The sequence below is a fragment of the Gordonia sp. DT219 genome, from assembly GCF_049847065.1.
GTDB lineage: Bacteria > Actinomycetota > Actinomycetes > Mycobacteriales > Mycobacteriaceae > Gordonia.
This window is the reverse complement of the sequence record NZ_JBNCNR010000004.1, coordinates 174,879-232,284: the sequence shown is the minus strand read 5'-3', so window position 1 is coordinate 232,284 and position 57,406 is coordinate 174,879. Positions and strand designations below refer to the sequence as shown.

The 57,406-nt window shown below is 67.8% G+C and carries 51 protein-coding genes and 1 pseudogene (2 of these 52 only partly in view); 32 read left to right on the top strand and 20 right to left on the bottom strand.

Features of this window, described 5'->3' with window-relative positions; genetic code table 11:
- The 6 genes from ACPXB3_RS08595 to ACPXB3_RS08570 form a co-directional block, all read left to right on the top strand.
- Positions 1-567: the 3' portion of a long-chain-acyl-CoA synthetase gene (locus ACPXB3_RS08595; RefSeq protein WP_425727365.1), read on the top strand. 1,203 nt of this gene lie to the left of the window's left edge; the window shows 567 of its 1,770 coding nt (coding positions 1,204-1,770); its start codon lies off the left edge, out of view; its stop codon occupies positions 565-567.
- Between the two features lie 27 nt (positions 568-594).
- Complete coding sequence (gene folP, locus ACPXB3_RS08590; protein ID WP_425727364.1) at positions 595-1,485, top strand: dihydropteroate synthase; 891 nt, start codon at positions 595-597, stop codon at positions 1,483-1,485.
- On the top strand, positions 1,482-2,516 hold the full coding sequence (locus ACPXB3_RS08585) for a glucosyl-3-phosphoglycerate synthase (RefSeq protein WP_425727363.1): 1,035 nt from the start codon (positions 1,482-1,484) through the stop codon (positions 2,514-2,516). The genes folP and ACPXB3_RS08585 overlap by 4 nt, the downstream gene beginning before the upstream one ends.
- Positions 2,517-2,595: 79 nt before the next feature.
- A complete protein-coding gene (locus ACPXB3_RS08580) occupies positions 2,596-3,021 on the top strand; it encodes a DivIVA domain-containing protein (RefSeq protein ID WP_425727362.1) in 426 nt (141 codons plus the stop codon).
- Positions 3,022-3,192: 171 nt separating this feature from the next.
- Complete coding sequence (locus tag ACPXB3_RS08575) at positions 3,193-3,360, top strand: DUF3117 domain-containing protein (protein ID WP_425703876.1); 168 nt, start codon at positions 3,193-3,195, stop codon at positions 3,358-3,360.
- Between the two features lie 35 nt (positions 3,361-3,395).
- Positions 3,396-4,250, top strand: coding sequence for a putative RNA methyltransferase (locus ACPXB3_RS08570; protein WP_425727361.1), 855 nt, complete (start codon positions 3,396-3,398; stop codon positions 4,248-4,250).
- Between the two features lie 36 nt (positions 4,251-4,286).
- On the opposite strand, the gene glgA is transcribed toward ACPXB3_RS08570, so the two are convergent.
- Positions 4,287-5,447, bottom strand: coding sequence for a glycogen synthase (gene glgA, locus ACPXB3_RS08565; protein WP_425727360.1), 1,161 nt, complete (start codon positions 5,445-5,447; stop codon positions 4,287-4,289).
- Positions 5,448-5,592: 145 nt separating this feature from the next.
- Between glgA and glgC the strand changes: the two genes are divergently transcribed.
- On the top strand, positions 5,593-6,807 hold the full coding sequence (glgC, locus tag ACPXB3_RS08560; protein ID WP_425703873.1) for a glucose-1-phosphate adenylyltransferase: 1,215 nt from the start codon (positions 5,593-5,595) through the stop codon (positions 6,805-6,807).
- Between the two features lie 56 nt (positions 6,808-6,863).
- On the opposite strand, the gene ACPXB3_RS08555 is transcribed toward glgC, so the two are convergent.
- Genes ACPXB3_RS08555 through cofD form a run of 3 tightly spaced genes read right to left on the bottom strand, consistent with a single transcriptional unit; the run spans position 6,864 to position 9,843 of the window.
- Entirely contained in the window at positions 6,864-7,427 is a 564-nt protein-coding gene (locus tag ACPXB3_RS08555) for an NUDIX hydrolase (RefSeq protein ID WP_425703872.1), read from the bottom strand.
- Positions 7,424-8,788, bottom strand: coding sequence for a coenzyme F420-0:L-glutamate ligase (locus ACPXB3_RS08550; protein ID WP_425727359.1), 1,365 nt, complete (start codon positions 8,786-8,788; stop codon positions 7,424-7,426). The genes ACPXB3_RS08555 and ACPXB3_RS08550 overlap by 4 nt, the downstream gene beginning before the upstream one ends.
- A complete protein-coding gene (gene cofD / locus ACPXB3_RS08545) occupies positions 8,785-9,843 on the bottom strand; it encodes a 2-phospho-L-lactate transferase (protein WP_425703870.1) in 1,059 nt (352 codons plus the stop codon). The genes ACPXB3_RS08550 and cofD overlap by 4 nt, the downstream gene beginning before the upstream one ends.
- Before the next feature lie 711 nt (positions 9,844-10,554).
- Between cofD and ACPXB3_RS08540 the strand changes: the two genes are divergently transcribed.
- Positions 10,555-10,788: a WhiB family transcriptional regulator gene (locus tag ACPXB3_RS08540; RefSeq protein ID WP_425703980.1), complete on the top strand. Its 234-nt coding sequence runs from the start codon at positions 10,555-10,557 to the stop codon at positions 10,786-10,788.
- A gap of 62 nt (positions 10,789-10,850) precedes the next feature.
- On the opposite strand, the gene ACPXB3_RS08535 is transcribed toward ACPXB3_RS08540, so the two are convergent.
- The gene (locus tag ACPXB3_RS08535) at positions 10,851-11,354 is read right to left on the bottom strand and encodes a metallopeptidase family protein (RefSeq protein ID WP_425703869.1); all 504 of its coding nucleotides are present in this window, start codon (positions 11,352-11,354) and stop codon (positions 10,851-10,853) included.
- Positions 11,355-11,502: 148 nt separating this feature from the next.
- Between ACPXB3_RS08535 and ACPXB3_RS08530 the strand changes: the two genes are divergently transcribed.
- The 3 genes from ACPXB3_RS08530 (at position 11,503) to manA (ending at position 14,482) form a co-directional block, all read left to right on the top strand.
- Positions 11,503-11,976 (top strand): DUF3499 domain-containing protein, encoded by a 474-nt coding sequence (locus ACPXB3_RS08530; RefSeq protein WP_425703868.1) that lies wholly within the window; start codon positions 11,503-11,505, stop codon positions 11,974-11,976.
- A 149-nt stretch (positions 11,977-12,125) separates the two neighbouring features.
- Complete coding sequence (locus ACPXB3_RS08525) at positions 12,126-13,238, top strand: hypothetical protein (RefSeq protein ID WP_425703867.1); 1,113 nt, start codon at positions 12,126-12,128, stop codon at positions 13,236-13,238.
- Entirely contained in the window at positions 13,235-14,482 is a 1,248-nt protein-coding gene (manA, locus tag ACPXB3_RS08520; protein ID WP_425727358.1) for a mannose-6-phosphate isomerase, class I, read from the top strand. The genes ACPXB3_RS08525 and manA overlap by 4 nt, the downstream gene beginning before the upstream one ends.
- Here the strand turns inward: manA and eccE are convergent.
- Positions 14,473-16,236 carry a type VII secretion protein EccE gene (gene eccE, locus ACPXB3_RS08515; protein ID WP_425727357.1) on the bottom strand — a complete coding sequence of 588 codons (1,764 nt, stop codon included), beginning with the start codon at positions 16,234-16,236 and terminating at the stop codon, positions 14,473-14,475. The two genes, manA and eccE, sit on opposite strands and share 10 nt — an antisense overlap.
- Positions 16,237-16,599: 363 nt before the next feature.
- Here eccE and eccB point away from each other — a divergent pair, with 363 nt between their 5' ends.
- The gene (gene eccB, locus ACPXB3_RS08510; RefSeq protein WP_425727356.1) at positions 16,600-18,108 is read left to right on the top strand and encodes a type VII secretion protein EccB; all 1,509 of its coding nucleotides are present in this window, start codon (positions 16,600-16,602) and stop codon (positions 18,106-18,108) included.
- Positions 18,109-18,118: 10 nt separating this feature from the next.
- Here eccB and hpxO read toward each other — a convergent pair whose 3' ends face one another.
- Positions 18,119-19,282, bottom strand: a complete 1,164-nt coding sequence (gene hpxO / locus ACPXB3_RS08505; RefSeq protein ID WP_425727355.1) for an FAD-dependent urate hydroxylase HpxO — start codon at positions 19,280-19,282, stop codon at positions 18,119-18,121.
- A 106-nt stretch (positions 19,283-19,388) separates the two neighbouring features.
- The gene (locus ACPXB3_RS08500) at positions 19,389-20,012 is read right to left on the bottom strand and encodes a TetR/AcrR family transcriptional regulator (RefSeq protein ID WP_425703862.1); all 624 of its coding nucleotides are present in this window, start codon (positions 20,010-20,012) and stop codon (positions 19,389-19,391) included.
- A 93-nt stretch (positions 20,013-20,105) separates the two neighbouring features.
- Between ACPXB3_RS08500 and ACPXB3_RS08495 the strand changes: the two genes are divergently transcribed.
- The 8 genes from ACPXB3_RS08495 (at position 20,106) to ACPXB3_RS08460 (ending at position 28,803) form a co-directional block, all read left to right on the top strand.
- Positions 20,106-20,690: an NAD(P)H-dependent oxidoreductase gene (locus ACPXB3_RS08495; protein ID WP_425727354.1), complete on the top strand. Its 585-nt coding sequence runs from the start codon at positions 20,106-20,108 to the stop codon at positions 20,688-20,690.
- 446 nt (positions 20,691-21,136) lie between these two features.
- A complete protein-coding gene (nrdH, locus tag ACPXB3_RS08490) occupies positions 21,137-21,370 on the top strand; it encodes a glutaredoxin-like protein NrdH (RefSeq protein WP_425703860.1) in 234 nt (77 codons plus the stop codon).
- 247 nt (positions 21,371-21,617) lie between these two features.
- On the top strand, positions 21,618-22,094 hold the full coding sequence (nrdI, locus tag ACPXB3_RS08485; protein WP_425703859.1) for a class Ib ribonucleoside-diphosphate reductase assembly flavoprotein NrdI: 477 nt from the start codon (positions 21,618-21,620) through the stop codon (positions 22,092-22,094).
- A 99-nt stretch (positions 22,095-22,193) separates the two neighbouring features.
- The gene (gene nrdE, locus ACPXB3_RS08480; protein ID WP_425727353.1) at positions 22,194-24,401 is read left to right on the top strand and encodes a class 1b ribonucleoside-diphosphate reductase subunit alpha; all 2,208 of its coding nucleotides are present in this window, start codon (positions 22,194-22,196) and stop codon (positions 24,399-24,401) included.
- Between the two features lie 37 nt (positions 24,402-24,438).
- A complete protein-coding gene (locus tag ACPXB3_RS08475) occupies positions 24,439-25,539 on the top strand; it encodes a hypothetical protein (RefSeq protein ID WP_425727352.1) in 1,101 nt (366 codons plus the stop codon).
- A gap of 108 nt (positions 25,540-25,647) precedes the next feature.
- Positions 25,648-26,649 carry a class 1b ribonucleoside-diphosphate reductase subunit beta gene (gene nrdF / locus ACPXB3_RS08470; protein ID WP_425727351.1) on the top strand — a complete coding sequence of 334 codons (1,002 nt, stop codon included), beginning with the start codon at positions 25,648-25,650 and terminating at the stop codon, positions 26,647-26,649.
- Positions 26,650-26,755: 106 nt separating this feature from the next.
- Complete coding sequence (locus ACPXB3_RS08465) at positions 26,756-27,205, top strand: MarR family transcriptional regulator (protein ID WP_425703855.1); 450 nt, start codon at positions 26,756-26,758, stop codon at positions 27,203-27,205.
- Entirely contained in the window at positions 27,205-28,803 is a 1,599-nt protein-coding gene (locus tag ACPXB3_RS08460) for a chloride channel protein (RefSeq protein ID WP_425727350.1), read from the top strand. Before ACPXB3_RS08465 ends, ACPXB3_RS08460 begins: the two co-directional genes overlap by 1 nt.
- A gap of 28 nt (positions 28,804-28,831) precedes the next feature.
- Here the strand turns inward: ACPXB3_RS08460 and ACPXB3_RS08455 are convergent, their stop codons facing one another.
- The 3 genes from ACPXB3_RS08455 to ACPXB3_RS08445 all read right to left on the bottom strand — a co-directional run bounded on the left by ACPXB3_RS08455 (position 28,832) and on the right by ACPXB3_RS08445 (position 33,866).
- On the bottom strand, positions 28,832-29,647 hold the full coding sequence (locus tag ACPXB3_RS08455; protein ID WP_425727349.1) for a hypothetical protein: 816 nt from the start codon (positions 29,645-29,647) through the stop codon (positions 28,832-28,834).
- Positions 29,644-32,646: a DEAD/DEAH box helicase gene (locus ACPXB3_RS08450; protein ID WP_425727348.1), complete on the bottom strand. Its 3,003-nt coding sequence runs from the start codon at positions 32,644-32,646 to the stop codon at positions 29,644-29,646. The genes ACPXB3_RS08455 and ACPXB3_RS08450 overlap by 4 nt, the downstream gene beginning before the upstream one ends.
- Before the next feature lie 155 nt (positions 32,647-32,801).
- On the bottom strand, positions 32,802-33,866 hold the full coding sequence (locus ACPXB3_RS08445; RefSeq protein ID WP_425727347.1) for an ABC transporter substrate-binding protein: 1,065 nt from the start codon (positions 33,864-33,866) through the stop codon (positions 32,802-32,804).
- A gap of 276 nt (positions 33,867-34,142) precedes the next feature.
- Here ACPXB3_RS08445 and ctaD point away from each other — a divergent pair, with 276 nt between their 5' ends.
- The 4 genes from ctaD (at position 34,143) to ACPXB3_RS08425 (ending at position 38,431) form a co-directional block, all read left to right on the top strand.
- Entirely contained in the window at positions 34,143-35,912 is a 1,770-nt protein-coding gene (gene ctaD, locus ACPXB3_RS08440; protein WP_425703850.1) for a cytochrome c oxidase subunit I, read from the top strand.
- An 83-nt stretch (positions 35,913-35,995) separates the two neighbouring features.
- Entirely contained in the window at positions 35,996-37,213 is a 1,218-nt protein-coding gene (gene serB, locus ACPXB3_RS08435) for a phosphoserine phosphatase SerB (protein WP_425727346.1), read from the top strand.
- Complete coding sequence (locus ACPXB3_RS08430; RefSeq protein WP_425727345.1) at positions 37,210-37,974, top strand: aminoacyl-tRNA hydrolase; 765 nt, start codon at positions 37,210-37,212, stop codon at positions 37,972-37,974. Before serB ends, ACPXB3_RS08430 begins: the two co-directional genes overlap by 4 nt.
- A gap of 4 nt (positions 37,975-37,978) precedes the next feature.
- Entirely contained in the window at positions 37,979-38,431 is a 453-nt protein-coding gene (locus ACPXB3_RS08425) for a cupin domain-containing protein (protein ID WP_425727344.1), read from the top strand.
- Between the two features lie 11 nt (positions 38,432-38,442).
- Here ACPXB3_RS08425 and ACPXB3_RS08420 read toward each other — a convergent pair whose 3' ends face one another.
- Positions 38,443-39,429 (bottom strand): LLM class flavin-dependent oxidoreductase, encoded by a 987-nt coding sequence (locus ACPXB3_RS08420; RefSeq protein WP_425703846.1) that lies wholly within the window; start codon positions 39,427-39,429, stop codon positions 38,443-38,445.
- A gap of 177 nt (positions 39,430-39,606) precedes the next feature.
- On the opposite strand from ACPXB3_RS08420, the gene ACPXB3_RS08415 reads away from it, so the two are divergent.
- Together ACPXB3_RS08415 and ACPXB3_RS08410 are read left to right on the top strand one after the other, a co-directional pair.
- Positions 39,607-40,464 carry an ABC transporter ATP-binding protein gene (locus ACPXB3_RS08415; RefSeq protein ID WP_425703845.1) on the top strand — a complete coding sequence of 286 codons (858 nt, stop codon included), beginning with the start codon at positions 39,607-39,609 and terminating at the stop codon, positions 40,462-40,464.
- 98 nt (positions 40,465-40,562) lie between these two features.
- The gene (locus ACPXB3_RS08410; RefSeq protein ID WP_425703844.1) at positions 40,563-41,393 is read left to right on the top strand and encodes an NUDIX hydrolase; all 831 of its coding nucleotides are present in this window, start codon (positions 40,563-40,565) and stop codon (positions 41,391-41,393) included.
- A gap of 22 nt (positions 41,394-41,415) precedes the next feature.
- On the opposite strand, the gene ligD is transcribed toward ACPXB3_RS08410, so the two are convergent.
- Positions 41,416-42,450 carry a non-homologous end-joining DNA ligase gene (gene ligD / locus ACPXB3_RS08405; protein ID WP_425703843.1) on the bottom strand — a complete coding sequence of 345 codons (1,035 nt, stop codon included), beginning with the start codon at positions 42,448-42,450 and terminating at the stop codon, positions 41,416-41,418.
- Between the two features lie 97 nt (positions 42,451-42,547).
- On the opposite strand from ligD, the gene ACPXB3_RS08400 reads away from it, so the two are divergent.
- Together ACPXB3_RS08400 and ACPXB3_RS08395 are read left to right on the top strand one after the other, a co-directional pair.
- A complete protein-coding gene (locus ACPXB3_RS08400) occupies positions 42,548-43,336 on the top strand; it encodes an enoyl-CoA hydratase/isomerase family protein (RefSeq protein ID WP_425727343.1) in 789 nt (262 codons plus the stop codon).
- Between the two features lie 28 nt (positions 43,337-43,364).
- Positions 43,365-44,576 (top strand): class I SAM-dependent methyltransferase, encoded by a 1,212-nt coding sequence (locus ACPXB3_RS08395; protein WP_425727342.1) that lies wholly within the window; start codon positions 43,365-43,367, stop codon positions 44,574-44,576.
- Positions 44,577-44,714: 138 nt separating this feature from the next.
- On the opposite strand, the gene ACPXB3_RS08390 is transcribed toward ACPXB3_RS08395, so the two are convergent.
- A complete protein-coding gene (locus ACPXB3_RS08390) occupies positions 44,715-45,929 on the bottom strand; it encodes an alpha/beta hydrolase (protein ID WP_425703840.1) in 1,215 nt (404 codons plus the stop codon).
- On the opposite strand from ACPXB3_RS08390, the pseudogene ACPXB3_RS08385 reads away from it, so the two are divergent.
- Positions 45,824-47,182: pseudogene (locus tag ACPXB3_RS08385) on the top strand (THUMP-like domain-containing protein); the annotation flags it as partial. The gene ACPXB3_RS08390 and the pseudogene ACPXB3_RS08385 overlap by 106 nt on opposite strands.
- Here the strand turns inward: ACPXB3_RS08385 and ACPXB3_RS08380 are convergent.
- Positions 47,105-48,544 carry an MFS transporter gene (locus ACPXB3_RS08380; protein ID WP_425727341.1) on the bottom strand — a complete coding sequence of 480 codons (1,440 nt, stop codon included), beginning with the start codon at positions 48,542-48,544 and terminating at the stop codon, positions 47,105-47,107. The pseudogene ACPXB3_RS08385 and the gene ACPXB3_RS08380 sit on opposite strands and share 78 nt — an antisense overlap.
- 53 nt (positions 48,545-48,597) lie before the next feature.
- On the opposite strand from ACPXB3_RS08380, the gene ACPXB3_RS08375 reads away from it, so the two are divergent.
- Positions 48,598-49,611 carry a GlxA family transcriptional regulator gene (locus tag ACPXB3_RS08375; RefSeq protein WP_425727340.1) on the top strand — a complete coding sequence of 338 codons (1,014 nt, stop codon included), beginning with the start codon at positions 48,598-48,600 and terminating at the stop codon, positions 49,609-49,611.
- 9 nt (positions 49,612-49,620) lie between these two features.
- Here ACPXB3_RS08375 and ACPXB3_RS08370 read toward each other — a convergent pair whose 3' ends face one another.
- Positions 49,621-50,952: a PQQ-binding-like beta-propeller repeat protein gene (locus ACPXB3_RS08370; RefSeq protein WP_425703837.1), complete on the bottom strand. Its 1,332-nt coding sequence runs from the start codon at positions 50,950-50,952 to the stop codon at positions 49,621-49,623.
- Positions 50,953-51,095: 143 nt separating this feature from the next.
- On the opposite strand from ACPXB3_RS08370, the gene ACPXB3_RS08365 reads away from it, so the two are divergent.
- Entirely contained in the window at positions 51,096-51,848 is a 753-nt protein-coding gene (locus tag ACPXB3_RS08365) for an acyltransferase (protein WP_425727339.1), read from the top strand.
- 26 nt (positions 51,849-51,874) lie between these two features.
- On the opposite strand, the gene ACPXB3_RS08360 is transcribed toward ACPXB3_RS08365, so the two are convergent.
- The 4 genes from ACPXB3_RS08360 to ACPXB3_RS08345 all read right to left on the bottom strand — a co-directional run bounded on the left by ACPXB3_RS08360 (position 51,875) and on the right by ACPXB3_RS08345 (position 57,060).
- Positions 51,875-53,161 carry a hypothetical protein gene (locus ACPXB3_RS08360; protein ID WP_425703835.1) on the bottom strand — a complete coding sequence of 429 codons (1,287 nt, stop codon included), beginning with the start codon at positions 53,159-53,161 and terminating at the stop codon, positions 51,875-51,877.
- Positions 53,162-53,429: 268 nt separating this feature from the next.
- Positions 53,430-54,701, bottom strand: a complete 1,272-nt coding sequence (locus tag ACPXB3_RS08355; RefSeq protein WP_425727338.1) for a glycosyltransferase family 4 protein — start codon at positions 54,699-54,701, stop codon at positions 53,430-53,432.
- The gene (locus ACPXB3_RS08350) at positions 54,701-56,254 is read right to left on the bottom strand and encodes a 1,4-alpha-glucan branching protein domain-containing protein (protein WP_425727337.1); all 1,554 of its coding nucleotides are present in this window, start codon (positions 56,252-56,254) and stop codon (positions 54,701-54,703) included. The genes ACPXB3_RS08355 and ACPXB3_RS08350 overlap by 1 nt, the downstream gene beginning before the upstream one ends.
- A 2-nt stretch (positions 56,255-56,256) precedes the next feature.
- On the bottom strand, positions 56,257-57,060 hold the full coding sequence (locus tag ACPXB3_RS08345) for a class I SAM-dependent methyltransferase (protein WP_425727336.1): 804 nt from the start codon (positions 57,058-57,060) through the stop codon (positions 56,257-56,259).
- 140 nt (positions 57,061-57,200) lie between these two features.
- Here ACPXB3_RS08345 and ACPXB3_RS08340 point away from each other — a divergent pair, with 140 nt between their 5' ends.
- A protein-coding gene (locus ACPXB3_RS08340; protein ID WP_425703827.1) for an electron transfer flavoprotein subunit beta/FixA family protein crosses the window boundary here: on the top strand, positions 57,201-57,406 show its start. 580 nt of this gene lie beyond the right edge of the window; only the first 206 of its 786 coding nucleotides appear in the window; the start codon lies at positions 57,201-57,203; its stop codon lies beyond the right edge, outside the window.

Below are 57,406 nucleotides of genomic sequence, written 5' to 3'. Positions count from 1 at the left end.
CGGGTGCCGATCGACGGCTACACCGACCCGGAGGAGACCGAGAAGAAGATCCTGCGCGACGCGTTCAAGGACGGCGACGCCTGGTTCAACTCCGGTGACCTCGTCCGTGATCAGGGCATGCACCACATCGCCTTCGTGGACCGCCTCGGCGACACGTTCCGCTGGAAGGGTGAGAACGTCGCCACCACCGAGGTCGAGGCCGGCCTCGACGGCGTGCCGACGATCACCCAATCGGTGGTGTTCGGGGTGGAGGTCCCCGGGACCGACGGCAAGGCGGGGATGGCCGCGGCCACCCTGCGCGAGGGTGTGTCGTTCGACGGCAAGGCGGTCGCCGATCACCTGTACGAGACGTTGCCCGCGTATGCGATTCCGCTGTTCATCCGGATCGTCGATCATCTCGAGGCCACCTCGACCTTCAAGAACCGCAAGGTCGAACTGCGCGACGAGGGTTATGCGAAGGTCGGCGACGATCCGCTCTACGTGCTCGCCGGACGGGCCGGGGGCTACGAGGAGTACTACGACGCCTACCCCGACGACGTCGCTGCGGCCAAGGCGCCCAAGAACTGAATCGCGCGCGCTCCGTACTCTTGTCGCATGGAGTCTCGTGGCGTGGCCACAACGCTGTGCGGGCGCCGGGTCGCCACCGACCGGGCGCTGGTCATGGCCATCGTCAACCGCACACCGGATTCGTTCTATGACCGCGGCGCCAGCTTCGCCGACACCGCCGCGCGGTCGCGCATCGACCAGGTCGTCGCCGAGGGTGCCGACATCGTCGACATCGGTGGCGTCAAGGCGGGGCCGGGCGAGCAGGTCGGTGCCGCCGACGAGATCGCCCGCGTGGTGCCGTTCATCGCCTGGATTCGCGAGCGGTACCCCGATCTGCTGATCAGCGTCGACACGTGGCGCGCCGGAGTCGCCGACAAGGCGTGCGCCGCCGGTGCCGACCTCATCAACGACACCTGGGCGGGCGCCGACCCGGGGCTGGTCGAGGTGGCCGCCGCGCACCGCGCCGGAATCGTGTGTTCACACACCGGCGGGGCGGTGGTCCGCACCCGGCCGCACCGGGTCGCCTATGGGGATGACGTCACCGATGTCGTCGCCGACGTCATCGATGCGGTCACCTCGGCGGCCCGCCGCGCTGTCGCCGCCGGCGTCGCCCGTGATTCGATCGTGATCGATCCGACGCACGATTTCGGTAAGAACACCCACCACGGGCTGACCTTGTTACGCCACGTGAAAGATCTTGTTAATACGGGCTGGCCAGTGCTGATGGCGCTGAGCAACAAGGACTTTGTGGGGGAGACTCTGGGGGTGGACCTCGAACACCGGGTGGAAGGCACCCTCGCGGCGACCGCTCTGAGCGCTGAACACGGCGCCCGCATCTTCCGCGTCCACGAGGTCGCCGCCACCCGTCGCGTGGTCGACATGATTGCCGCGATAGCGGGTACACGACCTCCAGCCAGAACAGTTAGGGGACTCGCATGACCAAGAAGGTACGTCGAACCCAGAATCGCCGACCGGTGGCCGGTCGGGACACGACCGCCCGGTGGTCCGCCGCCGAGACGTCCACGGACAGTTCATGGTCATCGACCCACACCTGGGAACAACCCGACTGGACGATCGACGAACTCGTCGACGCCAAACAGGGGCGAACGGTGTCGGTCGTCCTGCCCGCGCTGAACGAGGAAGAGACGGTCGCCGACGTCATCGCCAGCATCCGCCCGCTGGTCGGGACGCTCGTCGACGAACTGATCGTGCTGGACTCCGGTTCCACCGATGCGACCGCGGAACGCGCCCGTCGCGCCGGCGCCGAGGTGATCAGCCGCGAGGAGGCGGTCCCCGAACTCGCACCGGTCGGGGGCAAGGGTGAGGTGTTGTGGCGTTCGATCGCGGTCGCGACCGGCGACATCATCGCCTTCGTCGATTCCGACCTCATCGATCCGGATCCGATGTTCGTGCCCAAGATGCTCGGGCCGTTGCTGATCGACCCCGACATCCAGTTGGTGAAGGGCTACTATCGGCGCCCGCTGCGCACCGGGGGCACCGAGGACGCCAACGGCGGGGGCCGCGTGACCGAACTCGTCGCGCGCCCGTTGCTCGCCTCGCAGAAGCCCGAACTCACCGCGGTGCTCCAGCCACTCGGCGGCGAGTACGCCGGCACGCGGGAGCTACTGGCGTCGGTACCGTTCGCGCCGGGGTATGGCGTCGAGATCGGTCTGCTGATCGACACCTACGACCGCCATGGGCTGGCCGGTATCGGTCAGGTGAATCTGGGTGTGCGCACCCACCGCAACCGCCCGCTCATCGAGCTCGGCGTGATGAGCCGGCAGATCGTCGGCACGCTGATGCGCCGGTGCGGGATCGCGGACTCGGGTGTGGGCCTGACCCAGTTCACCGCCGAACCGGACGGCAGTTTCACCTCGCACACCACCGACGTCCATCTCGAGGATCGGCCGCCGATGCGGACCCTGCGCGCAGTCGACCTCGAGGTCGACGACGAGGAGATGGCCTCCTAGCAGGGGCGTGCAGCCCGGCGGGTCCGTACGCAGTCGGCGGCCACACCTTCGACACCGCCGCATCTGACACCATGGAGATATGCAGACACTCTTGCTGTACCTGCTGATCATGGCGGTGGTGGTGGCCGTCGTCTTCGCCGTGGTCTGGTTCGTGTTCGGACGCGGCGAAGACCTCCGGCCGGTGGACGACGCATCGACGCTCACGCGGTTACCTCGCTCCGGCGTCAACGGATACGACGTGCGCGCACTCACCTTCGCCCTGACCCTGCGCGGGTACAAGCAGAGTGAGGTCGACTGGGCACTTGCCCGACTCGCCGACGAGATCGACGATCTCCGGGCACTCGTGCAGCAATTGCAGGAGCGGGAGTCGCCGGTGGAGTTCGCCGCGACGCCCGCGGGTGCGTCGCAGCCCGGACGGCACGAGGCCGACGGCGCAGCGTCGCAGGCGTCGGCGGAGACGGGTGAGGCGAGTCGGAATCAGTCGCCGGCCGAGTCCGGCAACTGACATGTGGGTGCGTGGGGGTCTGTGCGTTCGCCCGCCACGTATCATTGCTCTGGCGGCAATTACCGTCACCGGCCAAAAGGCCGCGATTCGGCCTGCCCGTCGTGTCGGGACCGATCGTGTGGTGATTGCCGGGAGCACTCGGCGACGCGAGACTCTGAAGGGAGTTTGAGAATGGCGGCGATGAAGCCACGGACTGGGGATGGGCCACTCGAAGCGGCCAAGGAGGGGCGTGGGATCGTCGTTCGCATTCCGATCGAGGGTGGGGGACGCCTGGTGGTCGAGCTGACCCCGGACGAGGCGGCCGCGCTGGGTGCCGAACTTCGCGGGGTCACCGGCTGACCGGCGCCCGCGACCGCTCGGCTCTGGCCGAGCTCGTGCCCGACCTGCGGTGCCCGATCTGTACCGAACCGCTGCACCTCACCGATGATCGCGCCGCGCTGCGGTGCGATCATCGGCATTCCTTCGACATCGCCCGCCAGGGATACGTCTCCCTGCTCGACGGGCACTCGGGTTCGCTTCGCGCCGACACGGCCGACATGGTCGCCGCGCGACTGCGAGTACATGACGCCGGGATTCTCGATCCGGTTGTCGACGCCACCGCCGGGGTCGTCGCCGGACTGATCGGTCGTACCGATGAGGTGGCGCCGCTCGTCGCCGATCTCGGTGGCGGCCCGGGCGCCTATCTGCGGGCCTGCCTGCGTCGCGTCCCGCCGGCCCGGGGAGTCGTCGTCGATCTGTCCAAATACTGTGCACGCGCCGTCGTCCGGTCCGAACCCGCGGCAGCGGCCGTCGTGGCCGACGTGTGGCGGCAGATCCCGCTGCGTACCGGGGCCGCCACCATCGCCTTGTCGGTGTTCGCGCCCCGCAATGTCACCGAGTCGGCCCGCGTGCTCGGGGAGACCGGGCATCTGGTGATCGTCTCGCCGCAGCCCGATCATCTGAACGAACTCGTCGGCCCGCTGGGCATGCTGACGGTCGCCCCGGACAAGGACGACCGGATCGAAGCAGCATTGTCACCGCTCTTCGAGATCACCGAGCGCCGTACCGTGCGCGCCGTGCGGTCGGTGGGCGCATCGCAGATCGCCGATCTCGTCGGGATGGGACCGTCGGCGTTCCATCACGACCGTGCCCACGTCGACGAGGTCGCGGACGCGGTTGCCGCAGAATTCGGCGGCAGCGTGGCGGTGACCGTGGCGGTGACCCTCACCGTGTGCCGCCCGGCCGGGTGAATGATTCCCGACCGGCCTCATCAGGCCTAGACCGGCCTAGACCGCCTGATACACCGCCAGTGTCTGTTCGGCGATCGCCGCCCAGGAGAACTCCGCCGCCGCCCGCTCGCGCCCGGCCCGGCCCATCGACTCGGCGGTCGCCGGATCGGCGACGACACGGTTGACGCCGTCGGCGAGACCCCGTTCGAAGCCCTGCGGGTCGGCGGCGTCATAGGGCACGAGCACCCCGGTCACCGCGTCGCGGACCACCTCGGGAATGCCGCCGACCGCTGATGCGACGACCGCGGTGCCGCAGGCCATGGCCTCGAGATTGACGATGCCCAACGGCTCATATACCGATGGACAGACGAAGACGGTTGCCGCGGTCAAGATCTCACGGATGCGGGGTAGCGGCAGCATCTCTCGTATCCAGTGCACGCCCGGCCGCGACGCCGAGAGAGACGCCACCGCGGCCTCGATCTCGGCGCCGATCTCCGGGGTGTCCGGGGCGCCCGCGCACAGGACCAGCTGGATCTCCGGATCGAAATGGTGAGCTGCGGCGACGAGGTGGGCGACCCCCTTCTGTCGGGTGATCCGGCCGACGAATGCCGCGATCGGTCGTCCCGGGTCGACGCCGAGTGCGGTCAACATCGACTCGGGGCCGAACGGATCGTCGGCCGGAAACCACTGGGCGGTGTCGATTCCGTTGCGCACCACATGAACTCGTGCGGGATCAAGACGTGGATAGGTGTCGCACACATCGTTGGCCATCCCGGAACTGACCGCGATCACGGCATCGGCGTATTCGACGGCGTTGCGTTCCACCCAGCTCGACACCCGATATCCACCACCGAGTTGCTCGGCCTTCCATGGCCGCATCGGCTCCAACGAGTGTGCCGTCAGTACGTGCGGCACACCGTAGAGCTCGGCGGCCAGGTGCCCGGCCAGACCGGTGTACCAGGTGTGTGAATGCACCAGGTCGGCACCGGCGGCGCCCACCGTCATCCGCAGATCCGTCGAGAGTGTGGTGATCGCGGCATTCGCCCCCGCCAGTCCCGGATCGGGCGAGTACACCTGCGCGGTGTCGCGCGGGAGCCCCATGCAATGCACGTCGACGTCGATCAGGCTGCGCAGATGGCGGACCAGTTCGGTCACGTGCACCCCGGCGCCACCGTAGACCTCGGGTGGGTACTCCCGTGTCATCATCGCCACCCTCATGTCCACGACGCTAGTGCGCGTGACGGCCGATCGCCACGGAAGTGCGACACGGCCATCGCACCCTCACCGTGGAATCGGCGGCCGGCGGCCGATCGAGGTGAGTGTTCATCTGGCCGGAGCACGATTTCGCGGTTAAGTTGTGAGTGTGAGATCACAGCCGCACGTGCTCGGTATCGTCCTCGCCGGCGGTGAGGGTAAACGCCTGTATCCGCTGACGATGGACCGTGCCAAACCGGCGGTTCCGTTCGGCGGTGCCTATCGGTTGATCGACTTCGTCCTGTCCAACCTGGTGAATGCCGGGTATGAAAGGATTTGCGTTCTCACGCAATACAAGTCGCATTCACTCGACCGCCACATCTCGCAAACCTGGTGGTCATCTGGTTTCCACGGCGAGTACATCACCCCGGTTCCCGCCCAGCAACGGCTCGGGCCACGCTGGTACACCGGCAGTGCCGATGCGATCTTCCAGTCGATGAATCTCATCGAGGACGAACAGCCCGAGTACATCGTCGTTTTCGGTGCCGACCACGTCTATCGGATGGACCCGTCGCAGATGGTCGACGCGCACATCGCATCCGGGGCCGACGTCACCGTCGCGGGCATCCGGGTGCCGCGCGCCGAGGCGACCGCATTCGGGTGCATCGACTCCGACGAGTCCGGATTGATCACCGGATTCCTGGAGAAGCCGGCCGATCCACCCGGGACTCCGGACGACCCGGACGTCACCTACGCCTCGATGGGGAACTACGTGTTCACCACCGAGGCCCTCGTGGAGGCGATTCGCGCCGACGCCGCCGATTCGGACTCCGATCATGACATGGGTGGCGACATCATTCCCGCGTTCGTGCGCCGCCAACGCGCCTATGTCTACGACTTCCAGGACAACGACGTTCCCGGAGCCACCGAGCGCGACAAGGGCTATTGGCGCGACGTGGGGACGCTGGACGCGTTCTACGACGCGCACATGGACCTGGTGTCGGTGCACCCGGTCTTCAATCTCTACAACCGCCGCTGGCCCATCCGCGGTGAGACGATGCATTTTCCGCCGGCAAAGTTCGTCCAGGGCGGGCACGCACAGGACTCGGTCGTCGGTGCCGGCTGCATCGTGTCGGCGGCCTCCGTTTCTGCCTCGGTGCTCTCGGCGAACGTGATCGTGGAGGATGGCGCAGTGGTCGAGGGCAGTGTGCTGATGCCCGGTGTGCGGGTCGGCAAGGGCGCCGTGGTCCGGCGGGCGATCCTCGACAAGAACGTCGTCGTCGGCGAGGGCGAACAGGTCGGTACCGACCCGGAGGCCGACCGGCAACGCTTCGCGGTCAGCGCCGGGGGCGTCGTCACCGTCGGCAAGAACATTCGCGTCTGACCGTTCGGCACCCGACTCGCCGGTGCAGGCTGCGCGTTCCGGAATTCGGCGGCCGACTACAGGTATCGGCGCCCGAGCGCGACCAGCGAGACGATGTCGGTGCCGTCGGTGTCGCGCGGCAACGCGTCGACGGGCCACCACCGAAGATCGTCGGACTCCGGGCTGATCTGGATCGGCGGCAGTCCGCCGTCGGGTTGTGCCGGTGCCACCGCGGCGAACCGGACGTCGAGATGGCGGGTCGCCGCACCCAGCGAACAGGTGATCGGATGTGTGTGCAATTGGGCGAGGCCGCACAACCGCAGGTCCTCGATGCCGGATTCCTCGCGAGCCTCGCGCAGCGCCGCGTCGGCCAGTGTCTCGTCGTCGGGTTCGCAGTGACCGCCGAGCTGAATCCACTTGCCCACCCGCGGGTGCAGCGTCAACAGCACATGATCACCGGTCGCGTCGAAGACGATCGCCGAGCCGGTCAGATGGCCGGGCACGTTGCGCCGCAGACACGCCTGCGGTGCCGCGTCGAGGAATGCCAGGTAGGTGTGCCGCAACGAATCTTGTTCGGGCGACGGCGCATTCCACGCGGCCAGCGCCGACACCGCGGATTCGTGGAGGGAGGTGGTGGTCATCGGGTGATCACCCACTCGTCGGTCGGTGCCGGCGCGCGCAGCCCCGGCCCCTGGGCAGGATGTCCGACGGCGACGGCGCCCAACGGCTCCCAGTCGGCCGGCACATCGAGCTCGGTGGCGACGACGGAGGGGGCGAAGATCGTCGAACCCACCCAGCACGATCCCAGCCCCCGCACCGACAGTGCGACGAGCAATGCCGCGACGGCGCCACCACCGGCGACGGTGAACATGGTGTGCTCGGCAGCGTTCCGATGCGCATCAGGGTAGGTGTGCGCGCCGTCGGGCGTCAGGAACGGGATGACCAACTCCGGTGCGTCGTAGAGGATCTGGCCCCGACGTAGCCGCCGGTCGATGGACTCCGGGCTCTTCGCGTCCGAGTCGAGGTCGTCTCGCCAGGCTCGGCCCATGGCATCGAGCAGCCGGGTACGGCGTTCGCGGTCACGCACCCACACGAATCGCACCGGATGTGAGTGATGGGGGGCGGGCGCGGTGAGCGCGTCACCGCAGGCGGCCATGACGAGGCCGGGTTCCACCGGCAGATCGCTGAACGATCGGACCGATCGACGGGTCAGCAGTGCCTCCTCGCGGCCCTGCGCGATCGCCTCGGCGGTGCCGAGGTGGAACAGATCCTCGTCGACCGGCCGGATGAGATCTGCTGCGCGCGAACCGTCATCGACGACGCGAAGGCCGCGCACCACCGCCACCGGCACTCCGGCGAGTTTGCCCTTCACCAGATCGGCGGCCGCCGCGATCTCGTCGGCGACCGCGATGTCGGTGACCACCAGCGGGTTTCCGTGACCGTCGACACCACCCTCGTACGGATGTGTCACCTCGATGCCCGCCGACCCGATCGCCACGTCGACCTGGCCGGTCCGCCAGGCGCGACCCATGGTGTCGGTGACGATCACCGCCACGTCCGCACCCGTCGTCGCGGCGATCGAGTCGCGTAGTGTTCGGGCACTCGCGTCGGGGTTCTCCGGAAGCAGCGCGAGCGAATCGGCAGGCACATTCGAGCCGTCGATCCCGGACGCGGCCTGGACGAGTCCGAGGGTGTTCTCGGTGATCAGCGTGCGATTGCGCCGGGCGACGACCCGGACCGACTCCTGCTCGACGAGTTTGCGCCGAAGGGCGTCGCGCTCCTCGGGATCGATGGGCGCCGGGACCATCCGGCCCTCGGTCTTGGAAAAGACCTTGCTCGTCACCACGAGGACGTCGCCAGAGGTCAACCAGGGTGCGGCAGCGACGATCTCCGCGGCCAGGTCAGCGGTCGTGTCGAATTCGGGCAGTCCGGTCACCGGCCGGATCTCGATGCCCCCCGGTGCGCGATGATCGATGACGTCGGAAGGTTCGGGTGCGTTCACGACCGGATCTCCGGAGTGTCGACGCCGACGAGTGCACATGCGTCGCGAACCATCCGGGCGGTGGTCACCGGGTCGGTCATCAGCAGGGGAGCGGCGCCGATCGAGAGGCCCGCCACGGCGGCGTCGTCACCGTCGGCGATGAGCCAGCCGTCGAGGATTCCGTTGCCGCTGCGTGCGCCGTAGTGGGCGGCTATCCCCTCGGCAGTGGTCTCGACGCCGATCACCGACAGACACTCGTCGGCCATGCCGCGCAGCGGCCGGTTGTCGATCACCGGGCTGACCCCGACGACGGGCGCCGAGGTGGTGCGCAGGGCACTACGCACGCCGGGCACGCTGACGATGGCGCCGATGCTGACGACCGGATTGCTGGGGGCCAGCAGGACGACGTCGGCGCCGGTGATCGCCTCGAGCACCCCGGGCGCGGCGGTGGTGTCGTCGGAACCGACCTGGGTGAAACCGAAGGTCGGGATCTGCGCGCGGTGGCGAACCCACCACTCCTGGAAGTGGATCGCCATCTGTGCGCCGTCGGTACGGTCCGGCGCACTGACCACGACGTGGGTCTCGTGGCGGTCGTCGGTCGCCGGCAGCAGCCGGACGTTCGGCTGCCAGCGCTTGCAGAGGGCGGCGGTGATATCGGAGAGCCGGTAGCCGGCATCGAGCATCTGCGTGCGGATCAGATGTGTAGCCAGATCGCGATCGCCGAGGCCGAACCAGTCCGGATCGGCCCCGTAGGCGGCGAGTTCCTCCTTCGCATGCCATGTTTCGGCTGCGCGTCCCCATCCGCGTTCGGTGTCGATACCGCCGCCGAGGGTGTACATACACGTGTCGAGGTCCGGGCAGATCCGCACGCCGTGCATCCAGGCATCGTCACCGACGTTGACGACCGCGGTGATCTCGTGCTCGCCGGTACCGGTCGGTCCATCGCCGCCGGATGTCGCCTCGCCGGATGTCCTGGGCCCGGCCGGCACGGGAAATGGCGTCGGCCCGAACAATTCGCGGACACCCTGCAGAAAACGGGCGCCACCGACGCCGCCGACGAGAACGGTCACCTTCACAGCGATCCACTGTAGTGACCGGCGCGCCGAAGGGCTCGACCGCCGATCACCATGTGGCGAATCGGTGGCTCGTCCGGTACACCGGACGGGCCGGCGTGTGCGGTCGTCGGCGGCCGGCCCGCCCATGCGGCGGCTCGGGCGATGTGAGATTGGCGACGAATCCGCTCCCGTACGTGTCGCGACTCGGGTTTTCGTCGGTCGATGGTATTGAGAACTCTTCGCTCTCGGCTTGACCTGAGTGGCCGCCAGCGTGTGTAATCACATCAGTGTCATTTTCGGTTCGAGATCGAGAATCACTGAGCGTTAAGTGCTTTCGACAGGATGTTCGACCGATTGTCGCTTCGGGTAGGTTGGTACGACCCAAAGCGCCGGGCACTGGTGAAGATCGAACGACGCACTAGGTGACGGGGCGACGCGGCAGCGGTGCCGTGACGCGAGACAGCAGCAGCAGAACGACTTCCCAGGCAGGAGGGGCCGACGATGGCATTCAACAACCCGATCGGCAATCCCCTTGAACCACAAGATCCTTCACGCTTCGCCGCTCAGGTCGACGGCTCGGCGACCGATGACTCCATGACCGATGATTCGTTGTATCGCGGTCTGGGTCCGGTAGACGAGACATTCCTGACCTCCACGCAGGCCGGAGCGGTCGATGCCGACGCCGATTCGCCGCGACGCCATTTGTCGTTGGTGCCCAACGGCTTCGACGACATGTTCGACGTGATGGAGGAGCAGTGGCAAGACCAGGCACTGTGTGCCCAAACCGATCCTGAGGCCTTTTTCCCGGAGAAGGGCGGATCGACCCGCGAGGCCAAACGCATCTGCTCGGGTTGCGAGGTGAAGTCCGAGTGCCTCGAGTACGCGCTTGGCAACGACGAGCGTTTCGGTATCTGGGGTGGCCTCTCCGAGCGGGAGCGTCGTCGCCTCAAGCGCGGCATCATCTGACGCCGGCATGGTGATCAGGAGCTGACGCCCGGTCCCGGAAAATCGGCCGGAATGGTTGGCCGCTAGTCGAATCCGCGGTCGATCGTGTCCTCGTCGACTCCGAGGTGGGTTGCGACCTGCTGCACCAGAACCTCATGGACGAGTTCGATGAGCTCGGCATCTCGGCGCGCGCGGCTCTCGAGCGGACGCCGGAACAGGATGATCTTGGCGCGTGTCGGTTGCCCATGGACGTCGATGCCCGCCGGGATGAGCCGGGCGAGTGGCACCGCGCCGTCGGCGGTCACCTCGTCGGGCCATTGAATCGTCTCGGGATCGTGGGGCAGCATCCGCGGAATCTCGTCGACGGCGACGTCGAGCCCCGCCAGCTCGTCGTGCCAGCGCGCGTCGATCTCGGCGAAGGCCTCGATGGCCACCGCGTCGAATTCGTCGGATCTGCTGCGCCACGCGGGCACATCAGGCGGTAGGAGCGGGGTCCGCAGCCCCCGTCCGCGCCGCTCGCGGCGCCGGGGTGGACGCCGGGGGCCGTCATGGCCCGCTCGCGGTGGCCGAAAACCATCGAAACGCATGGCGCGAGTCTAGGAGGGCGCTCGCCGGATGTCGCGTGCCGGTATCTCGTGTCGGATGTCGCGGGCCGGCATCTCGTGACCTCGGTGTCGACGGTTCACGCGCGTGTCGGCCGCGGGGTTCGAACCCGGCGGGGCTAACCTCGATGGCGTGAAGCTTCCCCGCCAGTGCTGCAGGCCCGGCTGCGCCCGTTCCGCGGTGGCTACCCTGACGTTCGTCTATGCGGAGTCGACCGCGGTGATCGGTCCCCTTGCCAGTTCTGCCGAACCGCATTCCTGGGATCTGTGCGACGAGCACGCCCGCCGGATCACGGTCCCGCGTGGCTGGGAGATGCTGCGCAGCGAGCGGGGGTTCTCCGCGCCCGTCGCCGAGGACTACGAGCTGACTGCGCTGGCCGAGGCAGTCCGGGAGGCCAGTACCGGGGGCCGCGCCGGCCGCGTCGCTGCCGATGTCTCGCGCGCCGACCCGCTCGACGGATTCGACGACCTGCAATCGGGCCGCCATCGCGCGTCGGCACGCTCAGATGGTCGGCCCGGCGAGGTGGGTTCGCGGGGCGCGGGCGCCACCAAGCCGCGTCCGGGTCGGCGCGGACATCTTCGGGTCTTGCCCGACCCGGTCGACTGAACGGCATACGCGACCGCCGGGCCGGTATCGGACACGGACGTGTCGGGCGCGGATCCGGCGAGCGCGGATCTGCGGGGGACGGCGTGGACCGAGAGCGGGTATCGACCGCACGTGGCCGCCGCCCACGGCGCGTGGCTACGCTGGGTGTCATGCGAACCGGTGCCCCAGATCTCGACGATGTCGATCATCTGACCGCGGCCGACACCGAAGGATTGCTCCACAGCGTCGCACTCGCCGGGGCGCAGGTGCGTTCGGTGGGCGAGGCGGTGCGCGAAGGGGTCACCGAACCGCTCTCGCAGTTGCGGCCCCGCAGTGTCGTCATCGTATGTGCGCCCGGTAGCCGGGCCGCCGCGGCGGCGGCCATGGTCAGTTCGGTGATGACCACCCGCATCGACGTCCCCATCGTCTGTGCGCCGGCGCTGCCGGGCTGGATCGGTCCGCTCGACGTCGTGGTCCTCGCCGGGGCCGGTGGCGGAGACATGGTGCTCGCCGATGCCGCGGCGCGTGCGCTGCGTCGCCGTGCCGAGGTCGTCATCGCCGCGCCGATCGAGGGGCCACTGCGAGAGGCGCTGGGCGGCAACGGTATCGATCTGTCCCCGCGCGTCGACGTGGACCCGCGGTTCCGGTTCACCGGTTTTGCGGCCGTGCTGTTGGCGGTGTTCACCTCGCTCACGCAGGTGCGTTTCACCGGGTCCGCACCGGCCGTCTCGGACATCGCCGACGCCCTCGACACCGAGGCCGCGGCCGGCCACCCCGCGCGTGAGACCTTCCACAATCGGGCAAAGCTCCTCGCGGCGCGTATCGGTGAGCGTCCGGTGATGTGGTCCGGAGACTCCCCGGCGACGCTCGCGGTTGCCGCCGGCGCGGCCGGACTCGTCTTCGCGGTCACCGGAACCCCCAGCAGCGCAGCAGATCTGGCCGACGTCTCGGTGGCATCGCGCGACATCTGGTCGGCGGCCGACCCGGCCTCGCAGAACTCGATCTTCTATGACCCGGAGATCGATGGGCCGCGAGCAGATGCGCCACCGCGCGTGCTGGTGGCGTCGACGTCGGCGCGCGAATGGCGCACCCGGCGGCGTGTCGGCGGCCTGCACACCGCGGAGGTGGTCGTCGGGACAGACGACGACCAACCACCTGGTGGGTGGGGCGAGCCCGAGGAGCCGACCGATACGCCCGCGGATCTCACGTCCCTGTTGGTGCTGGCGCTGCGAATCGAGATGGCGGCGGTGTATGTGCGTCTGATCGGAGCCGGGCGGGGATGAAGGTCATCGAGGGAGTCGTCCGCACGTACGCGTGGGGATCGCGCACCGCGATCGCGTCTCTTCGGGGCAAGGCGGTGCCATCGCCACATCCCGAGGCCGAGTTGTGGTTCGGTGCGCACAGCGCGGGACCCGCGTGCGTGGTGGGTGCGGACGGGGAGCCGGTCGGCAGCGATCTGCTCACCGTGATCGAGAACGATAGAGTCGGTGCGCTGGGGGCCGCCACCGTCGAGAAGTTCTCCGGACGCCTGCCCTTCCTGCTGAAGGTCCTCGCCGCCGAAGAGCCGCTCTCGTTGCAGGCGCACCCGTCGGCCGAACAGGCGGGCGAGGGCTTCGAGCGCGAGAACGCACAAGGACTGGCGTTCGACGCCCGCGACCGCAACTACCGCGATCCCTGGCACAAGCCGGAATTGGTTGTCGCACTTACCGAATTCGATGTCCTCGCCGGTTTCCGCGCTCCCTCGGCCACTGTTGAGCTGTTGCGCCGGCTGCAGGTGAGCGAACTGGACCCGTACCTCGGAATGCTTGCCGGCCAACCGGATTCGCATGGGCTGCGCGCCGTGTTCACCACGTGGCTGACCCTGCCGGAGGGATTGATCCAACGGGTGACTCCGGCGGTGCTCAGCGGGGCGGTGCGTCTGCTCGAGGAGGGCGAGACGGACTTCGTCGACGAACTACGCACACTTCTCGAGCTCGGCGAGATGTACCCGAACGACCCGGGCGTGCTGGCTTCGCTGCTGCTCAACCGGATGCGTCTGCAACCGGGCGAAGGGCTCTATCTACCGGCCGGAAATCTCCACGCATACCTCAACGGCACCGCGGTGGAGGTGATGGCGAACTCTGACAACGTGCTACGCGGCGGGTTGACGTCCAAACACATCGACGTCCCCGAACTGCTGCGAATCCTCGACTTCACCCCGGTCGACATTTCCGACCTGGTTCCGGCTGTGCGCACCGTGGGCGCCGAACGCATCTATCTCACACCCGCACCCGAGTTCCGCCTCTCGCGGGTCGAACTCGACGGCACCGGACTGACCCAGCCGTCGTCGATCAGTTTCGACATGCCGGGCCCGCAGATCCTCGCGGTGCTCTCCGGGACGGTCGAGGTGCGTCCGATCGGCGGAGCGCCGCTGACCATCCCGGCCGGGCGTGCCGCCTGGCTGACCGACTCCGACCCCGATGCCGTGGTCCGCGCCGCATCATCCCGCGCGGTCTTCTTCCGGGCGCTGGTGCCGGTTCACGAGTGAGTGGGGACGGGCGTTCCCGCGCCGGTCAGGGCCCACTCCTCCGGTAGTGCCACCATGGTCACCTCAATTCTCGATCGTGGCATGATGACCGAAAGACGCTGTGGCGCTTGCGGGTTCTGTGTGATGGTGATCGTTGCGGCACCGCCGACATCTCGCGTTGCCGGATGGTCGGAGCTGACAACAAAGCGCGTACACCCCGATGGCGGGGAGCCGGGCGGAGGTGTGATCCCGTCGTAGAGGTCCACGTGCAGACCACCTCTCGGTGCGGCACCGGGGGCAGCGAGGTCGAGGGCCGGGGCGTCGGCGACCGCGCCGACGAGGGCACGCCAGCGTTGCGGATTGTCGGTGTGGATCGTCACCGGTGTTCCGATCGCGACCGTCCGCAGGACCGTCTGGGCGATCGCGGCCGGTGTTGCCCGCAAGGCGACGAGATCGATACCCGGCCCGACCAGAGGTAATGCGACCGCGGTTCCGGACCGGTCGGCGCCGATGAGTTGCCCACACCCGCCGGCCGGCAAAGTCAGCCGGGCGAGCACACCATGCGCTGCCGCGCCCTCGAGCCCGGGTAGCCTGCGTGCCCGCCGGACCGGCGAGGCGACCGGCAAACCGGTGGTGAGCGCCTCGAACTGGCGTCCGCGCAGCGGTGTGGTGCCGGGATACCCGTCGACTTCGGCACCGGCATCGTCGAGGCGGATCAGCCCCGAGACGCGTAGCCGCCCGTCGACGGTGTGGGCGAGCCGGATGGTGAGGGTCGTGGCCGCCGGATGCGTCCAGATGCCGTGGACGACCTCCGGCAGCATCTCGGGGTCGATGGTGGCCAGGCGCATGCGCCCGGCGGGGGAGCGCAGCCCGTCCCAATCCTCGGAAAGGCGGCCGAGTTCGTGTCCGGCCGTGAGATGGTCGGTGACAGCGGTCATCTCGGCGGCCGATAGTGCAGCGACCTCGAGTCCGTGTTCGCTCAGTCGGCGGGCCACCCGCCTGGTACTGACCGTCGCCGCCCGCAACGCTCCCACGGCGCCGCCACCGCGCCGGGCCACGGCGTCGGGGCAGTCACGAGGATCGAGACGCAGGATCACCACAACGGTGCGCTGCGCGATTGCGGGCAGTCGTCCGAGGGTCCGCAGATATGTCGCTGCGGGACGACTGCGGCCCCGGATGCGGGATCCGTGACTGACGACGTCGATCGAGGACAACGGGATGTCGAACGGATCGATGCATTCGGCCAGTATCTCGAGCGGGACACACGTGCCCGGGGTATCGGCCGGGACCGCCGCATCCCGGAAGAGTCGGGTGACCGAGGGCGTACCCGGGCGTACCCGCAGCGCGGTGATCAGCATCTCGCCGGCCCACCGCGCGCCGATCGGGGGTTCCGGTGGTGCGGCAGGCATACCGGATGCGACGCGGTTCCCGGCGTCCGCACGGGCCGGGATATCGAAGGGTGCCGGCGTGAGATCGGTTGTCCGCCTGGTCATCCGCGACCAGGTAAAAGACAGCCGACGGCCGAGCCGCCGAATCGGCGAGGTGCCGTTGCGCAACGGAAGCACCGTCAGTGCGACGACCGCAGTCACCGCAGGCGCAAGCCAACCGAGCGGGGATCCGGAGAGAGCCCAGATCAGCAGGCCGAGTGCGAGCAGCACCTCCACGAGTACGAGGGCCGGCACCAATGGGGCGGTCGTGGTCGCCCGGCGCGGCGCCGGACGCGGCCGTGCTGATGCGGGTGAACCGCTGCTCGCGATTCCGCTGCCTGCGATCATCTGTTGTCCCCCTGCTGTCTGTGGGCGTCCCCATGCCCTGCGTTTCCGTGCCCTGCGTCCCCGTGCCCTGCGTCCCCGTGCCCCGCGTCCCCGTGCCCCGCGTCCCCGTGCCCTGCGTTTCCGTGCCCTGCGTTTCCGTGCCCTGCGTCCCCATGCCCCGTGCCCCGTGCCGCAATCTTGCGGTGTGACGGTGTGCAACGGCCGATCGGCGCGAGGGATTTCGGTTAGGCTACTACCCGAACGGCGCATATCGGGCCGATCGGGCAGCGTGGATTTCCACAACCCACGGGGGGAACCGGACGGGCGTGGGATGCGTCCAATCAGGTGACGAGCGGGCGTGGCCGCAGGGGGAAGGGGGACAGGGTGGCGCGACAACTGACCACGAAGGCTCAGGTCAACGGTTATCGCTTCTTGCTGAGCAGACTCGAGCACGCACTGGTGCGTCGCGACGCGCGGATGCTGCATGATCCGATGCGTGCACAGAGCCGCGCATTGGCGGTCGGGACGGTGCTGGCCCTCTTGGCGCTCGCCGGTTTCGGGATCTGGGGACTGGTGAAACCACAGGGCAGCGTGGGTAACTCGGCGATCCTGGTCAGCAAGAACAGCGGTGCGCTCTACGTCCTTGTCGACGGCACCCTGCATCCGGCGCTCAATCTCGCCTCGGCGCGCCTGATCATCGGACACGACGCGACCCCGGCCTCGGTCGCCGACGTCAAACTGTCGCGATATCCGCGGGGCCCGCTGCTCGGTATTCCGGGTGCTCCCGCCGGCCTCCCCGGCTCGGCGCACCCCCGAATGTCGGTATGGAGCGTGTGCGATCAACTCGACGCCGAGCAGGTGGCCGACCGGCCCGCCGGCCCACATGCGGTGCGCCTGGCCGTCATCGGCGCTCGTCCGGTACTCGGCGAGCAGATCGGAAGGGCCGCCGCCGACGACGGCGTACTGGTCACCGATGGCCGGTCGACCTTCCTGCTCTACTCGGTACGCCGCGGCGACGAACTCATCCCGGTACGCGCCGAGGTCGACACGACCGACGCGGCTGTCATGCGTGCTTTCGGGCTCGACGGTGCACCTGCTCGCACGGTCAGCACGGGGCTGCTCAACACACTGCCCGAGGCGGATGCGCTGCAGACGCCGGTACTCGACAAGAGCGCGCGTACGGCGGCGATCTCGGCGCCCGGAGTGCGGGCCGGATCGGTGGTGCGCACCGTCGGTGTCGACGGCGCCGCAAGCTATTACGCGGTGTTGGCGGATGTGGTGCAACCCGTCGGCCCGGCGACTGCGGAGATGTTGCGGCTCGCCGACGTCACCGGCACCGCGGAGGTGCCCACCGTCGCGCCGTCGGTGATCAACGCCGCCCGACGCTCCACCAGCGCACTGCCGGTCGCCGAGTTCCCGCAACGGCCACCGCATCTGGTCGACGCGTCGTCGGCGCCGACCCTGTGTTCGGTGTCGTCGCGCGCTTCGGGCGATCCGCGCACATCGACCACCATGCTCGTCGGCCGCGCCCTCCCGATCGCATCATCGGACCGGCCGGTCGTGCTGACGAGCTCCGACGGCGGCGGACAGGGCATCGACGAGGTCTATGTGCGCCCGGGGTCGGGTGAATACTTGCGGGTCACCGGCAACGAGCCGAACAGTTCACGCGCGGAATCGCTGTTCTACCTCAGTGATTCGGGTGTACGTTTCGGGATCGCCGATCTGGTCACCGGAAAGATCCTCGGTCTCGGGGACGCCCCCGCGCCCGCTCCGTGGGCGGTTGTCTCGCTGCTCACCCCCGGGCCGACCCTGTCGCGTCGCGATGCGCTGGTCGCCCACGACGCCATCGCCGCGGACCCTTCCGGCGCGCTCGTCGCGGTGCCGGGCAACTGATGCGCGCGCCTCAGGCAGGGGTCAAGGGCCCGCCCACGATGTTGCCGACGATTCCGCGCAGGATGTTGGTGCCGTCTTCATCCCGCAGCTCGCTGTACCACTGCGCGGTCTTCTCGGGGTCTTTGCCGTGGGTGACGTCGCAGCGCTTTCGCGCCCGCAGCACGAGCTCGCCGGCGCGTTCGGTGCGGGCCGACTGATATGCCGCCAGCGCCGCGTGGAGATCATCGGGATACTCTCGAAGCGCGAACTGCAGTGCGACAGCGTCTTCCATCGCCGAACAGCCACCCTGACCGATGTCGGGCGTGGTGTTGTGGGCCGCGTCGCCGAGTAGGGCGACCCGGCCCTTGACCCAGGTGTCGAACGGATCGAGGTCGAGGATCTCGACTCGGTTGGTCGTCGCCGGATCGAGATCCTCGATCAGCTTCTGCACGCCCGGCGCCCAGTCGGCGAACTCGGCCGCGAGGACTTCGCGCGCGGTACCCCGCTCATAGGGCTGACCTTGGGGCATCGGCACGTCGAAGAAGAAGTAGAAGCGGTCATCGGCCACCGGCATCACCGAGACCCGGCGGCCCGCACCCACATACGTGGTCCACTCGGTGGCCGGACCGATCTTCTCGTCGATCGGTACCAGCCCGTTGAAGTTCACATAGCCTGCGTAGCGGCGCGTGACCGGCCCGCCGAGAACGTATTCGCGGATCAGTGATCTCGCGCCGTCGGCGCCGACCACGAGATCCGCGGTGACGGTGGTGCCGTCGGCGAATTCGACTGTGGCGTGGTCGGTCCCGTCGCTGACGGCCACCATCTTCTTGCCGAAGTGGATGTCGTCGATGCCGTAGGCCTTCATCAGCATCAGTTGCAACTCTGCGCGGGCGACCGGATACGGGCGCTGACCGACCTCGTCGATGAGCGGTTGCATCGAGAACCGGCACATGGTCTGTCCGGTCTCGGCCTCGACATAGCTCATCGTCTCGACGATGCCCCCGAGTTCGGCGACCTGCGCCTCGAGCCCGAGATGGTTGAGGCACTTGACGCCGTTGGACCACACCGAGATCGCCGCTCCGACCGGTTTGTTCTCGGTGACCTGCTCGTACACCTCGACGTCGACGCCGATCTGCTTGAGCGCGATGGCCGCACTGAGCCCGCCCATGCCGGCACCGATGATGACAACCTTCACAATTCATTCCTTCCCGCGTTACCCACTCAGGCTAAGGCGGTTACCGAAACCGCGCGCGTCGAGCCGGTGTGACGAGCGAGACGGTCGGCAACGCGGGGGACGGCGCTCAGCCGCCGGTGGCGCCGGCGATCAGGGCGCGCACCATGGCCTCCCACTGATCGGTGATGGTGGCGACGTCGAGACCGACCGTCTCGGTGAGGTGCTGTACCGACGAGGCGGCCAACGGCGCCTGGACGGCGAGTGCGACGGTATGGACGTCGTCGCCGAAACCCAACTGCCGCAGCAAGATCTGGACGTGCTGGGTGGAGGCGCGCCAGACGGGGTGCTTCATGAACTCGCCGCTGTCGGCGCCGGCCTCGAGCAGGATGTCGAGATGGGCCACGGTCATCTTCAGCCGCGCCCGGCCGTAGGCCAGCAACCGATCGAGCGGCGGCGCGCCGGGGCCGATCGGCTCCGGACCCGAGAGGTAGGCCTGCTGTAGCTCCGACTCGGAGTGATCGATCAGGGCGTGCATCAGCCCGGTGCGGCTGCCGAACCGGCGGAAGACGGTGCCCTTGCCGACTCCGGCCGCAGCGGCCACTGCATCCATCGTGACTCCGGGGGCGCCGTGGGTGTCGATGAGCGCCTGCGCGGCGGCGAGAAGCAGACGACGGTTGCGCGCGGCATCGGCGCGCTCGGGCTCGCTGCCGGAGAGACGCAGCAATGGCCCCCGGTGCTCTCGCTGGGACACGTGATCTACCTAACTCTTGACGTGGACCGAAATATTCGGACTGTGGTCCGGTTGATTCTATCAATCGAGGTAGGCGACAACAGGAGGAAGTTCATGTCTGATTCGACGGTGCAAGTGGTGGTCCTGGTGGGAAGTCTCCGCCGCGACTCGATCAATCGGCGGCTGGCGCAGGCGGCCGCCGACAACGCGCCGACCGGAGTACGGGTGCGCCTGGTCGATGGACTGGGCCGGCTGCCGTTCTACAACGAGGACATCGATAACGAGGACATCGATCCGTCGACGTCGCCGGAGGCCGGTGCGCTCGATCCCGCGGTCACCGACCTGCGCGAGCACGTCGGCGCGGCCGACGCGGTGCTGGTGGTCACGCCCGAGTACAACGGCTCCACCCCGGCGGTGCTGAAGAACGCCATCGATTGGCTCTCGCGCCCGTATGGCAGCGGAGCGCTCAAAGACAAGCCGGTCGGCGTCATCGGTGCCGCGTTGGGCCGCTACGCCGGGAGCTGGTCGCGTGCGGACACCCGTAAATCGATCGGCGTGGCGGGTGGCCGGGTCGTCGAAGAGGTCGATTTCGGGTTCCAGACGTCGGGCCTGACCGATGGCGCGCTGCCCGATGAGGTCGTCGACGGTGTCGGCGCGGCGGTGCGCGTACTCGCCGATCAGGTTGCCGCACGTGCGTGAGTCGAGCCGCCGCGTAAGGCTCCGGCGCGTCCGGCGGTAGAGCCGGAATCGCCTCCGCAGGCCCTGTGGCCCGGCCGCGTCCTCGGTGTTTGTGCCGTGGGCCCTGGCCGGGCCACAGTTGTCTCGGCGGATCGACCCTGGCGGGGCGTGCGGACATGTGCGAATCCGACACGCCGAGACACGCCGGGACACGCCCGGATTCGTGATCCTGCACCACGCCCGACCTGCGAGTTTCATGAATGTGATTCACAACTTCTTGTGGTGTTCGGAAATGTCAGACACTAGGTGTAGTGTTTCCAACACCAGCGAGGCCAAGATGTGCAGAGGCGTCAGCGGCCGCGGTGAAGAGTTGGAGTAGTGACCTACGTCTCGTTCTTCACGCTGGAAAACTGGCTCAAACGACCGTCCATCTGCCGATCATCACGTGACCCGAGGAGCGTTCATCAATGGCCATCACCGTCTACACCAAGCCGGCATGCGTGCAGTGCAATGCGACGTACAAGGCACTCGACAAGCACGGCCTGTCGTATGAGGTCGTCGACATCAGCCAGGACGACGAGGCACGCGACTACGTGATGGCCCTCGGCTATTTGCAGGCGCCGGTCGTCGTCGTCGGTGACGACCACTGGTCCGGTTTTCGTCCGGACCGGATCAAGGCACTGGCCGCCGCGGCCGCCTGACCGCCGCCACGTTCGATCCGGAGGGGAAGTCGGGATCGAGACGCAGGCGTGCGATGCGGCACCCGTACGCGGTTGCCTGCCCTGTGAGCAATCCGGGGCAGGCAACCGGACCAGAAATTCATCCGGCGTCACCGGCGTTGTATCGGTCACCGGACTGCACTCCCGGGCCGCGTTTGCACCGGGCCGCGTTTGCACCGGGTCGCGTGCACACCGGATTGCTTCACAGAGATCGGCAGGGGTGAGGGAGATGACGGACACCACACCGTTGGTCGTCTACTTCTCGTCGGTGTCGGACAACACGCACCGATTCGTCGAGAAGCTCGGAGTCCGCGCGGTCCGGATTCCGCTGCTCGACCGGGCCCGCATCGAGTCATTTCGCGTCGACGAACCCTATGTGCTGATCTGTCCGACCTATGGCGGCGGTAGGTCGTCGTCGGCCGTCGGTGGGGGATTCGTGCCCAAGCAGGTCATCAGATTCCTCAACAATCCCCACAATCGTTCGTTGATCCGCGCGGTGATCGCTGCCGGTAACACGAACTTCGGCGAGGAGTTCTGCCTCGCCGGTGACATCATCTCGCGCAAATGCCGGGTGCCCTACCTGTACCGCTTCGAGTTGATGGGCACCGAGTATGACGTGTCGCGGGTGCGCGACGGTCTCGCCGAGTTCGGCGCGGCGTCTGGCGTCGCGGAACTGTCGGACGCCGGCAGTACCGTCTCCCGGTAACCGTCGGGTGCCCGGCCCGCACTTCCATCCTCCCGAACCGTCGATCATTCAATCCAAATCCACCGATCGTCCCATCCCACCAAGCACAGGAGAGTCCTCGTGTCGCCCACTGCTTCCGTCTCCGACGTGACCACCGACACCACCGCCTCGGCCAGCAAATCGGGGGTACATGCCGGTCCGGCGGGTCACGATCCCGGCGAGCTCGACTATCACGCGCTCAACGCGATGCTCAACCTGTATGACCGGGACGGCAAGATCCAGTTCGAGAAGGATCGGGAAGCGGCGCGGCAGTACTTCCTTCAGCACGTCAACCAGAACACGGTCTTCTTCCACGACCTCGACGAGAAGCTCGACTACCTCGTCAAGGAGAACTACTACGAACCCGAGGTCCTCGGGCGCTACGACCGTGAGTTCGTCAAACTGCTCTTCGGGCACGCCTACGCCAAGAAGTTCCGGTTCCCGACGTTCCTCGGCGCGTTCAAGTACTACACGAGCTACACGCTCAAGACCTTCGACGGCAAGCGCTACCTCGAGCGCTTCGAGGACCGCGTGTGCATGGTTGCGCTGACGCTCGCCGACGGCGACACCGCACTCGCCCGCAACCTCGTCGACGAGATCATCGAAGGCCGCTTCCAGCCGGCCACCCCGACCTTCCTCAACTCGGGCAAGAAGCAACGCGGTGAGCCGGTGAGCTGCTTCCTCTTGCGCATCGAAGATAATATGGAATCCATTGGGAGATCGATCAATTCGGCTCTCCAGTTGTCCAAGCGGGGTGGCGGGGTGGCATTGCTGCTGAGCAACATCCGCGAGCATGGTGCACCGATCAAGAAGATCGAGAACCAGTCCTCGGGCGTCATCCCGATCATGAAGCTGCTCGAGGATTCGTTCTCCTATGCCAACCAGCTCGGCGCGCGACAGGGGGCGGGTGCGGTGTACCTGCACGCCCATCATCCCGACATCTACCGCTTCCTCGACACCAAGCGGGAGAACGCCGACGAGAAGATCCGCATCAAGACGTTGAGTCTCGGCGTGGTGATCCCCGACATCACCTTCCAGTTGGCCAAGAACAACGACGACATGTACCTGTTCAGCCCGTATGACGTCGAACGCGTCTACGGGGTGCCCTTCGCCGACGTCAACGTGACCGAGAGGTATCACGAGATGGTCGAGGACAGGCGGATTCGCAAGACCAAGATCAAGGCGCGCGAATTCTTCCAGACCCTCGCCGAGCTGCAGTTCGAGTCGGGTTACCCCTACATCATGTTCGAGGACACGGTGAATCGGGCCAACCCGATCGACGGCAAGATCACCCACTCCAACCTGTGCTCGGAGATCCTGCAGGTCTCGACGGCCTCGACGTTCAACGACGATCTGTCCTACTCCCATGTGGGCAAGGACATCTCATGCAATCTGGGGTCACTCAACATCGCCAAGACGATGGACTCGCCCGACATCGGGCACACCATCGAGACCTCGATCCGCGGGCTGACTGCGGTCAGCGACCAGACCGCGATCACCTCGGTGCCCTCGATCCAGAAGGGTAACAACGATTCCCACGCGATCGGTCTCGGCCAGATGAATTTGCACGGCTACCTCGCGCGTGAGCGGATCTTCTACGGCAGCGACGAGGGCGTCGACTTCACCAACATCTACTTCTACACCGTGCTCTTCCACGCGTTACGCGCCTCGAATGCCATTGCGCGGGAACGAGGTACCGCCTTCGCCGGCTTCGAGCGCTCGAAGTACGCCAGCGGCGAGTTCTTCGACAAATACACCGACCAGGAGTGGCTGCCCAAGACCGAGCGGGTGCGGGAATTGTTCGCACAGGCGGGGATCGACATCCCGACCCAGGACGACTGGCGCGAACTCAAGGCCACGGTGGCGCGTGACGGCATCTACAACCAGAACCTGCAGGCGGTTCCGCCGACCGGCTCGATCAGCTACATCAACCATTCGACCAGTTCGATCCACCCCGTCGCGGCCAAGATCGAGATCCGTAAGGAAGGCAAGATCGGTCGCGTCTACTACCCGGCGCCGTACATGACCAACGACAACCTGGAGTACTACCAGGATGCCTACGAGATCGGCTACGAAAAGATCATCGACACCTATGCCGCGGCGACGCAGCACGTCGACCAGGGCCTGAGCCTGACGCTGTTCTTCAAGGACACCGCCAGCACCCGGGACGTCAACAAAGCGCAGATCTATGCGTGGCGCAAGGGCATCAAGACGCTCTACTACATCCGGCTGCGCCAGATGGCCCTCGAGGGCACCGAGGTGGAGAACTGCGTGTCGTGCATGTTGTAGGCCATAAAAAGACGGATCGACCTCGGGGGGATTACGCGTGAGTGGCACATTCGACTACAACCAGTACCTGCGACCAAGCCCGGACAGTGCGCCGCAAACACCGCAGCCGGTGCCGGTGCCGCAATATCCGGTGCAGGCGCCGCAGCAGCAATACCCGGTGCAGGCACCGCAGCAGCAGCACCAATCCACGCAGACGCAGACGAATTCGCCGGGTGTGCCGACGGTTCCGGCCGTCGAGATCACCGGAACAGCGCCGTCGAGCTGGACTGGCCACTGGGTGTTCGGCGGTGCCGCGGTGGTTCTGCTGGTCGGAGCCATCATCTCTGCTGCCACCGGATCGGCGGGAGGTGCCGTCTTCCTCGGAATCATCGGGGCGTTCGTCCTGATCCTTGCGCTCCTGATGGTATGGGGCGCGACGTCGGCGATCGGGAGGAGACAGGTGAGTGCTGGGCCGGAAGGTATTTGGACGCCGTATTTCACACTGACGTGGAGTCAGGTCCGCGCCCTGGATTTCAAGCAGGATTGCGTGGAATACGCGAAGATCAATCCGCACAAGGTCAGAGCATCGCGTCGGCGGCGAACCTCGCTCGTCATCACCGGTACCGAGGTGGACAAACAAGGTCGGCCACTGCAGTACGGGAGTACGCTCTACCAGTTCAATACCGGCAATTTTGACGAATTCCGTTCAGCGGCCAAGAAGTTCGCGCCCCACATCGGATTCTGGACCGCGCTCGACGTGGACGATTACCAGGTCGATCCGACAACACAGCAGTCGCTGCACCAGCAGTACGCCGCAACGGGATGCATCACGGTGCGGACCAGACGAGGCAAGGAGAAGCTCCGCATCGACGGCGCCGGGGTCACCGTGCGGTCGGATTTCGTACCGTGGAACGCCATCACGGCGGTGATCGCCGTCACCGATATCCACACCACCACCGGAAGTTCGGGGACCGGCGGCACAACCAGCCGTACCCCGCGGCTCGTCTTCGTGACGAACCTGACGGATACGAAGGGCAAGGAAAGGCGACTCCGACCGACCTATGAGGTCTCCTATCAACCGACGATCGAACAGCTTCTGCCATGGCTGCGGCAACTGGTGCCGCACGTCCAGATCGCCGATCAGCGCACCCAGTCATAGCCCTGGCCACTGAGTCGAACCCAAGCAGAACACCAGCCCCGAACAGAAGCACTGTCACACTGGTACTCACCGCCAATTCCGAGAACACCGCCGCAGGAGGCGACCATCATGACCGCAGGCACCCACAGCCCCGCCGACGGCGCGCCCATCAAGCTGGTGAGCCGGGTTTCGGCCATCAACTGGAATCGCGTCCCCGACGAGAAGGACGCCGAGGTGTGGGATCGACTCACCGGCAACTTCTGGCTGCCGGAGAAGGTGCCGGTGTCCAATGACATCCCGTCGTGGAACACCTTGACCGAGTACGAGAAGCAACTCACCATGCGGGTGTTCACCGGCCTGACTCTGCTCGACACGATCCAGGGCACCGTCGGTGCGGTGTCACTGATCCCGGATGCGGTCACCCCGCACGAAGAAGCGGTACTCACCAACATCGCCTTCATGGAATCGGTGCACGCCAAGTCCTACAGCTCGATCTTCTCCACGCTGTGTTCGACCAAGGAGATCGACGAGGCGTTCCGCTGGTCGGAGGAGAACGAGCAGCTGCAGCACAAGGCGCGGATCGTCATGGACTACTACCGTGGCGAGGATCCGCTCAAACGCAAGGTGGCCTCGACACTGCTCGAGTCGTTCCTGTTCTACTCGGGCTTCTATCTGCCGATGTACTGGTCCTCGCGGGCCAAGCTGACCAACACCGCAGATCTGATCCGGCTGATCATCCGGGACGAGGCGGTGCACGGTTACTACATCGGCTACAAGTACCAGCGGGCGCTGGAAACCGAGTCACCCGAGCGGCGTCAGGAACTCAAGGACTACACGTTCGAGCTTCTCTTCGAGCTCTACGACAACGAGTCCGACTACACCGAGACGCTCTACGACGAAGTCGGTCTCACCGAGGATGTCAAGAAGTTCCTGCGTTACAACGCCAACAAGGCTTTGATGAATCTCGGCTATGAGGCGATGTTCCCGCGGGACGAGACCGACGTGAACCCGGCGATCCTCTCGGCGCTCTCGCCCAACGCCGATGAGAATCACGACTTCTTCTCCGGTTCGGGCAGCAGCTATGTGATCGGTAAGGCCGTGAACACCGAGGACGACGACTGGGACTTCTGAGTCAGGGGCCCCGCGGGGCCCGCTCAGATTGCGGTGATCCCGCTGGTGGTGGGGCCGCTCATGGGTGCCGTCCAACGGAGACGTTGCACTATGCAAGACTTGCCGAATGGCAAACGTTTCCCGGGAGGTGGATGTCCTCCAACGGCTCACGCGTGATCTGCTCGCCGTCGCGATGACCAGCGTCGGACAGACCACCGACGTCTCGATGCCGCAGATGCGTCTGCTGTTCGCGGTCGGTGACGCCGGATCGATGTCGTGTGGCGCACTCGCCCGCGAGCTGGGCGTGGGTGGTTCATCGGTGACCCGGTTGGCCGATCGCCTCGTCGCGTCGGGCCATCTCGATCGCCGTCCGGGCGCCGACAACCGCAGCCTCGTGCTGCTGTCGCTGACCGAGGCGGGTCAATCCACCATCGACGGCGTGCTCGCGTCGCGGGCGCGAGTCCTGCGCGATGCCCTCGCCCGCCTCGACGACACCACCCGTACGGGACTGCTGACCGGTGCCGATGCGCTGCACGATGCGTTGTCGCCGCGCTCGACCGAGACGGCCGGCCGGTGATGCGGGCGACCGACCTGGGGGACTTTCGCGTCGACCGCCGGATGCTGCTGATCGCGCTGATCGCCATGCCGGTCGGGGCTCTGGGCGCGGCGGCGGCCTGGGTGCTGCTGCGGCTGATCGGACTCGTCACCAATCTGTGCTTCTACGGACGGTTCGCCACCGACCTCGTCGCACCCGGCGGTGTCGCGCACCCGTGGTATCAGATTCTGCTGATCCCCGTCGCAGGCGGCCTCATCGTCGGGGTGATGGCCCGGTACGGCTCGGAGAAGATCCGTGGCCACGGCATGCCCGAGGCGATCGAGTCGATCCTCACCCGCGGCAGCGTGGTGGAGCCGAAAGTAGCTGTGCTCAAACCTGTTTCGGCGGCTGTGAGTATCGGTACCGGTGGCCCGTTCGGGGCCGAGGGGCCGATCATCATGACCGGCGGTGCGGTCGGCTCGATCCTGGCACAACACCTTCATCTGACGGCGGACGAACGCAAGACGCTGCTGGTGGCAGGTTCGGCAGCCGGAATGGCGGCGACCTTCAACTCGCCGCTGGCCGCAATACTGCTCGCCGTGGAGTTGCTGCTGTTCGAGTGGTCACCGCGAAGTCTCGTGCCGGTATGCGCGTCGGTGGCGGTCGCCACCATCGTGCGTGCACCATTGCTGGGCAGCGGACCGATCTTTCCGGTCGACACACATGGAGTCGTCCCCACCGCGGGCGTCGACGCACTGGCCGTGGTGATCGGGGTCAGCGGCGCACTGGTAGCGGTCGTTGCCACCTGGTTGGTCTACCGGGCGGAGGACGGTTTCGCCCGGCTGCCGATCCACTGGATGTGGTGGCCCGCGATCGGTGGTCTGATCATCGGTGCCGGCGGTCTGATCGAGCCACGCGCACTCGGCGTGGGGTACAACGTGATCGACGATCTGCTGACCGGTCGTGCGACGACCGACTTGATCGTGGGCATCCTGGTCGTGAAGACCCTGATCTGGTCGCTGTCACTGGGATCGGGGACCTCGGGCGGTGTGCTGGCCCCGATATTCATGATCGGTGGTGCGCTCGGCGCCGCGGTCGGCCTGGTGATGCCCGGAGTCTTCCCCGGCTTCTGGGCACTGCTGGGGCTGGCCGCGGTCGTCGGCGGCGTCATGCGCTCACCACTGACCGGGGTGGTTTTCACCCTCGAACTCACCCAGGCCTGGTCGGCTGCGCTGCCGGTCCTCATCGCCTCGGCGACGGCCTACGCGATATCTGTTCTGGCCCTTCGTCGCTCGGTGCTGACCGAGAAGATCGCCCGCCGCGGGCTGCATCTGACGCGGGACTACAGCACCGATCCGCTCGAGACATTCTTCTGCCGCGATATCGTGCACACCGACCCCGACAGCATCGCACTGGCACAGTCGGTCCCCGCCGAATGTGTACTCGGTCCGCGCGATACGCTGCGGCATGCGGCGTACGTGATGGCCGAGAACCAACTCGATCATGTCGCGATCGTCGACGACGATTCGGTCGTCGGAGTGGTGCGGCTGTCCGATCTGCTGGTGGCCCGGCGCCATGATCTGACCGAAGCCACCGTCCGCGACCGAACCCTGCGGTTCATGGTCGGTCGCAACGGGTGAGGTTCCACCCGTTGTGCGCGGACCGCTCTCACTCGTCGATGATCCGGTCATAGAGGTCGCCGAGCTCGTCGACCGCTTCGGCGATGTCACCGGGCGCCACGCCCGAGGTGCGCAGGGCGGCACGCAGGGCTGCGCCGTCGAGGTCGGTCAGCGGGTTCATCCGGGGCGGTGATGGCAGCGGTGGCGCGGTGGCGCCGGTACCGTAGAAATCGATTTGCGGTGGGGTGTAGGCATTCTCGTCGTCGGATGACTCGCCGGCCGGCGCCGCGCCCGCGGACGTCGACTCCGTGCGCGACGGCGTGAGTTCTTCGATGGCGTCGAGCAGCTCCGGCAGTGAGGTGCCCATCACCTTCAGCAGGATGTTGGGACTGCGGTCGACCTCGGCCGCCACCTCGTAGAGGGTGGAGAGCACATGGATACACCGCCCGGAGACATCCGGGCAGGTGCAGTCGCCCGCGATGTCGGCGCTCTCGGTGGGCAGCAGCAGCTCGCCGACGGTGCTGGGCTGATCACCGCGTGCCAGCGACATCACCTCGGTGACGCCGTCGGCGGCCCGCAGCAGCGTGGCCACGGTCGCCGTGTCGACGGTGCGGATCTCGATCGTCACCCCGAACGGATCGAGCTGGCTGCCCTCGACCGACGACGTGATCCGCCCGGTGCCGATCGTCAGCCGGTGCACGTGCCGATCGCGAAAGTATCTGCGGGCCTTGGTGATCTTGTGATGTTCGACCGACGGCTGGATGCCGTCGCCGGCGAAGCGGCCCTCGGCCACGTCGACGAGGGCCCGAGACCACGGCGTCAGGCCATAGCCGCGGACCGGAACGGTTCCACGCCGAGCGCTCATTCGCTCACCGCATCATCACGCAGGCGGAACAGTTCGAACAGTTCGTCGCCGGCGAGATCTCCGAGCCAGTTCTCGCCCGTCGACACGGTGAGCCGGGAGAGCTCGCGCTTTTTGGAGATCAGGTCGTCGATGCGTTCTTCGAGCGTGCCGACGCAGACGAAGCGTCGTACGTGCACGCGTTGGCGCTGTCCGATGCGATACGCGCGGTCGGTGGCCTGGTCCTCGACCGCGGGATTCCACCAACGATCCACGTGCACCACGTGATTGGCCGCCGTCAGGTTCAGACCGGTACCACCGGCCTTGAGGGTGGCCAGCAGGATCGGTGGACGCGAACCCGGCTCGCCGTGCTGGAAGCGTTCGACGAGCCGGTCGCGTTCGCCGCGGCCGAGACCACCGTGCAGCAGCGGGATCTCGGTTCCCAGCAACTCGGTGAGCCAGCCCGAGAGCAACTCGCCGAAGGCCGCGAATTGGGTGAACACCAAGGCCTGATCGCCCTCGGCGACCAGCGTGGTCGCGATGTCGTCGAGCAATTCGAGCTTGCCGGATCGATGCGTGCCCCGGCGTACGAGAGCGGTGCCGTCGGCGAGGTAGTGCGCCGGATGGTTGCAGATCTGCTTGAGCCGGGTCAGCGCGGCCAGCACCGTCCGGCGTCGCAGGGCGCGCTGCTGTCGATCGCGCAACGCCTCCATCAGGTCGTCGATGACCGCCCGGTACAACGCGGCCTGCTCGACGGTGAGATTGGCCCGTACCGTGATCTCGGTCTTCTCCGGCAGATCGTCGATGATCGACGGATCGGTCTTCTCGCGCCGCAGGATGAACGGCCGGGTCAGCGCCGAGAGTCGACGCACGGCGTCGGGGTCGCGGTCGCGTTCGATGGGTTCGGCATAGCGGTTGCGGAATGTCGATGCCGATCCGAGCAGCCCGGGATTGACCAGGTCGATGACCGCCCGCAGATCCTCGAGGCGGTTTTCGACCGGGGTTCCGGTCAGCGCGATGCGGTGTTCGGCGGGCACCGACCGAAGTGCCTTCGCCGCTGCGGTTCGTACGTTCTTGACGTGCTGGGCCTCATCGACCACCAGACGTTGCCACCGGTGCCCGGAGAGCATCTCCCGATCACGTGCGGCGATGGCAAAGGTGGTGAGTACGACATCGGAGTTGCCGTGCACGGCAGTGAAATCCGCGCCTTTCGCTCGAGCCGGGCCATGATGGACCGCGACCCGCAGTGTGGGCGCGAACCTCGCGAGTTCGGCAGACCAGTTGCCCACCACCGACATCGGGCACACGATCAATGTGGGTCCGGCAACCGAGGTGGGTCCGGCAACCGAGGTGGGCCCGGCATCGCCGGGCTCACCGGGCCGGCGTTCGTGGGCGAGCAGGGCGATGACCTGTACGGTCTTGCCGAGGCCCATGTCGTCGGCGAGTACCCCGCCGATTCCGAGATGTGCCAGATGCGCAAGCCATTCCAGGCCGCGCTGCTGATAGGGGCGCAGTTCGGCCTCGAGCCCGGCCGGGGGCTCGATCGGCCGGGGACGCAGCACCCCGGTCGCCCCGATCTCGTCGAGCCAGTCGAGTCCCCGCACCGTGCTCACCGGTACCGGCAGATCTGCGGTGTCGTGGGTGATCAGGCCCAACAGCTCGCCCATATCAGCGCGGGCCCCCGACGCCGCCAGGGCTCGTTGGGATCTGATATAGGCCGCCGCGCGGGTGAGCGATGCGCCCTCGGCCCGCACCCACACGCCGCGAATCCGTACCAGATCGCCCTTCTGCCGGGACAATTCGTCGAGGTCGACCTCGCTGAGAGTGACCGCGTCGGGGCCGTCACCGAGGGCGAGGCGCCACTCGAACTCTCGGATCTCGCGTAGCCCGACCATGCGCGCCGGCGCACCTCCGCCGACCGTCGGGCGCGCCCGGATACCCAGGCTCGGCCGCACCTCGGCGATGGTGCGTGGCAGCAACACCGGGAACCCCGCATCGGCCAGCGCGGCGGCGCCGTCGGTGAACAGCGTCTCGGCCAGTTCGGTGGGCAACAGGAAGTCGAGACTGGTGCGGTCGGGATCGGCCTGGTGCAGTTTCGGGAATGCGCGCACCGCGGCGGCGAGTTCGGTGGTCACCTCGTCGAGTTCGGTGGCGTCGAGCCGCTGCGGATAGACCGGGTCGACGTGGCCGTCGAGCGAGCGCCGGCACACTGTCAGCCGCCAGCGCAACCGCTCGGGATCGATGATCACGCGATCGATGTCGTCGTCGGGACCGAACCCGTCGATCGGTGCGGACGGGTCATCGGGCTCGTGCAGCCGGAAGACGAGGGTCGACTCGTTCGCCGCGGCACTCGTACCCCAGACTGACCACGCCGACACCGCGGCCGGACGTGTGGCCGCAGCCGGCGCCGAACCGTCGCCCACGAGGGCTGCGATCAACGGGCCTGCCGGTTCGGCTCGGCCGAGGCGGGCCGCCGATGCGCCGATGCGGTAACGGCATTCATGGTCGACGAGCTCGGCGGCGAGATCCATCAGCGCGCCCGCTCCACCATTCTCGGCGATGGCGGTGGGTGCCCCGCCGGTGATCACCGCGCTCCAGGCCCGCCACGCCGACGTCGCCAGCGGACGCCAGACGAACACGGTCTCCCCGGCGACATCGGCGAGTGTCGGTGCCACCGTGCCGGCGGCGACGAAGCGCCGGACGCCGTCGAGCAGGTGCCGGTACCAGGCGATGTCACCGCCGACCGGCACCGAACGGGAAGCGTCGAGGAAGGACACCGCCATGGCCGTGCCCAATGTCATGGTGGCGACGAAATCCCGGTGCCCGGCCGCGTCGATGATGTCGATCTGACGCCGAAAACGCTTGCCGGACAACAGCGAACGAAACGGCTCGGGCAGCCCCTCGGCCCCCGGGCCGGCGTCCCACACAGCCAGTCCGACTCCCGGACGCCACAACGCGTGCAATCCGTACGCGGCCCCGGCCGGACCGGGATCGGCCGGACCGGGATCGGCAGCACGGGTCATCGATGATGTCATTCAGCGACGAACCGACACGGTGCGGCCTGCGGCGCCGGCAGGGTGGTGGTGGACCATGCGATCAAGGGTAGTTCGCGACCCTGACAGATCGCGCGACCGTGGGACGGGTGACCGGTATCGCCTCCGAAGGATGCGAGTCACGGTCATGAGTTGCTGTTGAGCGAGCCCTTCACGTCGTTGAGGACCAACCACGCGGCGGCCAGACCGGAGCCGCCGTACCAGGTCTCGTCGTCGACGGAGAGCACCCGCTTCCATGTCGGTGCCCCCATGTCCAGCCAGCGGTCGCTGAGAAGAACTTCCTTGCCGTGCGCCAGGCCGCCGTCGCCCTCGAACGAGACATAGATGAGGTCGCCGTCGGCGTCGGTGAAGTTCTTGTCGGTGACGGTGACGCTGTCGGCACCGCGCTGGGTCGCCGGGCGCGCGACTCCGATCGTCTGCAGGATCTGCCCGGCAAAGGTCCCGGTGCCGGCGATGACCTCGGAGTCCTTGGTGAAGCGCACCAGTGAGACCTGGTTGTGCGGGGCGTCCATGCGTTTACCGGTCTTGGTGGCCTCGTCGGTGAATTCGGTGAGCAGACGCGTGCCCTCCGACGAGCGGCCCAGTGCGTCGGCGACCGCCTGGAAACGTTTCTGCCACGTGTCGTCGGTGCCGACGTCGACCGTCTTGATGCCGCCGAACGCCTGCGCCGATCCCGCGGTTGCCGGGGTCGTCAACACGATGTCGGGGGCCGCGGTACGCGCGGCGCTCGCGTCGGGGGTGGTGCCGATCGCGGGCACCGAGGACAGTTGCGGACCGAGATATGCCGGGACGCTGCCGGGTGCCGACGTCACCGCGGTCACCTTGGGGCCCAGCCCGAGCGCGCACAGATCGTCGAGCAACGCGGGATCGGTGACGACGATGCGCCCGACATCGGCACGTGGGTCGGTTGCGGCGGTCGGCGCCAGACAGGTGGTCGCGTAGTCACGGTCGGGGGAGACGACGTTGACCTCGGCGATGCGGGTGGTCGACGTCGAGATCGTCTTGCCGTCGGGCGTCGTCAGCAGTGGCTTGTCGCCGGAGCAGGCACTGAAGGTCAGCGCCGCGGTGCACAGTGCCGCCGCGCCGAGGACGACCGCGCGCCGGCCCCGCCGTCGACCGGGTGTCGTGAATCGACCCGAAAAACCGTCGCCGGACCCATGTTTCGTCCGGCTCTGCCCGCCACCCTGCACCCGCCCAACCTAGCAGCACGGCTGCGCCCGGCCGCCCGGTCGCCACCGTCGTGCCGCGACGGCGCGCCAGGGCGCGCTCGGAACGGCGGCGCGTCGCCGCATACAGCAGTGGTGACCTGCGCCGATGACACCGTCTGAGATTCGAGTACGACAGATCGTAGGACCCACTCGGCCGGGGTGGGGGAGAGGGTTTAGGATCGATATCCAGCGCTCGGTTTGTTCATGTGCCGGCCGGGGCGAGCAATCCCGAGCACCGGTCGGGCAAGAGGAGGATCTGTGACCGCGGTAGACCAGCCCACCACGCAGGTGGAACCAGTACGGCCGTTCCCGGAGCGGTACCAGCCCAAGGGTTCGTTCATCTACAAGCTGGTCACCACCACCGATCACAAGCTGATCGGCATGATGTACATCGTCGCCTGCTTCGTGTTCTTCCTCATCGGCGGTCTGATGGCCCTGTTGATGCGCGCCGAGCTCGCACATCCGGGGATGCAGTTCTTGTCCACCGAGCAGTTCAACCAGCTGTTCACCATGCACGGCACGGTGATGCTGCTGATGTATGCGACCCCGATCGTCATCGGGTTCGCCAACTTCGTGCTGCCCCTGCAGATCGGTGCCCCCGACGTCGCCTTCCCACGGCTGAACGCCTTCGGGTTCTGGCTGTTCGTGTTCGGCTCGACCGTCGCACTGGCCGGCTTCATCACCCCGGGCGGTGCGGCCGACTTCGGGTGGACCGCCTACACCCCGCTGACCGACGCGATCCACTCGCCCGGTCCGGGTGCGGACCTCTGGATCATGGGTCTGGGTGTCTCGGGTCTTGGCACCATCCTCGGTGGCGTCAACATGGTGACCACCGTGGTGTGTCTGCGCGCCCCCGGCATGACGATGTTCCGCATGCCGATCTTCACCTGGAACATCCTGGTGACCACGATTCTGATCCTGATGATCTTCCCGCTGCTGACCGCTGCACTGCTCGCGCTGGAGGTCGACCGTCAGTTCGGAGCGCATATCTACGACCCGGCCAACGGTGGTGTGATCCTCTGGCAACACCTGTTCTGGTTCTTCGGACATCCCGAGGTCTACGTCGTCGCGCTACCGTTCTTCGGCATCGTCTCGGAGATCTTCCCGGTGTTCGCCCGCAAACCGATCTTCGGGTACTCGGGACTGGTGTATGCGACCCTGGCCATCGCGGCACTGTCGGTCGCGGTGTGGGCGCACCACATGTATGTCACCGGCGCGGTCCTGCTGCCGTTCTTCTCCTTCATGACCTTCCTCATCGCGGTGCCCACCGGTGTCAAGTTCTTCAACTGGATAGGCACCATGTGGAAAGGTCACATGACCTTCGAGACCCCGATGTTGTTCTCGGTCGGGTTCATCGTGACCTTCCTCTTCGGTGGCCTCACCGGCGTGCTGCTCGCCAGCCCGCCGCTGGACTTCCACCTCTCCGACAGCTACTTCGTCGTGGCGCACTTCCACTACGTGCTCTTCGGCACGATCGTGTTCGCGACCTACGCAGGCATCTACTTCTGGTTCCCGAAGATGACCGGCCGCATGCTCGACGAACGCCTGGGCAAGTGGCATTTCTGGCTCACGTTCATCGGCTTCCACACCACGTTCCTGGTGCAGCACTGGCTGGGTAACGAGGGCATGCCGCGCCGCTACGCCGACTATTTGCCGTCGGACGGGTTCACCACGCTGAACATGGTCTCGACCACGGGTGCGTTCATCCTCGGTCTCTCGACGCTGCCGTTCCTGTGGAATGTCTTCCGGAGCTACCGCTACGGCGAGGTCGTGACCGTCGACGATCCGTGGGGCTTCGGCAACTCGCTCGAGTGGGCGACCAGCTGCCCGCCGCCGCGGCACAACTTCACCGAGCTGCCCCGCATCCGGTCGGAGCGTCCGGCGTTCGAACTGCACTACCCACACATGATCGATCGAATGCGCGCAGAGGCGCACGTCGGCCCGGGTCACGGACACGAGAGCGAGGCCGCCGAGCACGCACGGCGCGATCCGCTCACCGTCGGTGACCACGAGTCCTCCGCCGACTGACACGGCTGACCACGGTGGGCGATTCCCCGGATTCACACACCACTTCCGCACCCGGAACGGTTTCGACCGCTCCGGGTGCGGTCGTGACGGCCACATTGCTGATCACCGTCACCGGCCCGGACAAGCCGGGGGTGACCTCGGTGCTGATGGGTGCCCTTTCCGGGCAAGAGGTCTCACTGCTCGACGTGGAGCAGGTGGTCATCCACGACCGCCTCACGCTCGGTGTGCTGGTCGCGGCGGCCACCGATCCCGAACAGGTCCAGGACGTCATCGAGCAAGCGATGTCGTCGATCGGGATGGACGTCCACGTCGAGGTCGATGCGCGGTCCGGTGGGCATCGGCCCGCCAGCCATGCGGTCGTGCTGCTCGGCAGTCCGGTGACCGCCCGCGCATTCTCGGCGGTGGCGGCCGAGGTCGCCGGACAGGACGGCAACATCGACTCGATCCGCGGGGTGGCGGACTATCCGCTGACCGGGCTGGAACTGATGGTCAGTGTGGGTGGCCGAGACGATGTCGCCGCCGACTCGGCCCTGCGCAAGGGGCTCGCGCGCGTCGCGACAAGGCATCGGATCGACATCGCGGTCGAACGCGGCGGGCTCGCGCGCCGCGCCAAACGGCTGATCGTCTTCGACGTCGACTCCACCCTCATCCAGGGCGAGGTCATCGAGATGCTCGCCGCACACGCCGGCCGGGAGGCCGAGGTCGCCGCCGTCACCGAGGCGGCGATGCGTGGCGAACTGGACTTCGAACAATCGCTGCACCAACGGGTGGCCGCGCTCGCCGGACTCGACGCCGGTGTGCTCGACGAGGTCGCCGCGTCCCTCACCTTGACGCCCGGCGCCCGGACCACCATCCGGACGCTGCACCGACTCGGCTACCACTGCGGTGTGGTCTCCGGCGGATTCCGTCAGGTCATCGACGGGCTCGCGCATGAACTCGAACTCGACTTCGTCCGCGCCAACACCCTCGAGATCGTCGACGGGGAACTCACCGGCCGGGTGATCGGCGAGATCGTCGACCGGCCCGGCAAGGCCAGTGCGCTGCGATCCTTCGCCGATCAGGTCGGGGTGCCGATGGAACAGACCATCGCCGTCGGTGACGGTGCCAACGACATCGACATGCTGTCGGTCGCCGGACTCGGCATCGCGTTCAACGCGAAGCCGGCGCTGCGCGAGGTCGCCGATGCCGCATTGAGCCATCCCTTCCTCGACGCCGTGCTGTTCATCCTCGGTGTGACCCGCGACGAGATCGAGGCGGCCGACGCAGCAGACGGGGTGTTGCGCCGGGTGCCGCTCGTATGAGCGACGAAGCGGTGGGGATCGATCCGATCGCTGCAGATCCGTTCCCTGACACCTACCGCCGACTGACCGCATATGTGGGCGGTCACGACGATCCGCCCGACCCCGCCGACGTGCTGGCCATGCAGATGGTGCTGCGTATCGAGAAGGCCGACCCGCCCGCGCGCGGCGAGGTGTTGGAGGCGGCCGCGCGGGCGGCGGCGCTGTTGTGTCTCGACGATAGGGCCGGCGGGGACGGCCCGTGGGCGGCGCCGATGGACGCGTGGTGTGACGCCCGGATCCGCAAGATCGCCCGCCGTGCTCGGAGCGCGCATTGGGTTGCGGCCCAAGAGGTCTGGGGGGTGACCGCCACCGCAGGCGGCGCGCAGGCGCGGGCGCTGGTGCCTGGTCGGGTGGGTGCCGTCGACAAGCGGATCTCGAGGCTGCAGATCGGTGGTACCGAGATCGCGGGCGACCTGCCGGTCGCGCCGGCTCGCGCGGGGATATGCCTGTGGGTCAATCCCGCCCTGGAGATGACGGTCGGCAAACTCGCCGCGCAGGTGGGCCACGGTGTCATGCTTGCGGTCACGTTGCTCGACGAGGCGTCGGCACGCACGTGGCGCGATACGGGATGTCCGCTGTCGGTATGCGCAGCCGACGACCCCGTCTGGGCGCGGTTGCTCGACGACGACGGCGCGGGCCGGGCCGTCGCGGTGCGTGATGCCGGATTCACCGAGATCGCGCCCGGCTCGGTGACGGTGATCGCCGAGATTCGAGAGGGCTGAGACGATGACCGACGAGCATGCAGCACTGCCGGATTGGGCGCAGGGCCTGGGGCTCGCACCACATCCCGAAGGCGGCTGGTACGCCGAGACGTGGCGCAGCGATCTGATGCTGCCCGCCGCGGCCCTACCCGGCTACGAGGGCGATCGCCCGGCGGGTACGGCGATCCACTTCGTGCTGCTGCCCGGCGAGGAGTCGGCATGGCACACGGTGCGCGGTGCCGAGATCTGGCTGTATCACCGGGGTGCGCCGGTGCACCTCGATCTCGGCGGTGCCGGCGCGGCGCCGCAGGACATCGAACGGGCGGTGGTCGGTGCCGACCTCACCGGTGGGCAGCGGCCTCAGGCGCTGGTGCCGCCCGGTCATTGGCAGCGCGCCCGCTGTTCGGGTGACGAGGCGTCGCTGGTCAGCTGCATCGTGGTGCCCGGCTTCGACTTCGCCGACTTCCGGCTGGCCTGACGCGCAGCCCGTCACGCCGCCGGTACGCGGGCGGGCGCCAGATGGGCGAGTGTCTGCAACCAGATCTCCCGGTCGGGAGCGAGCGAGGCGACGATGATCTCGTCGGCGTCGGCGTGGCCGGCGAACCAGTCGAGATACTCGCGCACCTGCGCGGGAGTGCCCACGCCGGAGTAGGTGAGCATCTCGTCGATCTGCCGGCCCTGAGGCATCGACAGGATCGCGTCGGCCTCCTCGTCGGTGAAGGTTCGTCCGCGGCCGAAGAGTGCGGTCACTCGGTGGCGTTTGGCCTGGTGGAGCTGTTCCTGCGCGCGCTGCGGGTCGTCGTCGACGATCACACAGGCGCCCGCGATCACATACGGCTCGGCCAGTTGCTCGGACGGCCGGAACTGCTCGCGATAGATCTGCACCGCCTGGGTCAGGGCCGCGGGCGCGAAATGCGACGCGAACCCGTACGGCAGGCCGAGTGCCGCGGCGAGCTGCGCGCCGAACAACGACGACCCCAGGATGTAGAGCGGAACGTTCGTACCGTTGCCGGGCGTCGCGTTCACCCCGGGAACCCGCGTCTGACCGGTCAGGTAGCCCTGCAGCTCGAGTACGTCGTTGGGGAAGCGGTCGGCCGCGGCGATGTCGCGACGCAGCGCCGCGAAGGTGTTCTGGTCTCCGCCGGGCGCGCGGCCCAGCCCGAGATCGATCCGGCCCGGGTAGAGCTCACCGAGCGTGCCGAACTGCTCGGCGATGGCGAGTGGGGAGTGGTTCGGCAGCATCACCCCGCCGGACCCGAGCCGGATGCGGGAGGTGCGGGCAGCGATGTGGGAGATGAGCACCGCCGGAGCCGACGAGGCGATCGACGACATGTTGTGGTGCTCGGCGTACCAGATGCGTTCATAGCCCCACTCGTCGGCGCGGATGGCCATATCCGTCGAGGCGGTCAACGACTCGGCGACGGTTTCACCGGTGCCGACCTGGGCGAGATCGAGGATGGAGAGAGGCACACTCATACCGGTGCACAAGGCGTTTGTGGCGACCGCTATTCCCAGATCGCACCATGGCCCGCTATTGCGTTGTCCGATGGCGTCTTTGGGTGTGGACGAGTGCGTGCCCCGGCGAATGCGGTCGGTGGACACGCATGTCGGTGATGATGGCGACGTCCCCGACGAGTAAGGCACGATAGACCTGTGAGCGCCCGTGATCCCGTGCCAGCCGAACCGACGTCCGATCCCGACCTGCTGATCGATTTTCGTGACGTCTCCGTCGTTCGGGGCGGTTCCACGCTGGTCGGTCCGGTCACCTGGCAGGTCGAGCTCGACGAGCGCTGGGTCGTTCTCGGTCCCAACGGTGCGGGCAAGACGACCCTGCTCCGCCTGGCCGCTGCCGAGTTGTACCCGTCGGCCGGCCTGGCTTTTGTGCTGGCCGAGTTGCTCGGCCGGGTCGAGGTGCGCGAGCTGTCCACCCGGATCGGCGTGGCCAGTGCCGCGCTGGCCGACCGCATCCCCGACGACGAGCGGGTCAGTGACGTCGTCATCTCCGCCGGCTATTCGGTGATCGGCCGGTGGCGGGAGGCCTATGACGACGTCGACCGTGCTCAGGCGCTCGAGTCGCTGGAGTCGATGGGCGCCGAACATCTGGCCGATCGCGCCTTCGGCACGCTGTCCGAGGGCGAACGCAAGCGCGTCCTCATCTCGCGCGCCTTGATGACCGATCCCGAACTGCTACTGCTCGACGAGCCCGCCGCCGGCCTGGATCTGGGTGGCCGGGAGGAGCTGGTCGAACGGCTCTCTGCGCTCGCCGCGGACCCGGATTCGCCGGCGATCGTGTTGATCACCCACCACGTCGAGGAGATTCCGGCCGGCTTCACGCATGCGATGCTGCTCTCCGAGGGGGAGGTCATGGCGCAGGGCCTGCTGGACGAGGTGCTGACCGGCGACAATCTGTCGACCGCCTTCCGGCAGCAGATCTCCCTGTCGAAGGTCGACGGGCGCTTCTTCGCCCGGCGATCCCGCCGTGCCGGTGGACACCGGCGTTCGGCGGGATAGGACCGCCCCATCCCCCTGGGTGCCGACGTCGCGGACCGCGGCGATAGTGTCGGAACGTGACCTGGCACACGTCGGCCGGGCAGGTGGGAGTTCGAGTGATGCGAGAGACATCCGCGCAGGAGTCGTCGGCACAACAGACACCGGTGCCGATGCGCGACGCCGCGTCGGTGGTGTTGGTTCGCGAGGGCGACGGTGGAATCGAGGTCTTTCTGCAGCGTCGCGTCAAGCAGATGGCATTTGCCGGCGGGATGACGGTCTTCCCGGGTGGCGGGGTCGATCCCCGCGACCGTGACGCCGGCCTCGCGTGGACCGGGCCCGAAGCTGACTGGTGGGCCGAACAGTTCTCCACCACAGTCGAACTCGCGCAGGCCCTGGTGTGCGCGGCGGTGCGTGAGACCTTCGAGGAGTGCGGGGTGCTGCTCGCGTCCTCGGGCGAGAGCTTCCCGGATCCGGCCTCGCTGCGTGCCGAGCGCGCGGCCCTTGTCGACAAGTCGATCTCCTTTGCCGACTTCCTGCGCGCACGGGAACTGACATTGCGCGCCGATCTGCTACGCCCGCTCGCGCATTGGATCACCCCGGTGAACGAGAAGCGGCGCTACGACACCAGGTTCTTCCTCGCTGCGGTACCGCCAGGTCAGGAGCCCGACGACTCGACCACCGAGGCCGACGTCGCCCAATGGGCGAGCGCGCAGGGCGCGCTCGCCGCATGGTCGGCGGGCAAGCACTTCTTGTTGCCGCCGACGTGGGCGCAACTGCGAGAGGTCGCCGGCCACGCGACGGTCGCCGATCTGCTCGCCGCCACGCGCACGATCGAGGCCGTCGAGCCGTCGGTGAGCGCCGGAAAAGGATTGGCGGGCTTGGCTTTCACCCGATCCGACGACTACTTCGCCGGACTCGGGAACCAGACGCCGCCCGACATCAGGCTCTGACCCGGGGGCCCGCCGGCGCACGTCACGGGTCGAGATCGACCACTCCGGAATCGTCGGTCGTGGCGTCGACGGGCTTCTCGCCCGAGGCGTCGTCGCGATCGGCCCACTCGAGCAGTTCGTCGATCCGGTGGGCGACGTCGTCGATCTCGGCGTGCAGGTCGCCGAGCTCGGCGAACCTCTCGGGCATCGTCGCGATGGTGAAGTCATCGGGTTCGATGTCGGCGATCTCGGCCCAGGTGACCGGGGCCGACACCGTGCCGCGCGGATTGCCGCGGACCGAATACGCTGCGGCCATCGTGTGGTCGCGGGCGTTCTGGTTGTAGTCGACGAACACCGCCGCCGGGTCGCGGTCCTTGCGCCACCAGGTGGTCGTCACGTCCTCGGGGGTCCGGCGCTCGACCTCGCGGGCGAACGCGAGCGCGGCGCGGCGCACCTGGGTGAATCCCCACTCCGGGACGATGCGGACGTAGATGTGCAGGCCGCGGCCGCCGGAGGTCTTCGGGAACCCGCGCATCCCGAGTTCGTCGAGCACCTCGTGGACCACCCCGGCGACCCGGCGGATCCGGGCGAAGTCGCAGTCGGGCATGGGATCGAGGTCGATGCGCCACTCGTCGGGGGACTCCGGGTCGGCGCGGCGGGAGTTCCACGGGTGGAACTCCACCGTCGACATCTGCACGGCCCACAGCACGCTGCCCAGTTCGGTGACGCACAACTCGTCGGCGGTGCGCCCGAAGCGGGGGAACCAGAGTTCGGTGGTCTGCACCCAGTCGGGCGCACCGGCCGGAATCCGCTTCTGGTGCACCTTCTTTCCGTCGACACCCTTCGGGAAGCGGTGCAGCATGCAGGGACGTTCGTAGAGGGCGCGCACTATTCCGTCGCCGACGGATTCGTAGTACCGGGCGAGGTCGAGCTTGGTCTCGCCGCGTTCGGAGAAGTAGACGCGATCGGGACTGGTGAACCTGATCGCGCGCTCACCAGCGATCAGTTCGATGGTTTCCCCGCGCTGGTCGGCCACTCCTGCGAGCGTAGTGAGTCCGGGTGCCTGCTGTCGGTTCATTGGGGCGCTTGCGCTGTTCGGTCGGTAACCGCCAGTGCCGGCACACGATGCCCGAACTGTCGCGAACCCGCCGAGAGCCGCCGCGTAGGCTACCCACATGCCTGAGTTCGTGACCCTCGAGACCTCCGACGATCACCCCGGTGTGGGCACCATTCTGCTCGACCGGCCACCGATGAACGCGCTGAACCGCCAGGTGCAATCCGAGCTGGTCGCGGCCGCGGCCGAGGCCACCGACCGCGACGACATCAAGGCCGTCGTCGTCTACGGCGGCCCCAAGGTGCTCGCCGCCGGCGCCGACATCAAAGAGATGAACGACATGACCTATCCGGAGATGGCCAAGGTCGCCGGACGGTTGCAGCGTGCGCTCGGGGCGATCTCGGAGATTCCGAAGCCCACGGTCGCCGCGGTGACCGGATACGCGCTCGGTGGCGGACTCGAGGTGGCGCTCAGTGCGGACCGCCGGATCGCCGGCGACAACGCGAAGTTGGGGGTGCCCGAGGCGCTGCTCGGCGTCATCCCGGGTGGCGGCGGTACCCAGCGGCTCGCCCGACTCGTCGGCCCGGCCAAGGCCAAGGACATGATCTTCACCGGCCGGTTCGTCGGTGCGGCGGAGGCGCTGCAGATCGGTCTCGTCGACGAGGTCGTGGCCCCCGACGAGGTGTACAACGCGGCACTGCGCTGGGCCGGCCAGTTCACCACGGCGGCGTCGGTGGCACTCGCGGCCGCCAAGAAGGCCGTCGATCAGGGACTCGGCGTCGACCTCGACACCGGCCTGAAGATCGAGGAGCAATTGTTCGCTGCACTGTTCGCGACCGAGGATCGCGCGATCGGAATGAAGTCGTTCGTGGAGAACGGCCCGGGGAAGGCGCAGTTCACCGGGAAGTGAGCTGCGGCAGAGGAGGATACCGAAGACGATGACGACCACCGAGAACGATCCGCGCACCGCGGGAGCCGGGGATCCGGCGCCGAACCCGCACGCCACCGCCGAAGAGGTACAGGCGGCGATGTCCGACACCAAACTCGCCCAGGTGCTCTATCACGACTGGGAGGCCGAGACCTACGACGAGAAGTGGTCGATCAGCTTCGACGAGCGGTGCATCGACTATGCGCGTGGCCGCTTCGACGCGGTCGCCGCCGGGAGCGGAGCGAGCGGGGCGAATGTTTCCGCCGCCGGGAGCGGAGCGAGCGGGGCAAATGTTTCCGCCGCCGGGAGCGGAGCGAGCGGGGCGAATGTTTCCGCCGCCGGGAGCGGAGCGAGCGGGGCGAACGGTACCGCCGCCGGGAGCGGAGCGAGCGGGGCGAATGTTTCCGCCGCCGGGAGCGGAGCGAGCGGGGCGAATGGTACCGCCGCCGGAAGCGAAGGGCTGCCTTACGGACGGGCCATGGAACTCGGTTGCGGCACGGGATTTTTCCTGCTGAACCTGATGCAGTCCGGGGTGGCCGAGAAGGGGTCGGTGACCGACCTCTCGCCGGGAATGGTGAAGGTGGCGCTGCGCAACGCCGAGAACCTCGGTCTCGACGTCGACGGTCGCGTCGCCGACGCGGAGAAGATCCCGTACGACGACAACACCTTTGATCTCGTGGTGGGACACGCGGTGCTGCACCACATCCCCGACGTCGAACAGGCGCTGCGCGAGGTGTTGCGTGTGCTGAAGCCGGGCGGCCGGTTCGTCTTCGCGGGGGAGCCGTCGACGATCGGCGACTTCTACGCCCGCTGGTTGAGCCGTGCGACCTGGTATCTGACCACGAAGATCACCAAGGCCGGTCCGCTGCAGTCGTGGCGCCGGCCGCAGGAGGAGCTCGACGAGTCGTCGCGGGCGGCCGCACTCGAGGCGGTCGTGGACATCCACACCTTCGATCCGGACGAATTGGCGGGTATCGCCCGCGCGGCAGGGGCGGATTCGGTGCACACCGCCACCGAGGAGTTCGCCGCCGCGATGCTCGGCTGGCCGGTCCGCACCTTCGAGGCAGCTGTGCCGCCGGGCAAACTCGGTTGGGGCTGGGCGGGTTTCGCGTTCGGCGCCTGGAAGCGGCTCACCTGGCTCGACGAGAACGTGCTGCGCCGGATCGTGCCGCCGAAGTTCTTCTACAACGTCGTGGTGAGCGGATACAAGCCGCAGGCCTGATCCGCGCTGCCACAAGTAGCGGACGAATACTCTTCCCCCACAACTTGTTTCGCTCCCCGGAAACTTTCGGGGGAAGTAACGAGAACTGGGGGAAGAACGTCGGTGGGACTCGATGACCCGGCTCGAATACCCAGCCCGTCACGGTCCGGTGATGAGGTGTTCGGGCATCCGGCCGAGTACCGCGGCCATGTTGTATTGCGCCATCGTCGATTTGCCTTCGACGTCACGCGAATAGGTGGCGTGGCCGCGTGAGCCGACGCGCGCGACGCCGGTCGTGTCGACGCCCGCACGGGTCGTCAGGCGGATGAGCGCCGGGCTGTCGACGGGGTCGCTGCCGAAGAGTCCGAGGTCGGCGATCTGGTCGTCATCGTTCTTGAGGACGTAGGCGGCGCCGTCGACGAGGTGGAAACTCGCCGGCGTGTAGTCGAGGTCGAACCCGCGGTCCCCACCGAGTCCGGGCGAGCCGTAGAAGATGGCGTCGTCGACGAGCCCGTGTGTCAGGCGCAGTGCCTCTGCGGTCACCAGCGACCCGTAGGAGTGGCCGAGGGCCACCAGATGTGGCCGGCGGTCCGACGCCGCGACGAGACCGGCGAGGAAGCGGGACAGGATCGGCGCGGTGTCGCGGGCCTTGCCTGCGGTGGCGACGTGCAACGCGCCGCGGGCGGTGGAGATCCGACCGCCGGGGCCGGTGAAATTGGGTGTGTCGTAGCCGATCCAGGCAACCGCGGCGACGGCCTCGTCGGCGCGCCCGACGACGCCGAGTTGGCGTCGGGTCTCCTCACGGAGGAGCCGGCTCTCTCCGCCCATGCCCTGATACGGCAGCTCGCCGGTCAGGGACGGTGCGATGGTGGTACCCAGACCCGGGGTGGTGACGCCGATGTGGTCGGCGGTGTCGGGATTGCCGACGGCGACGGCGGCGTGCCCGCGTTCGCCGCTGTGCATGTCGAAGGAGATGAGCAGCCGCGGGTTGGCCGCGTCGGCGCGGCCCAGCTCCCATTCGATCGCGCCGATGTCGGCGATCTTGCGTTCGACGTACCACCTGCGGGCGTCATCGGAGGTGAACGTGCCGCGGAAACGCTTGCGGGACAGTCGTTCGGTGAGCGTCTGTCGCTGCTGCTCGAGTTCGGCGAGCACGCGCGGCAGCATCGCCCGGTTGGCCAGATCTCGGTCAGGTGCAGCGATCCCGTCGGAATTGCCGATGCGCCCAGGGTGTCGGTTGCGGAACTGTGCGCGCTCGGCGCCGGACAATGACGACCACCAGGCCGCACGAACGGCCGGCGGGCCGTCGAGTTCTGATGGGACGTTCGCCGGGCGGCCCGACGCCTCGTCGCCGGCGTGCTCACTGGACTCCACCGAGTGATTATCGCCGAGGTGGGGCGGCCCGTGGGCATTGCGGCGCGCCGGCTGTGACACGCTGGAGGAGTTCGGGACTACACGGCGGGGGGTGTCAGCAGGCCATGGCGTATCGCTTCACGGTTGACGACGTCGCCTTTCTACGATCGCGCCACGGTACCCGGGCTCTCGAGGTCGTCGACGAGCTCGCCCTGACGCCGGACTCGATGCTCGCCGACCTGACCGAGGTCCGAAGCCGTTACGCCCCGCATGACGCGGCCCTGGTGGAGACGATTCGCTGCCGGCGACGTGCGGTCGTGAAGTTGCGGGATGCCGGCGATCTGCTGCTCTCCGACGACGCTCTCCAACAGGCCACCGCATCGCCGGTCGCCGGTCGGCGGGCCGCCGAGATCGCCGGGCGGTTCGGCGGGGCGGTCGTGCACGACGTCACGTGTTCGATCGGTGGTGAGCTGGTGGAGTTGAGCCGGACACCGGGGATCTCCGGCGTGATCGGCAGCGATCTCGACCCGGTACGGGTGGCGATGGCCCTGCACAACACCAGGATCGGGACCGACACGGCGCGGCCACCGACTCTGCTCGTCGCCGATGCGCTGTGCCCGACGAGCCGCGCCGATGTGTTCATCGCCGATCCGGCCCGACGCTCCGGAAGCGGACGCGTGTTCCGCCTCGACGCGTTGACCCCGCCGCTGCTCGACGTCCTGATGACCTATTCGGGACGGCCGTTGTTGGTGAAATGTGCTCCGGGTCTTGACTATCGGGTGATGCGCGATCGTTACGGATTCGCCGGCGAGGTCCAGGTCACCTCGCTGGATTCGGCGGTGCGGGAGACCTGCCTGTGGTCGGGGCCGGGATCCGACGACGGCCGTCGTGCGACGGTGATGCGGAGCGGAGCGGGGGGCGCCGTCACGACGTGGGAGATCACCGACGCCGAACCCGACGACGTCGGTGCCGGAGACCCCGGAACCTTTCTGATCGACCCCGACGGCGCGGTCGTGCGGGCCGGCCTGGTGCGTCACTACGCCCACCGCCACGGACTCTGGCAACTCGACCCCCAGATCGCTTATCTCACCGGGGATTCTGTGCCGGTAGGTGAGCGCGGCTTCCGCATCATCGAGCGACTCGCGTCGACAGGCGACAAGGTGCTGCGCAAGGCGCTTGCGGCACAGGACTGCGGGTCACTGGAGATTCTCGTCCGCGGCCTCGACGTCGACCCGGATACGCTGCGCAAGCGGCTCAAGCTGAAGGGTGCGCGGCCGTTGGCGCTGGTCCTCACCCGGATCGGGCGTAAGGGCGTGGCGTTCGTCTGCGAGCCCGGCGTCCGCGAGGCCTGACGGGTCGGCGCCGGCCGGCCGCAGGCGGATGGCCGCACAGCAGCCCGCGGCGACCACGCACAAACCGGCTGCGATGTGAAAGGCGTTGTCGTAGGAGCCCTGTGCGTCCCGGATGTATCCGGCCCCGAATGCCGCGATCGCGGCCCCGGCCTGGTGGGAGGCGAAGACCCAGCCGAATACGACCGGGGTGTCGGCGCCGAAGTAGTGGCGACAGATCGCGATCGTCGGCGGGACGGTGGCCACCCAGTCCAGGCCGTAGAAGACGATGAACACCCACGTACTCGGTTCGGCCGTGGCGGACAACAGCATCGGCAAGAGCATCAATGAGACACCACGACCGAGGTAGTACACGACGAGAAGCACTCGTGGGTCGACGCGATCGGTGAGCCACCCCGAGAAGACGGTGCCCGCGACGTCGAAGATGCCTACGGTCGCGAGCAGCGACGCCGCGACGGTCGTCGGCATGCCGTGATCGTGGGCGGCCGGGATGAAATGGGTGCCGATCAACCCGTTGGTGGTGGCACCACAGATCGCAAAGCTCACCGCCAGCAGCCAGAACGCGGGCTGACGCGCACCCCGGGCCAATCCGCTTGCCGCGGCACCGAATCCGCTGTTCGGCAGTGCGGGTTCGACGGCGTCATCGGGGGCGCCGTAGGCAGTGGCGCCCACGTCGGCCGGACGATCGCGGATGAACAGCAGGACCAGGGGCACCACCGCGAGGGCGGCGAGCGTGACCACCACCGACGCCCAGCGCCAGCCGTGCGAATCGGTGAGGTGCGCGACGATCGGCAGGAAGATCAGCTGCCCCGTCGCCGACGCCGCGGTGAGCACCCCGGTGACCAGGCCGCGTCGTTCGACGAACCACCGGGTCGACACGGTTGCGACGAAGCCCATGGAGATCGACCCGGTGCCCAGCCCGACCAGCACACCCCACAGCAGCAAGAGCTGCCAGCCGGCCGACATGAAGACCCCCAGCCCGGTGCCGGCCGCGATGAACACCAGGGCCACGGTGAGGACCGGCCGGACGCCGAACCGATCCATGAGCGCGGCCGCGAAGGGGGCGGTGACACCGAACAGCACCATGTTGATCGACATCGCCAACCCCACCGTGGCGTGTGACCAGCCGAACTCCATGTGCAGCGGATCCATCATGACGCTGGGCACGGCACGGAAGCCGGCGGCGCCGAGGATGGCGACGAAGCTGACGGTGGCGACGATCCACGGCCATCGGGAGTGGTGGGAACCGTGGGGGAGAGCCGACGTCGGCGAGGCAGATGCGGTCACCGGATCAGCATCGACGATCGACACGTCGTCGCACCACTGGCATGATTGCCAATATGTCGGAAAATTCTGCCAGTGTGGTTCGCCTGTCGAGGACCGAGCGCGTGCCGCGTCCGCACCGCGTCGCGGTGCTGCTCGTCGCGCCGGTCGTCGGATTCGACGCAACGATCCCGCCGCTGTTGTTCGGCAATGCCTGCGACGACGCAGGCCGCGCACTGTACGAGGTGACGACGGTGGCGGTGGACGGGCACTCGGTGCCGACCACGACCGCGTACCGCATCGTCGCCGAATCCGGATCCGAAGCGCTGGCCGCGGCCGACACGGTCATCGTGCCGGGAACGACGGAAGAGCATTGTCGCCGCAGCGGCACCCTCACCGACCGCCTACGCCAGGTGCTGTCGGAGATACGGCCGGATGCCCGGATCGTGTCGATCTGCACCGGCGCCTTTCTGGTCGCGGCCGCGGGCCATCTCCACGGCCTGCGTGCCACCACACACTGGCGCTACGCCGGCGACTTCCGCCGCCTCTTCCCCGACGTCGACCTCGACGAATCCGTACTCTACGTCGACGAGGGGAACGTGCTGACCTCGGCCGGGCTCGCCGCGGGAATCGACTTGTGCCTACACATCATCCGGCGCGATCACGGTGCGGCCGTGGCCAACCGGGTGGCCCGGCACTGCGTGGTGCCGCCCTGGCGCGACGGTGGACAAGGACAGTTCATCGAACGTGGCGTGCCCGATGACACCGGGTCTGCCACCGCCGCCACGCAGCACTGGGCATTGGCGCATCTCGACGAGCCGCTGACGGTCGAACGCCTTGCCGCACATGCCCATCTGAGCACCCGCACCTTCATCCGACGATTCGGTCAGGAGACCGGTATGGCACCCGGCTCGTGGCTGCGCGACCGTCGCCTCGATCTCGCCCGTGAACTGTTGGAGACCACCGAGGCGTCCGTCGACGAGATCGCCGAACGGTCGGGCCTCGGTTCCGGGGACAACCTGCGTCACCACCTGCGCACCGAACTCGGCATCACGCCGTCGGCCTACCGCAAGACCTTTCGGGGCGCCTGAGCGCAGCTGCTATCCGCCGATGTTCTTCTTGCTGTCGAAGAAGTAGACCTCGCCGATGTTGGTGGCGGTGGCGATCTGGCCGGACGCCGACACCGCGATCCCGGTGGCGAATCCACCGGAATCGGGCAGTGGCAGTGAGCGTTTCGTCTTGCCGTCGGTCGCCGACACCTCGGTCAGGGAGAGGGTTTGCCGGCCGGCGTCGCGGACGACGGTCCAGGCCGTTCCGGTGCTGGTGAGTGCGGACAGACTGACGGTCGCGAGATCGTCTCGCTGCCAGAGTTTTTCGGCATGATCGCCCTTGTCGCGCAGCAATGTCAACGGCGCGCCGATCACGCCGGTCGGGATGATCAGTCCATCCGGCGAGACGGTCATGCTGGCGAATCCGTAGCCGCCGTTGTCATAGGTCCACCGCGTGTGGCCGGTGGCGGCATCGAGCGCCACGATCTGGCCGAGCCGGCTGAAGGCGTAGACGGTCGCGCCGTCCGCCGACAACGTAGCCGGTCCGACGACTCCGCCGGGCACCTGCGCCTTCCATATCTCGTCGACCGTGCGCGCGCCGTCGTGCTGCGCGTAGGAATAGCCGCGGATCTCGCTGGCAATGGCACCGGTCGGCCAGACATTGAGGAAGAACCGCTGATGCGCGACGTCGACGGCGGGCGGTGCCGGCACGGTACAGCGCGGGCCGTTGGTGACGCAGTCGCCGAAACCGTAGAGCGGGTCCGCCGGATCCGCGTCGGGCCGCAACCGCACCTCGGGTGCCACCAACCGCGTCGTCTGGGTGTTGATCAGCAGGATCTGGCCCTGGGTGCTCACCATGAGAACGGTCCCGGAATCGGCGAGCTTGGCCGACAACGGGACACCGATGACCGGCATGCGCCAGCGGATGGCGCCCCCGGCATTGAACGCGAGGAAGGTGGTCGCCTCGCCGATGTAGGGCTGGTCGTATTGATCGGTGAGCATCGCGTTGCCGGACACGCCGTCACGCATGTTCTTGCAGAAATTCTTGCGCCCGTTGCGCTGGTCGAGCACCAGCAGATCGCAGCCGGCGGAGTTCGACGTCACGCCGACGTTGCCGGTGGCCGAGATGGTGACCGGCGCGGTCACGGTGCCGCCCGTCGGGCGCGTCCAACTCAGGGCCAGGTCGTCGGGTACGGCCGGATAGGCAAAGTTCGAGTTGGCGGCGTTGCCGCCAAAACTCGACCAGCCGACTCCGGCGGTCGAGCGCACATCGATATGTCCATCGGAGCATGCGGACATCACCAGCGCGGTCACCGCACCCAGCACGACGGCAACGGCTGCGGGCAGGCGCCGACGCGCGCGGGATCGTCGGGCAACCGCCATGTGCGAGCTCCTCTGTGCCAGGCCGTCGGAACCTCTCACCGGCGGCGCCAACGGTAGAGCCTATCGTGTGGGCCGCCGGCCACCGGCAGCGCGACGCGCGTCTGGCGGTCCGGCCCGTCCGGCCGATGTTCTATCGTGTCGTGGTGACCACGATGTGGAACGCAAGCTACCGGTCGCGGTGGCGGGCCGGACGGCGGACAGATCCCGCACAGGTACGGTTCCTGACCCTCGACTCGCTGCGGTGGGTGTTGCGCAACCGCGCCTATACGCCGTGGTATCTGGTGCGGTATGTGCGGCTGGCCCGATTCCGTCTCGCCAACCCGCACATCGTGCTGCGCGGCATGGTGTTCCTGGGCCGCAACGTGGAGATCCACGCCACGCCGGAGATGAGCCGGATGGAGATCGGCCGGTGGGTGCACATCGGGGACGGCAACTCGATCCGCTGCCACGAGGGCAGCCTGCGCATCGGCGACAAGACGGTGTTCGGCTGCAACAACGTCGTCAACTCCTACCTTGATCTGGAGATCGGTGGGTCGACGCTCATCGCGGACTGGTGCTACATCTGCGACTTCGATCACCGGATGGACGACATCAACCTGCCGATCAAAGATCAGGGCATCGTCAAGGGCCCGGTGCGTATCGGCCCCGACACCTGGATGGCCACCAAGGTGTCGGTGCTGCGCAACACCATCGTCGGGCGTGGTTGCGTGCTCGGCTCGCATGCGGTGGTGCGCGGGGAGATACCGGACTATTCGATCGCGGTCGGTGCCCCGGCGCGCGTGGTGAAGAACCGCAAGGACGCCTGGGAGGCGAACGCCGCGCAGCGTGCCGAGCTCGAACGTGCCCTCGCCGACATCGAACGGAAGAAGGCGCAAGCCGAGGGGCCGGCGTCGTAGCCGGACATCACACCTGGGCCTGCCGCTCAGGAGTGCCAGACCTGCTGGTGATCGCGGTGGGTGGCCAGATAGGCGCCCGGGTCGAAGTGATGATCGTAGAAGTCGGTGTCGATGTGCTGGGCCTGTAGATAGTTGAGGACGTGCACCGTCGGCACGGTTCCGGGAATCTTGCCGAAGGTGTCGTCGACGTAGGACACCTGCTCGGTGAGCAGCCGGACGAACCGCTCGTCATACGGTGCGGCGCAGCCGCGCACGGCCGCGGTCTCGCGCCATGGTCCCGCGGTGTCGGGGTGAAATGGCCCGCCCGGCCCGAACTTTCGCGCCACGAACTGCGCGACGGCCTCGGCGCCGTCGGCGACGTGGGGACGCGACAGGGTTTCGAAGACGCCCGCCAGTCCGGTGGGATTGGGCAGCGGCCAGCGGTCGTCGGTCTGCACATGGAAACCGAGTCCCGGTACGTCCGGGTCGCCCGACGCGCCGAGGATGGACAGTCGATCGATGCCGTCGAAGGTCCAGCCGCCCAGCCCGAGCGCGCCGAGCAGCAGATGGCCGTTGTAGGGCGCGGTGATCAGTTCCGCGCTGGCCTCGGCGAGCGTGTACTGCTCCACGAACGACAGCGGAAACCGATCTCCGGCGTGCCGTAGGGATGCGTCGTCGCCGCCGGGGATGTCGCGGTTGTTGATGTCGTCGTAGACGCCATATCCGTTCTGCAGGAAGAACGCGAGGTTGGCGATGAAGTGCTGGGCGAGATCGGCGATCGGCATCACCAGCAGCGAACCGGGGTGGTTGGCGATCCAGGTGTTGTGGCCCTCCAGGTACGGTTCCTCGCGAGGCAGATATATCCGCTCGTCCGATAGTTTGCGGTAGCGGGAAACTGTTGCCTCGAGCCATGTTTCGACGTCGGTCCGGCCGTCGTCGACCTCGCCGGCGGGCTGTGCGTCGCGGCTGGAGAGGAAATAGGTGCCCGAATCGTCGGTGAAGAAGAAGTCGGTGGTGTGGAAGCCGGCGGCCGACGGGAACGTCCGGCCCACCGCGGACCCCGAGTAGTTGGGCAGCGCGGGCGCGTAGCCCGGGTGATGGCTGATGCCGAAGTTCCAGCCGGTGACACCGGTGACCGTGGCCAGCACGAGCGCCCGCTCGACCTCGCTGAGTGGTTGGGGCGCTTGTGAACTGGAGAACGACAAGGCTCCGGAGGGGATTGCACCGCCCACCGGGAACCGGCGTGAGCGACGGCCGTTGATGGCGGCGAGCAGAGGGAACTGCGCGAGACCGTCGATCGCGGCCCGTTCTCGATCGGTGAGGGTCACGCTCATGCGGCGGCTGGGTGACGCGGTTGTGCGGTGATCGATGGCATCCGGTGCTCTCCTTCGCGGCATGCTCGGCTCCAGGCATGTCGGCGCCATGATGGTTCACCGGGACCGCGTCACCAACCCTTATGCGCACGCCGATTCTCTCCGGCCCGCAACTTGCTGAAAGTGGGGGACGAATGCTTCGTCCCCCCACTTTTCGATTCGTCCTCCGGAAGCTTCTGGGGAGCGAAACGATAAGTGGGGGAAGAACGTAGGAGTCTCGAGTGGTCTGCTAGTCGGCCGTACCCGGATCGCGCTCGGGCAGTGGGCGTTCGGCGATGACCGGTCGGGCCAGTGGCGGGCGGACGCGGCGTTTGGCGGCGGCATAGACGGCCGCGGTCCGGTCGGCCACCTCTGACCACGCGAAGTCCTCCGACAGCCGATCCCGGGCGTGCCGCGCGCGGTCGGCGGCGGCGGTGGGGTCGGACAAGGTGGTGCGTACCGCAGCGGCCAGCCCGGCCACGTCCGCCGGTGCGAAACTCAGTCCGGTCGCCTGGTCCCGTACCGCCTCGCCGAGACCGCCGGCCGTCGAGGTGATCAGCGGGATGCCGGTGGCCGCGGCCTCCAGGGCGACGATGCCGAAGGGCTCGTAGCGGCTCGGCAGTACGATCGCCGCGCAGCGGTGCATCAGGTCGACGAGCCCGTGATGATCCACGGTGCCGAGAAAGGTGACCGCCCCGCTCACCCGGTGCCGGCGCGCCTGCTCGGTCAGCCAGGCGAGCTGTGTGCCTGCGCCGGCGACGATCAGTGTCGTGCCGGGATGCGTGCGCCGAATCCGGGGCAGCGCGGCGAGGAGATCCTGTAGGCCCTTCTCGTATTCGAGGCGGCCGGCGAACAAGAGTTTCGGCGGGCCCGTGGGCTCGGGGCGCGGCGCGAACGGCCATGCCCGGATATCGATGCCGTTGTGGATGACCGAGATGTCGGCGGGCCGGGGGCCGAAGAGCCTGCTCACCTCGTCGCGCATGGATTCCGAGCATGTGATCAGTGCATCGGAGTCCGCGGCCAGCCACCATTCGACCGAATGGACCTCCCGGTTGATGCGCCCGCTCACCCAGCCGCTGTGTCGGCCGGCCTCGGTGGCGTGGATGGTCGATACCAATGGGACGTCGAAGATCTCGGCGAGGGCGATCGCCGGGTGGGCCACGATCCAGTCATGTGCGTGCACCACCTCCGGTGCCCAGCTGGTGGCGCGCGAACCGCGTTCGCCGGCAAGGATGGTCAACCCGGCGCGGATGAATCCGTGCCCCATCGCCAGCGTCCACGCCATCATGTCGGTACCGAAGGCGAATTCCGGAGGATCCTCGGCGACGGCGATCACCCGAACTCCCTCGGCGACGCGGTCGGTGGTCGGATGCGACACCGCATCGGTGCCCGGCGGCCGCCGGGTGAGCACCACGACATCATGACCCGCCGCCGCGAGCGCGGTGGACAGGTGATGGACGTGTCGGCCCAGTCCGCCGACCACCACCGGCGGATACTCCCAGGACACCATCAGCACCCGCATCAGTGGCTCCGTCGTCGGGTCGAGAGGGCTTCGGTGGTGTGCAGCCGGCGTGCGTCCAGGTCGGCGAAGAGGTTGTCGGCGCGAGACCAGTTGCGGCGCAACTGTTCTGCCTGCCCGACGTGACTGCGCAAGGCGGCGTCGACGAGTTCGCGGGTGGCGTGGGCGTGCGTGTGTGCGCGCCGCACCGCGTAGTCGGCGGCGGTGTCCTTGGACACCATGAACGGCCAGTCCGACGAGACCGTCAACAGGGTCTCGCGGACGATCTGGTCGGCCACCCGACTACGACCGCCGCGCGGGTCGACGAGCTTGTCGACGGCGTCGAGCGCAGTCGCCGACACCTCGGCATTGAGTTGCACCAGATGCGACACCTGCGGCCCTTCCCACACCCGCCAGTCCTTGCCTGATCCCCACGACGACGGCGGAAGGCCCACGGCCGCACCGGTATGGCCGTTCGCGGCGGCCGAGGCGAGGGTGCCCACCCGCACACCGGCCTCGGGGAGCCTGCGCAACAGCCGCTCCAACCAGATCGGGCCCTCGTGCCACCAGTGACCGAACAATTCGGTATCGAAGGCCGCGACGACCAGCGCGGGCCGGCCGATGCGTGCGGACTCCTCGACGAGCCGGTGGCGGACGTGGCCGATGAAGTCGTCGACATGACGGTCGATCACCGGATCGGCGCGCTGCGGGTCGTAGGGCTTCTTATCCTTCGCTGCAACGGTTTTCCCGGTCACGCGGGCGGGTTTGAGGCCGGTGGCGTGATCGTAGGTATGAAAGTCGCGGTATGCCGGGTGACCCGGATACCCCGACTTCGGTGACCACACCCGATAGCTGACCGACAGATCCCGGCCGAAGGCGAGCACATCGGTATCGCCGACCGGCCGTGCCAATGCGGTGTCGCCGTGCAGCGTCGGCCCGTCGACCATGAAGTGTCCGACGCCGGCGGCGGCGTATTCGGCTTCCATACCGGGCGCGAAAGCGCACTCCGGCGCCCAGATACCGCGCGGCCGGGTACCGCAGCGCAGCGCGGCATCGGCCAGGCCCTCGGCGAGGGAGAACCGGCGCAGCCGCGGATCGAGCAGCGGGGCGAACGGGTGGGCCAGCGGCCCACCGAGGATCTCGGCCACCCCGCTGGCGGCCACTCGACGCAGCATGGGGGCGGCGCCGTGGCGCCAGTGACTTTCGAAATCGGCGAGTGCCGCACTCGCACTGCGATATTCGCGGGCACCCAGCTCGCGGCGTTGCGTATCGGTCGCGACCGCCGCCTCGGTGGCGCGCAATTGCCAGTCGGCGAGCCACTCGTACATCGACGCTGCGCAATGCGGGTCGTCGAGTTGTGCCGCCAGGACCGGGGTGATGCCCAGGCTCAGCATGTCGGAGTAGCCGTCGTCGGCGAGGCGGCGCAGCATCGCGAACACGGGCAGATACGAGGCCGCCCACGACTGATAGAGCCATTCCTCGCCGACCGGCCAGCGCCCGTGGTTGGCCAGCCACGGCAGATGGGAATGCAGGACCAGGACGAACTGTCCGGGTACCGGGGAGTCGGGATGGCTCACGGTCAGGGCCGCACCGCGATCGCAAGCAGGTCCAGAGAGGAATCGATGTCGGTGGTACCGGCCCCGCGGACGTCGAAGTCGCCGACCTCGATCCCGGCGACATCGTCGACGAGGTCCTCGGGCCAGGGCCGGCCCGCCAGCGCGCGCTGGATCTGTGCGTCGATGAGCGACCCACCCCACTTGCGATCGAGTCGCGCCAGCCCTGCGCCGTGGTACACCCCGAGCATCGCGGAGACGGCGAAGCCGCCGTCGGTGAGCAACTCGGCGAGTTCGCGTGCGTCGAGTTCACGGGTATGGAAGGGATTGAGCGGGGTGTCGCGGCCGGGGGAGAAGGTGATCCGGTTGGGTGTCGAGATCAGCAGCTCGCCGCCGGGCCGCAGTACGCGCGCGCATTCGGCGATGAAGGAAGGCTGATCCCACAGATGCTCGATCACCTGGAAGTTGACGACCACATCGACCGACGCGTCGGGGACCGGGAGTGCGATGAGGTTGCCCTGCACGATCTCGACCTGCGGGTAACGGCGGCGGGTGTGCACGACCGCCGATTCGTCGTAGTCGACGCAGAGCACCTCGGCGCCCGCATCGGTGAGCATCGCCGCGCCGTATCCCTCGCCGGACCCGGCCTCCAGGACGCGCCGGCCCGAGCATCGGCGGAGGATGTGTGCGTAGGCGATCTCGTGACGGCGAAACCAGTAGTTCTCTGCCGCGATCCCCGGGACCGTCCGCTCGCCGGTGAGTGCGAGTTGCTCATCGGGTGAAAGGGCCTGCGGCGCGCCGGGGGTGGCGCTCCGGGGTACGTCGGTCATCCGCACGACAATAGTCCACCGTCCATTTTGTGAGGTAGTCGATGTTCTGCCCGATAATAGGACGGGCTAAAGTGGGTGAGACCGATGGCCTTACCCGCCGGTAAGTTGCCGAACCCGACGCAGGAGGTCGACGAAGACCCATGACAAACATTGTCGTTCTCATCAAGCAGGTCCCGGACACCTGGTCCGAGCGCAAGCTCTCCGACGACGACTACACCCTTGATCGCGAGGCCGCCGACGCCGTCCTCGACGAGATCAACGAGCGTGCGGTCGAGGAAGCTCTGCAGATCAAGGAGGCCAACGGCGGCGAGGTGACCCTGCTGACCGCCGGTCCCGAGCGGGCCAC

Excerpts from the sequence above, each read along its gene's own strand:
- nrdH (WP_425703860.1), top strand. The coding sequence starts at position 21,137 with ATGGCCATCACCGTCTACACCAAGCCGGCATGCGTGCAGTGCAATGCG.
- ACPXB3_RS08355 (WP_425727338.1), bottom strand. The coding sequence starts at position 54,701 with ATGCGGGTGCTGATGGTGTCCTGGGAGTATCCGCCGGTGGTGGTCGGC.
- ACPXB3_RS08455 (WP_425727349.1), bottom strand. The coding sequence starts at position 29,647 with ATGAGCGCTCGGCGTGGAACCGTTCCGGTCCGCGGCTATGGCCTGACG.
- ACPXB3_RS08525 (WP_425703867.1), top strand. The coding sequence starts at position 12,126 with ATGCGAACCGGTGCCCCAGATCTCGACGATGTCGATCATCTGACCGCG.
- ACPXB3_RS08535 (WP_425703869.1), bottom strand. The coding sequence starts at position 11,354 with ATGCGTTTCGATGGTTTTCGGCCACCGCGAGCGGGCCATGACGGCCCC.
- ACPXB3_RS08585 (WP_425727363.1), top strand. The coding sequence starts at position 1,482 with ATGACCAAGAAGGTACGTCGAACCCAGAATCGCCGACCGGTGGCCGGT.
- ACPXB3_RS08540 (WP_425703980.1), top strand. The coding sequence starts at position 10,555 with ATGTTCGACGTGATGGAGGAGCAGTGGCAAGACCAGGCACTGTGTGCC.
- ACPXB3_RS08360 (WP_425703835.1), bottom strand. The coding sequence starts at position 53,161 with ATGAGCGTGACCCTCACCGATCGAGAACGGGCCGCGATCGACGGTCTC.
- ACPXB3_RS08425 (WP_425727344.1), top strand. The coding sequence starts at position 37,979 with ATGACCGACGAGCATGCAGCACTGCCGGATTGGGCGCAGGGCCTGGGG.
- ACPXB3_RS08580 (WP_425727362.1), top strand. The coding sequence starts at position 2,596 with ATGCAGACACTCTTGCTGTACCTGCTGATCATGGCGGTGGTGGTGGCC.
- ACPXB3_RS08495 (WP_425727354.1), top strand. The coding sequence starts at position 20,106 with ATGTCTGATTCGACGGTGCAAGTGGTGGTCCTGGTGGGAAGTCTCCGC.
- ACPXB3_RS08420 (WP_425703846.1), bottom strand. The coding sequence starts at position 39,429 with ATGAGTGTGCCTCTCTCCATCCTCGATCTCGCCCAGGTCGGCACCGGT.
- ACPXB3_RS08465 (WP_425703855.1), top strand. The coding sequence starts at position 26,756 with ATGGCAAACGTTTCCCGGGAGGTGGATGTCCTCCAACGGCTCACGCGT.
- ACPXB3_RS08370 (WP_425703837.1), bottom strand. The coding sequence starts at position 50,952 with ATGGCGGTTGCCCGACGATCCCGCGCGCGTCGGCGCCTGCCCGCAGCC.
- ACPXB3_RS08395 (WP_425727342.1), top strand. The coding sequence starts at position 43,365 with ATGACGACCACCGAGAACGATCCGCGCACCGCGGGAGCCGGGGATCCG.
- ACPXB3_RS08575 (WP_425703876.1), top strand. The coding sequence starts at position 3,193 with ATGGCGGCGATGAAGCCACGGACTGGGGATGGGCCACTCGAAGCGGCC.
- glgA (WP_425727360.1), bottom strand. The coding sequence starts at position 5,447 with ATGAGGGTGGCGATGATGACACGGGAGTACCCACCCGAGGTCTACGGT.
- ACPXB3_RS08400 (WP_425727343.1), top strand. The coding sequence starts at position 42,548 with ATGCCTGAGTTCGTGACCCTCGAGACCTCCGACGATCACCCCGGTGTG.
- ligD (WP_425703843.1), bottom strand. The coding sequence starts at position 42,450 with ATGAACCGACAGCAGGCACCCGGACTCACTACGCTCGCAGGAGTGGCC.
- ACPXB3_RS08375 (WP_425727340.1), top strand. The coding sequence starts at position 48,598 with ATGTCGGAAAATTCTGCCAGTGTGGTTCGCCTGTCGAGGACCGAGCGC.
- ACPXB3_RS08410 (WP_425703844.1), top strand. The coding sequence starts at position 40,563 with ATGCGAGAGACATCCGCGCAGGAGTCGTCGGCACAACAGACACCGGTG.
- nrdF (WP_425727351.1), top strand. The coding sequence starts at position 25,648 with ATGACCGCAGGCACCCACAGCCCCGCCGACGGCGCGCCCATCAAGCTG.
- ACPXB3_RS08345 (WP_425727336.1), bottom strand. The coding sequence starts at position 57,060 with ATGACCGACGTACCCCGGAGCGCCACCCCCGGCGCGCCGCAGGCCCTT.
- nrdI (WP_425703859.1), top strand. The coding sequence starts at position 21,618 with ATGACGGACACCACACCGTTGGTCGTCTACTTCTCGTCGGTGTCGGAC.
- manA (WP_425727358.1), top strand. The coding sequence starts at position 13,235 with ATGAAGGTCATCGAGGGAGTCGTCCGCACGTACGCGTGGGGATCGCGC.
- ACPXB3_RS08555 (WP_425703872.1), bottom strand. The coding sequence starts at position 7,427 with ATGACCACCACCTCCCTCCACGAATCCGCGGTGTCGGCGCTGGCCGCG.
- eccE (WP_425727357.1), bottom strand. The coding sequence starts at position 16,236 with ATGATCGCAGGCAGCGGAATCGCGAGCAGCGGTTCACCCGCATCAGCA.
- ACPXB3_RS08450 (WP_425727348.1), bottom strand. The coding sequence starts at position 32,646 with ATGACCCGTGCTGCCGATCCCGGTCCGGCCGATCCCGGTCCGGCCGGG.
- folP (WP_425727364.1), top strand. The coding sequence starts at position 595 with ATGGAGTCTCGTGGCGTGGCCACAACGCTGTGCGGGCGCCGGGTCGCC.
- ACPXB3_RS08430 (WP_425727345.1), top strand. The coding sequence starts at position 37,210 with ATGAGCGACGAAGCGGTGGGGATCGATCCGATCGCTGCAGATCCGTTC.
- ACPXB3_RS08460 (WP_425727350.1), top strand. The coding sequence starts at position 27,205 with ATGCGGGCGACCGACCTGGGGGACTTTCGCGTCGACCGCCGGATGCTG.